This window comes from Clostridium sp. BL-8 (assembly GCF_002006495.1).
In the GTDB taxonomy this organism is placed as follows: domain Bacteria; phylum Bacillota; class Clostridia; order Clostridiales; family Clostridiaceae; genus Clostridium.
Genome location: NZ_LZZL01000035.1, coordinates 1 through 56,741, shown reverse-complemented (window position 1 = coordinate 56,741; position 56,741 = coordinate 1). Strand labels below are relative to the sequence as shown.

The window sequence follows — 56,741 nt, the reverse complement described above, 5'->3', positions numbered from 1 at the left end:
ATAATCCACTATGGATATTTTTATTAGTTCAATTTCATTTTACAACAGGTCAAAAGAATAATTAATATATAATTTGACAATATTACAATTGGGGAGTGATAAAAATGGAGAATTATGAAAAGTATAAGAGATCATATTTTATGCCACCAGTAGTGACATACGATTGGGTAAAAAAAGATCATATAGATAAGGCACCTAAATGGTGCAGCGTTGATTTAAGGGATGGAAACCAATCATTAATTGAGCCTATGAATTTAGAAGAAAAATTAGAATTTTTTAATATGTTGGTAAAAATAGGTTTTAAAGAAATCGAAGTTGGATTTCCAGCTGCCTCCGAGACAGAATTTCAATTTATACGAACTTTAATTGAGAAAAATATGATTCCGGAGGATGTTTCAATTCAAGTGCTAACGCAGGCAAGAAAACATATTATTAAAAGAACCTTCGATGCAGTTAAAGGAGCACCACATGCAATTATTCATTTATATAATTCAACATCTGTTGCTCAAAGAGAGCAGGTTTTTAAAAAATCCAAAGAAGAAATCAAAAAACTTGCTGTTGATGGAGCTAAGCTTTTAAAAAAGATAGCAGAAGAAGAAAAAGGGAATTATTCATTCCAATATAGTCCAGAAAGTTTTCCAGGAACAGAAGTAGATTATGCATTAGAAGTGTGTAATGCAGTTCTAGATGTCTGGAAACCAACAGAGGAAAAGAAGGCAATTATCAATATACCAACTACTGTTGAAAATGCAATGCCTCATGTATTTGCCTGTCAGGTTGAATATATTCATAAAAATTTGAAATATAGAGATGCTGTAGTACTATGTCTACATCCACATAATGATAGAGGCAGTGGTGTGAGTGATGCGGAACTTGGCATACTTGCAGGAGCTGACAGAATAGAAGGAACTCTATTTGGTAATGGTGAGAGGACAGGTAATTTAGATATTATTACAGTCGCTATGAATCTTTATTCTCATGGTGTAAATCCTAAGTTGAATTTTAGAGATATGCATGAAATATGTGAAACCTATGAAAGATTGACTAGAATGCAGGTTGGCATGCGTCAGCCTTATGCCGGTGAGTTAGTTTTTACAGCTTTTTCAGGCTCTCATCAGGATGCTATCTCTAAAGGAATGAACTGGCGTGAAGACAAAGATTGTAGGTATTGGGACGTTCCATATTTACCTATTGATCCAGCTGATGTTGGACGTCAATATGATTCGGATGTTATCCGTATTAATAGTCAATCTGGTAAAGGCGGTGTTGATTATATATTACAGAAGAGTTTTGGAATATCGCTTCCAAAGCAGATGAGAGAGGATTTTGGGTATACAGTTAAGGATGTATCAGATAAAGCTCATAAGGAATTAACTCCTGAGAATATTTATAAAATTTTGGAAGAAAAGTATATACGCAACTCTCATGTATTTCAAATTCCAGAATGTCATTTTAGACAAGGTGCTAAAATGACAGCTGATACTACAATCTGTCATGGTGGAAAAACAGAATGTGTGGCAGCTCAAGGAAATGGAAGGCTAGATGCAGTTAGTAATGCAATAAAAGAATATTTTAAAATAGATTATGAATTAGACATATATGAAGAGCACTCATTATCTAGTGGATCTACTTCAAAAGCAGTCACTTATGTGGGAATAAAATCTCATGACAAACATTATTGGGGAGTTGGAGTAGAAGATGATATTATTAATTCATCGATTGCGGCTTTAGCAGTAGCGGTAAATCAGTTAGAAGAAATTAAAAAATTGAAAAGATCAGACGAAAGAATGACAGAGATTCTAAGTTATGTTAGATCACATTATAAGACTATTACCTTGGAAAAACTATCGGAAAAATTCTTTTTGTCTAAGCCATATTTATCAAAATATATTAAAGAAAGTACTAACAGTACCTTTGGAGATATAGTGAAACAAATTAGGATGGATAAAGCAAAGAACTTATTAAAAGGAAGCGGAATGAGAGTGGAAAACGTTGCTGAGCAGGTAGGATATGAGAATGTAGAACATTTTATAAGACTATTTAAAAAAGCCTATGGGATAACACCAGTTGAATTTCGTAATAATATATCAAAATCTCAAAATTAAAAAATTTAATTCAATAAATTTTAAGGAGAAAAGAATAATCTTTAAATTATTTAGGTTTAAAGATTACTCTTTTTTGTTTTATAAGAATAAAATAAAACAATTATTATATAATATGTATATGAGAGGTGTATAGGTATGGGGAATAATATAGAAATCATATTAGAAAAGATAAAAACATTGCCAGTAATAAAGTCAGGAAAACAATCCATAATATCATTATCTAGTAGTAATGTAAATTTAAGTGCTGAGGATTTTAATGATGCCATAGAATATATATGGGAGAAAGCTTTGATAAAAATATTAAAGGTAGAGCGCGAATACAAGTATATAATAAAAATATATGCAGATGTTACTAAATAGTTTGAAAGAACATAAGAATGAATAAGATATAATTAGTCTTGAAATCATCTAAATTAGTTATTAAGTAAATATAGTGTTTTAGGCACATATTAGTAATATGTGCCTAAAATTTTTACTGACTTTGCAGTAGTTTTTTATGTTTATCTTTTTATAAGTTCATCAATGTGAATAGTTGTATAATTATGAGATTTAAGTGCACCTACTATTTTTTGTAAAGGTGAATTTTTATCATAATTAATATTAAGATTGTTATTACTAGTATTAAAATCTATATATTTTAATTCAATAAATGGGTGAATATAAAAACTATGAAGCGTATCAGGTGCTTCATTATTAAGCCCATCAATTATGGGTGTAGGATCTGAATCATGCACATATCCGAGTGGTGTTGGGACAAACAAGTGATGGTCATCTAAGTTGTATATATTAGTAGTTGTACTATCGAAAGGTTCATATATAAACTGAAAGTAATTTTCAATAACACTTCTTTGAAGGTCAGTTTCTCTATAATGAGGGCTTTCATAATAGGAAATAGGTATATTTAAAGCACTTGCAGTATCAATCCCATTTTCAATTATATTTTGAGTATCAGAAATTGTGTCATTTATATCTTTAGCCATTTCTTCACCAGTTCCACTTTTTTCATCGGCATGTTGATGAGTATAACCATGAAGCCCTATTTCTGCACCCTTATTAATCAAATAATCTAAAAGGTTAACAAATCCTACATTGGTTATATTATCATTAGTTAATAGATCATTATCAATATTGTCTGCAGGAGATTTGTATCTAGGAATCCAGCTTATATGAAACTTTATTCCTTGTGAAGAAAAAAGATTGGCTATTCCTTTTACTTTTGTTTGGTTTTGATCTATGGCGTAGTTGCCTCCGCATCCAAAGTCCTCCAATCTAATTAAAGCAACTTTATTGTTATAATAAACGGAAGAATCTTTAGGGGCTTTGGTAGTGTTATCAAATAAACTAATATTATTATTTTTAAAGTCAAAAACAGCAATTAAATTGAAAAGCTCTTCTATATCTGAGATTGAAATATAATTAATTCCATTATTATTAATTAAGTTTCCACGAAGAAAGCATGTCTTAGAATTTTTAGTGTAAGAATTCTCAGTTAGAGAGATCTCATTATTATTATTAGTTAATAGAATATTATTATCAGAAGTATCAACATTGTAGTTAAGTCTAGTACATATAAGGCTCAGAGGTATATAATATCTTTGAGCTTTAAGCAGCATAGGAGTATTAGTAATACTGTTTTGGTTTAAAATATTCAAACTTACTCCAGTAACTTTTGTTATAGGTCTGCTGTCAAATTTAATTTTAGGAGTATATGAACTCTTGAAATTATTTTGGGGAAGAGAACTGGCATATATAATATTATGTATAACAGTTGGATTTTTACCAAAAAACTTATAATAAAAAAATGGATGAAAAAATATGAAGATAGATAAAAGTATTGACGTTATTAAAATAAGATATAGCTTTTTTCTCTTTTGCATTATTCCCTCGCCTCTTTATATTCAAAATAATTCCAATTAAGCATTATTTATAGTTTTGCGACAAGTATTTGTCATAAATATTTTACTTCAAATTTTAATATATAACAATTTTTATTCTATAAATATTATAAAAAAATAATTATAGAATAAATTTTTTTAGTTACAAGTAATTTAATATATAAAATTTAATGAAAAAAGCCTCAAGCTGAGGCTCGAAAAAATAATTAGTTTTAAGTTATGAAAATATTTATATCCATACAGAAATATTTAGAAATAAATCTAATATTAAATTCAATATGAGTACTTCTTTTAATAAAACATCATCCCTTTGGTTTAAAAATCATGGCAGAGAGAAAACCAAAAACTATTGCAGCAGAAACTCCAACACTTACTGTCTTCAAAACACCTGTAAATATGCCTATATAACCAGTTTGCTCAGCTTCATTTATGGCAGCTGTCACAAGAGTATTACCAAAGCTGCTTATAGGCACAAATGCACCTGCACCTGCAAATTTTACTAAAGGATCGTATAGGCCAAGGCCTCCAAGGATTGCTCCTATTACAACTAATGTGCAGGTTGTATGTGCCGGAGTAATTTTTAGTGTATCCATAATAAGCTGACCAATAACACAAATTAAACCGCCTATTATAAATGCAAAAACAAGTTTTTCCATAATCTTATTTACACCTTCCTTTTTACATCTCTATAGAAACAGCATGAGCAATGCAAGGTATGCTTTCCTTTTGCTGAAAGGAAATAGGAGACATTAAAGCTCCAGTGGCTACAATTAACATTTTCTTCAATTCGCCTTTTCGCATGCGGTTAAGTAAATGCCCATAAGTTACAGAGGCAGAACAACCACATCCGCTACCGCCAGAAAAGGCATTTTGGTCAGTTTTATATATTAAAAGTCCGCAATCTGTAAAGATATCCTTGGGCATATTTATACGATGCCTTTCAAATAAAGCATTGGCAAGTTCATGACCGACTTTTCCTAAATCACCAGTAGCGATAAGATCATAATGAGAAGCATCGATATTTAAATCCCTAAAATGAGCTTCGATTGTATCCACAGCAGCTGGTGCCATGGCAGCTCCAAGATTATAAGGGTCTGAAACGCCCATATCTATGACTCTTCCAATGGTAGCTGAAGTTACTTTAGGTCCATCTCCACTTGGACCAATGACTGCAGCTCCGGCTGCAGTTACTGTCCATTGGGCAGTAGGGGGCCTTTGCACACCATAATCAGTAGGATACCTAAATGTCTTTTCAGCGGCTGCATTATGACTGCATGCAGCTGCTACCGCATATTTGGCAGCTTTGCTATCTATCAACTGAGCTGCTAATGATAAACCTTCCATAGAACTTGAGCAGGCACCAAAGATACCTAAATAAGGAATACTCAAAGTTCTTGCAGCAAAGCTGCTGGAGATGAGTTGATTCATTAAATCCCCACTTAAGAAAAAATTAATATCTTCTTTTTGTATTTTTGATTTTTGTATAGCTCTTTCGCAAGCATGCTCTAAGAGAGCTTTTTCAGCTTTTTCATAGCTATCTTGACCAAGCCATAAATCTTCATAAAGTATATCAAAATCATCTGCTAAAGCTCCATTACTTTCGAAAGGACCACCAACAGCTGCTGAAGCTAATATTGTAGGTTTAGAATCAAAAATCCAGGATTGATGTCCTTTAAGCATTTACATCGCCCCCAGCCATATTATTGTCATTCGTATAGTAGCAACTACAAAGGCAGCGAATACTCCATAAACAATAATTGCCCCTGCAAGTTGAAACATATTACCTGCTACTCCAAGAACAAAGCCTTCACTTTTGTGTTCAATTGAAGCAGAAGCTATGGAATTAGCAAAGCCTGTGATAGGAACAGCAGTCCCAGATCCAGCCCATTGACTAAGATGATCATAAACTCCAAAGCCGGTAAATAAAGCTGCTAAAAATATTAAGATGAGATAAGTAGGACCTACAGATGTTTTTTCATCAAAATTAAAATAATTAATAAAAATCAACTGCAGTATTTGACCAATTGTACATATTGCGCCTCCAACGAAGAAAGCTCTTATGCAATTTTTAAGAATAGGTCTTTTAGGTTCTATACTGCTTATTAATTCATCATATTGCTGCTCGGTTGTAGTCATTCTTTTCTTTTTCATATTTGACATTTTTTTCACCTTCTAACGTAATAAATAGGGTTCTAATGTTTTCATGATTTCTTCTAATTTATCAGCATTTTGTAAGTACATGTTTTTGGCATTTTCATTGTCGCTATCTAAAGAAAATGCCATAAGATCAGATTGACTCTTTTCAATGCTTGCATATAGCATCTCTTTAATTTCTGTTTTAGGAACTTGTATCATATCATCAAAAAGATCAACATATAAATCACCGGAAGAATCTACCTGACCAAGAAAAACATTTTCAAGTAAAACTCCTTTGATTTCTAACTGGGTTGTAAGCCAGCCGCGATTTAAACCAGCATTTGTGAGGCCTTCATTTAATATATTTCCATCCAGAATAACTGTTTGAGGCTCAGCTTTAGATCCGATTTGTTTTCCTAGGTCAGAAGCAGTAACAGGTTTCTTATCAGCTTTAAGACTAACATTTATATCACCAGTGGTTTCCATGACAGCAAATTCAACATCAGCTAAGTTAAATGCTTTTTTAGAGCGGAGCTCCTGTAAAAATTCCTGCCCGGTGATTCTTTCCTTAGATAAATTATCTTCCATTACTTTACCATTTTTAATTAAAACTCTTTCTTTACCGTGTATTGCGTTATATATCCATTTACTTCTCATAGAAGCATAATCTAATGCGAGAGGCATTAGTACCCACACTGCAAGTGAGGTTAACCCAAAATAAATATTATCAATCATATTTAAAGAAATTAAAGCAATTATAATAGCTATCACGGCATAAGAAATAAAGTCAAAAGGAGTAGCGTGGGATAAAGTCTTCTTTTTTAAATATCTTGATATAACTAATGATAGAAAAAATAGAATTATTGAATTAAATAATAGTATTGACCAAGTATTCATATTCCACCTCGTTTAGTTGCCTTTGTATTGGGGTTCTTCAAACTCCATGGTTCCTACTCTCTTTTCTAAATCTATCTTAACTTTACTTATTTCTTCAAGTGCTGTATTAAAAGCAGTTTTGGCATCTTCATCACGTTCTTGTAACGAATATGTTCTTAAAGTAGCTTCAGCGCCTTTCAATGTAGCTAACGTTTGTTTCACTTTTGCAATTGCAGTCATATAAAAATCTCCTTTATCTATTAGATTGTTTTCTAATTTACTTTAACCAATAAGTTTGATTTTAATTCATTTTTATAATTTGAAAAGGAATATATTTCATCGTAAATAAACTGAATATTTAAATTGATTATGAACAAAATATAGTGGTCGATAAAAATCATAAAGGAGGAATTTTTATGCCAACAGGAAATAAACTTGAGACAGCATTAGCTAGTGCTAAAGGATTAGCTGCAGATATGAAGACATTTTCTTTAGATACAGATAATCAGGAAGCAAAACAAATGTTTAATCAACTTGCAAATACAATGGAAAATGTATCACAAACTATTCAATCAAGACTAGATTTTGTAAAGCAGGAAGAACCACAATATAATAAATAATTGATATACTCTCATATCTAGTTAAATTTATATTTTACAGATATGGGAGTATACTATTTTCTATATGTAATAAAGATAATTCAGTTAGAAGTTATGAATTAGATGATGAAATCCTTATAGGAATTTCTAAAAGTATTATTCATGGAAAGTAGTAGATTTATCGTTTTTATTGTAAGGAGCTCGCAGGATGAATGATAAATTACTAAATGTAAGCTGATTAAAATATGTTATAATTCCTATGTACTTATAAATTATGTACAGCAATAGTGCAGATTAGATTAACATAGGAGGGGCACATGGAAATCATAAAATCCATATTTTATTTTATATTAGCAGGAATATTTGAAATTGGCGGGGGGTATCTTGTATGGCTGTGGCTGCGTGATGGAAAAAGTTTTTGGTACGGAATTGCAGGAGCAGTAGTATTAATTCTATATGGAATAGTTCCTACATTGCAGCCTTCAAATGTCAGCTTTGGGAAGGTATATGCAGCTTATGGAGGAATATTTATTGCATTATCAATTTTGTGGGGATGGAAGATTGATAATATAACACCTGATAAATTTGATTTAATTGGTGGAGCCATAGCGTTAATCGGCGTTATCATAATTATGTATGCACCTAGAGGATAGGATATTGTTACAGAATAAATTGATCAATTTAATATTAAAAACATAATGGGAGATACCGTAGAATTCATTAATTGAATTTACGGTATTTTTTAATAATTTTTAGATGTGATGTTTAGCAATTATTCAATAAGGTAAATATAATAGTTGGGGAACATAAAATAAATAGGGGGGATACTATGGATAGTACTATAGTCTTACTCATATTAGCATTGGTAATAGCTGGGACAGTATATTTTAGTATAGAGTATTTTGAAGATGCTTTGCAAAGGCCTATAATGAGAAATGTGATTTTATTATTACTATTTATTCTAATAGAATTGTGTGGCTTGATGTATATGTCAGGATATTATAATTGTGAGGAGTTAATAAGCATCGTATTTATCTCCGAAATAGATTTGTGTTTAATGATTTTTTCTTTGGTTGAGACTATATATAGAAAATTTAAATTATAGTAAAAGAGTTATTCTAGTTGATATAGAGTGCTTGAATTATTAACCTTATTATTATGAAAATTAATAATAAGCGTAAATATCATATATAAGAGAGAGCAAGGTGAAATAAATGGTTATTATATTAACAATTATTGTCTCTTTTTTGTTTGGATCAATACCAACAGGATATTTAATAATTAAAAAATTATATGGTATAGATATAAGAACAAAAGGCAGTGGAAATATAGGCTCAACAAATGTTAAAAGAGTAGCTGGAACCAAAATATCTATTATAACTCAGATGATAGATATTTTAAAAGGGATAATTCCAATGAGTTTAGGAATTTGGCTAACAAGGTATGTAGAATTGCCAGTATCAATAAATATTTATTTTTCTATTATTGCATTAGCAGTAATCTTAGGACATGATTATACTCCGTTTTTAAAATTTAATGGAGGGAAAGGAGCCAATACAACTATAGGGGCATTTGTTTTAATTGCACCAATTCCAACTATAACTGGAGTTGTAGTTTATTTAATATTACGAGTATTTACAAAAATAGTTTCCATTAGGACTCTTGCAGGAGGAATAACCATACCTATTATGAGTATTGTTTTAAATTTACCAATCTCAATAATAGTAGCTGCTACATTAGCTTGGATTCTTATGGTCATAAGGCACAAAGAAAATTTAATAAGAATTGCAAACAAAAAAGAAATTTAATAGGACAAGCTATGGCTAAAAGATTAATTAATTGAAATTAAACTATAAGTATTAAGAATTTTTAGAATGAATTGATTCATTCACAAATTTATGTTTAGTGAATAATCTAATACTATAATTATAGTTTCTAATGGAGGATATAAATGGGCTATTATATTAGAGTAGAGCCTAATGTGAAAATTTATGTAGAAGATCTTAATGAAAAATGCGACAAAACAATTTTGTTTTTACATGGCTGGCCTGGGAGCCATAAGTTATTTGAATATCAATTTGATCAGCTTCCAAAGATGGGATATAGATGCATTGGAATAGATACAAGAGGATTTGGAGATTCAGATAAACCTTATAGTGGTTATGATTATGATACGCTGGCCGACGATGTAAGAAGCGTAATTGATGCATTAAAGTTATCAAATATTACTCTTGCAGGACATTCAACTGGAGGGGCGATAGCAATTCGATACATGGCTCGTCATAAAGGTAATGGAGTATCAAAATTGGCTCTTTTTGCGGCAGCAGCACCAAGCCTTATTAAACGGCCTAATTTTCCTTATGGATTAAAGGAAGAAACTGTTTTGGAAATTATTAAAGGAACGTATATGGATAGGCCTAATATGCTTCAAGGATTTGGTAATATATTTTTTTATCAGCATATAACTAAAGCCTTTTCAGAGTGGTTCCTTAATCTTGGATTTCAAGCAGCTGGGTGGGCAACAGCAGAAATTGCGAAGACTTGGATAAAAGAAGTGTTGTTTTCTGACTTGGATAAAATAAATGTTCCTACTTTAATTATCCATGGAATTCATGATAAAGTTGTGCCTTTTGAGCTAGGCGAAGTACAAGAAAAATGCATTAGAAATTCAAAGCTTATTCCATTTAAGTATAGTGGACACGCATCATTTTATGATCAGTATGAAAAGTTTAACAAGGAATTAGTGAAATTTATTGAAGAATGAAGTTATTGGCAATGAATGGCCACAAGATACTAAAAAATATCTTGTGGCCTTATTTATTTAATGCAAATAATAGGAGACAAACCACATTGTTATAGGAATATAGCTAATGAAGTATCAGTTTTTCAACACATAATATATTATTTTAAATAAAAAGTTTTGGAATTAAATGTTGAGCATGTTTATGCAAATAAAAAATTGATAATAAATAATAAAATAAAATGTCCCATTAATAAAGTTTAACAATGACTATTGATTTTTATATATTATTCTGATAATATTCATGTATTATAAGATTTACTAAGTATATAATAAATTGTATTAATTTGATAAAACTTGGAAGCTGTGAAGAATTCTTTTATGTGGGCACTTTAGGAATTTGGAGCTAGTTGTGCAACCGGCCAATTTAAACTATTTAATTGTTCAGCAATTGATTAGTTTAAGTTGGCTTTTTTTATAATAATTTACAAAGAAATAAAAACATAAAATATTTGCAATATACTGATTTCATGTAAATTAGGAGGAGAGAAGATGTTGAAAACACCAATAAATATCGAAGAATATGGAAATTACACTAAGAAGCAGCTTTTGGAATGTCATAAGTATTCATTTAATCGCTTGAAAAAAATTAATACTATGATTCCAAAGGAATACCGTGAGATATTAATGAATGTTCCTAGGGAAAATATAGAATATATAGAATCAGTTTTAAAGAGTAGAAAAATAGCTATTCCGAATTATAATAGCATAATATGGAAAATAATGGATAAAAAATACATTACAGGGATTAGTGTTCTAATACTTTTATTGTATATAATTCATATGCTGATTTTAAGATAATTAGGAACTACAACTAGCTGTACAAAATTTATGTAAGGAATAGAGACGAGCTAACGCAAATATACCAAATAGATGTGGTGAGTTGTGTACTTTAAAAATTAAATAATGTGATATTTAGGAGACATGTTATAATACCATTAGGTTATATGACCTAGGGTGATATATAATGGTGATATATGAGGAGGTACTTATTATGGGAAGGTATGATACAGTCATATTTGATTTAGATGGAACATTACTTAATACAATTGAAGACCTTACAGATAGTGTCAATTTTGCATTAGGACTATATGGTTTTCCGTATAAAAGCTTGGAGGAAATCAGAAGCTTTGTTGGTAATGGTGCAGCACGCTTAATAGAACTTTCTATACCAGATGGAACTAGTAGCCCTATGTATGAAAAATGTTTTGTTGATTTTCGAAACCATTATTCTATGAATATGCGAAATAAGACTGATGCATATGAAGGAATTATGGAACTTTTAAGGCAGCTATTAGAAAAGAAGTATAAAATAGCAATTGTATCAAACAAATTTGATACAGCAGTAAAGGAACTTAATAAAATTTATTTTGAAAAGTACATAAAAGTGGCAATTGGAGAATCAGAGAAGGTTTCTAAAAAGCCAGCTCCAGATACTGTTTTTAAGGCACTTGAAGAATTAGGTTCAGTTACTGATAAGTCAGTATATGTTGGTGATTCTGAAGTAGATGTTAAAACAGCGAAAAATGCTGGAGTCATATGTGTAGGGGTAACGTGGGGATTTAGAAATAGAAAAGTTTTGGAAGAAAATGGTGCGGATTATATTATAGATACTCCACAGGAATTATTAAAAATAATAACTTAATTTTTTGAGAATTAAATAAAGTTGTTGATGAAATATATGCATAGTATAGAAGCATATATCTTGTCAACAGCTTTATTTTATATATTTATTTTAGTCATCGTGAACAATTTAGCCTGTTTTGTAACAGTAGCTGTTAATGCTATTGCAATATTTAGTGCATGATATTATACTATATTCAATAAAACGTTACATTTGTAACGGTTGATTATGGAGGTAATAATGAAGATATTATATTTTACAGCAACAGGAAATAATTTATATATAGCAAAGAGATTAGGGGGAGAACTTTATTCTATCCCAAAGTTAATAAAAGAAGGCAAATATGAATTTGAAGATGAGAAAATCGGGATAATATTTCCAGCTTATGGATGGAGCGTTCCTAAAATCGTTGAAGAGTTCTTGAATAAAGTTAAATTGAAAAGTAATTATATTTTTGGGATAGTATCTTATGGGGCTATATCAGGAGGGACTACTAGTCATCTTTTAGAAATTGGAAAAAGGAATAATATTCAATTTTCTTATATCAATGACTTACTCATGATTGATAACTATTTACCAGGCTTTGATATGGATAAGCAAAAAGAGAAGGAATCAAAGAAAAATATTGAAGAGAATCTTGTACAAATTGTTAAAGATATCGAAGGTGAAAGGAAATACATTAAAGAACATCCAATAGTAAGAGCAATTTCAAAGAATTTAATGCCAAAATACAAAGGTGATTTTGCAAAGAAATTTAGCGTAGATGATAAATGCAATGGCTGTAAAACCTGCGAAAAGGTCTGTCCAGTAAATAACATAAAAGTAGAGAAGAAACCTACATTTGGTGATAATTGCCAGAGCTGTTTAGCCTGCATTCATCATTGTCCACAAAAATCAATAAGTATAAAAAATGAAAAGAGTAAGGCAAGATTTATAAATCAAAATGTTACCTTGAAAGAAATAATAGATTCAAACAACTAATTATTTAAGAGAATATCTTTAAGTGAAAAACAAAAATTATCGATTTCTGAATATTTAAGGATTAATGGGGGATATAAGCGTATAATGTTGTACATTTCTGAATATCCAGTAAAAAAACCTTTTTTTAGAAGCTTAAGAAATATTTCTTTAGCTTTGAGATTTTTATCTAGGGCTATAGCAATCATCATGCCTCTGCCCCGAATTTCGCTTATTTCCCCTGTAATTTCTGCGAGTTCATGTAATTTGCATTGTAAATATTCTCCGGCTTTATTTCCGCGTTCTATGAGGTTATTTTCTAGCATTATTTCAATAACCTTTCTTGAAACAATACATCCAAGAGGATCATCTATATGCGATTGGACATATTTAAATTTAGAATCTTCTATAGCTTCAGCTAATTTTGATTTTACAAGTATTCCGCTTATAGGGTAACCATTTCCAAGACCTTTTCCCATAGAAATAAAATCAGGACTATGCTCTTCAGAATTAAAATATTCATAATGCTGAAAGCCAAACCATTTGCCAGTCCTACCAAAGCCAGTTGTAACTTCATTTGCTATGATAAGGCCTCCTGCATTCCTAACTTTCTCACATAGAAACTCAATAAGTTTTTCAGGGGGGCAAAGAACTAGTCCTCCTGAATTACCAGGTTCAAAAGCAAAGGCAGCTATATTTTTAAAATTTATTTCGTTAAATTTTCCGCATTCTCTACAATCACATTTCTTTTTGCAGCCTAAGCATTTATTGATAGGTAAATCAATCCATACTTTTTGATCTCTTGGCATTCTAAGTTCTGGTGATGAACCAAGAGAAGAAATTGATAAACATAGTTTTTGACTTTTTTTTGTAAGTAGTTCCGATAAAGTAACTGCAAGAGAAACAGCATCACTGCCTGAAGATATAAAAGTCCCTCTGTAGCTACATCTAAGTTTTGCAGCAGAAGATAGTTCATTAACTAAAGCTGCAGGGTGTTCTGTAGTAAACCACTCGTGGGTATGAAACAAAAGTTGTGCATTTGTACTTAGAGTTTCAGCTATTTCTTTTCTACAATGTCCAAGGACAGCGGCCCAACAGCCAGCTTGCAAATCAATTAATTCACCATATTCTTCTGTATAAATTTTTGTGCCTTGTGCTCGTTTAACTGTTATGGAAATTCCAGGACTATTAAACATTCTTAAATTCTTAGTTTTAGTTAATTCCACCATTTTATAACCTCCAATAAATTGAATTCTTTTGATTAAAGGATATAATAATAGAAAAGATAGTTCAATTGTGGAAAAAGTATTCTGTACTACTACAGAATAAGTATTGGAGGAATCCTATGTGCGGAATAAGTAAAACTGAATTGGTAAAAAAGTATATTTTAAAAGAAGTTAAAGAGGGAAGAATTACTAGTGGTCAGCGTCTTCCAAGCTGTAGGAAAATGGCAGGTCTTTTTGAGGTAAATAAAATAACTGTAAATAAAGCCTATGAACAACTTGAAAAAGAGCATAGAGTTTTTAGTATACCACGTGGAGGATTTTATTTGGTTGACTCGGAGAATAGGCAAGCGATTTCAAGCAAAGAAGTGGATTTTAGTACAGTAAGGCCTGATGATAAATTAATCCCATATAGAGAATTTACTCATGTTATAAATAAAGCAGTAGATTTATATAAAAATAACTTATTTGATTATGAATCTAATGTTGGGTTATTAACTTTGAGAGAAACATTAAAAGCTGAGTTTGAGAAAGATGGAATTTATACGAATATGGATAATATTCTTGTAACAAATGGAGCGCAGCAGGGGATAGACCTAGCTTTTCAAGCTATTTTTTCTAATAGTAATGGAAAATTATTAGTTGAAGTGCCTACATATAATCTTGCTATAAAATTAGGGGAGCATCTAGGTATTAATATGGTTGGGATTGAAAGAAAAATTGATGGCTACGATTATAAAAGAATGGAGGAAATATTAAAAAAAGGCGAGATTACAGCCTTTTATATTATACCAAGGCATCATAATCCTACAGGATATTCTTTACTTGAAAGAGATAAGAAAAAAGTTGTGGAGCTATGTACTAAATATAATGTAATCATTATTGAAGATGATTACATTGCAGATTTGGCAGGGAAAAAAGGAGCAATGCCACTTCACTATTACGATGTGGATAAAAAAACAATATACATCAGAAGTTTCTCAAAGGCTTTTATGCCAGGAATAAGATTAGGTGCTGTTATAGCTCCCAAATCTATGCTTGAAAAAGTAGCATCTATTAAGCAGCTTATGGACTTAAACACATCCAGGCTGCCTCAAGGTGCATTAGAGTTGTTTATCAAATCTGGTATGTATGAAAAGCAGCTCAAGAAAATAAGAAAATCTTATGAAGCAAAGCTCAGAAAAATAAAAGAAATTTTTATATCGCTTCAACCTAAAGATCTTATTTGGAATGTTCCTGAAAACGGAATATTTATATGGATTAAGTTGCCAGAATATATTGATGGATATGAACTGCAAGAGAAATTAAAAAGTCAGGGGATTTTAATAAAACAAGCAGGAGATTGCTTTTTAGAAAAAGAAATAAAGGTAGGGAAGTTTAATTATATAAGATTATGCATATCTGGAGTTTCAGAGGAAAATATAAGTGCTGTAGCAACTATTATTTCATATATTTGAAAATGATTTTTAATCTGATTATATTGAGAATTGGATAAAAATGGGGGGTGAAATGAAAAGTGAAAAAGAAAAAATGATTTCAGGAAAAGTTTATAATGTCCTAGATAATGAAATAAAACAAGATCAGATGAGAGCGAGGAAACTTACAAAAGATTATAACCTAACGGAAGCAGATGAAGGTGAAAAAAGAATAAAAATATTGAAGGAATTACTTGGAACTTGCAATGATAATGTATTTATTGAACCAACTTTTAAATGTGATTTTGGATATAATATTCATATAGAGGGATTCTTTGTTGGGAATTTCGATTGTTTGATGCTTGATACCTGCGAAATCAGAATAGGTGAAAATTGCTTTATGGGACCAAGAACCTGCATTTACACAGCATGCCATTCATTAAAACCAGAGGAGAGGAATACACCAACCTGCTTTGGAAAGCCAGTTAAGATTGGCAATAATGTGTGGTTTGGTGGGAATTGCGTTGTACTTCCAGGAGTTACAATTGGAGATAATGTGGTAGTTGGAGCGGGTTTTGTTGTTACAAAAGATATACCAGATAATGCTGTGGTAGGTGGAAATCCTGCAAAAATTATAAAACAAGTATAACAATGTTTATCGGTGAAATTGTTGCAGTATATGCAAACGAAGATTGTTTAGAAAATGGAAGAACAAATGCGTTAAAGGTTAAACCAACAATATTAATGGATACAGGATATTTTGATTTAAATAATAGAGTAGGATCGATCTTTAAAGTTTGTAATGGAAATAGGTAAAGAATAGATTAAGATATTAAACCTCCAGCTTATCGGAGGTTTTGATATTCATTGAATTATATTAATCTTATTATAATAAATGAATGTATATAAGTTTTTTTGTTAGGGATGTATTGGGGTTAATTTAAGTTCACTTTAGCTTAAGGTTTAAGTAAAGTGAAACTTAGAAAAGTATGAGGATATAGCTAAATCATAATTTCTAATATTGACAGATAAACTTGAAAGATGATAATATATGCATATACATATATTATCTATTAGTGAATTTATATGATTAGAAATTAAAAAATTTTCACCATTGTACATGTATATGCATATAAAATGAAGGGTGGTATATAAATGAAATCATTATTTGATCAAACACAGTTAGGAGCACTCAAGTTAAAAAATAGATTTTTTAGATCTGCAACATATGAAGGTATGGCAGACGAAAATGGTCATATAACAGAGGAGTTATTTAAGGTTTATGAAGCATTAGCTAGTGGAGGAGTAGGAACTATAATTACAGGTATTACTGCGGTAACTGATTTAGAAGAATTTATTCCAGGTCAAACAGGAATCTATGAAGATTCGTTTATTGAAGAATATAAAAGAATAACTGAAATAGCACATAAATATGATGCTAAGATAATACTTCAAGCAGGTGCAGCAGGTACACAAACAGTTAAAAATGAGGATGGAAAAAAAGTTGTATGGGGTCCTAGTAATGTGGAGGATTTGGGATATAAGAATACTCCAAATGAAATGACAATAGATGAGATATTTTTAGTTCAAGAGGCTTTTGCAAATGCAGCCATAAGAGCTAAAAAGGCTGGCTTTGATGGAATTCAGCTACATTCAGCTCATGGATATTTGTTAAGTAAGTTTTTAACCCCTTATTACAATCGTAGGAATGATGAATATGGAGGCAGTATTGAGAATAGAGCAAGAATGCTTCTAGAGACATACAAAAAAATGCGTGATCAAGTCGGTTCTGAGTACCCAATTTTAGTTAAAATTAATAGTGAAGATTTCATGGAGCAAGGTATTACTTTTGAAGAGTGTAAATATGTATGCAAAAAGCTTGAAGAGGCGGGAATAGATGCTATTGAAATTAGTGGAGGTAGTTTATCTTCACGTCCAAATGAAAGCTATTCAAGAAAAATAGCAAAAGGACAATCTCCATATTTTATGCCATATGCGGAAAAGATAAAGCACGAAGTAAAAATTCCAGTTATTTCTGTAGGGGGAATTAGAGATTTTACTGAATTAACAGAAATTCTAAGTGAAACTTCGATTGATTATTTCGCATTGAGTAGACCACTGATACGTGAAAGTGATTTAATCAACAGGTGGCAGACAGGTGATATAGAACCAGCAAAATGTATATCTTGCGGTAAATGCTCTGGATTCGGCAGGATAGTGTGCATTTTTAATAAAAAATAATATAAAACTAAATTTTATTTAAAATTCATCATTAAATATAGAATAAATCATATAGCTTGCAATGTAGTAAGTGATTTATGAATGACTTGACAATAGGAATTGCTATAGATTACTATATGTATATTCATAGATTTGACGGAGGTATATTATTTATGACTAATTTAGAACATTTAAAACCATTAAAAAAATGTGCTTGTAGAAATCTGCGCATGACAACGAGAGTTACTACTCAGTATTTTGATCAAATCTTTCAGATGGTAGGACTCACAGCTCCACAATTTTCATTATTAGCAGAGGTAGCTGCACATGAAAATACAGCAGTAAGTGAACTAGCAGATATAATGTTAATGGATCAAACTACTGTAACTCGCAACATTGAAATTTTAAGAAAAAAAGGATATGTTAATGTAAGAACAGATGATAATGATTCAAGAAGGAAATGTATATCAATAAGTGAAGGTGGAGAAGAAAAGTTAAATGAAGCCATTCCAGTATGGAATAATGTTCACACATTGATGGAGCAGGAGATTGGTGCTGAAAAATTTGAAGAATTTTTAAAAACCTTAGGGCAAATACAAAACTTTATTAGTAAGTATTCTAACAAATAAAATTTAAAAATGTTATTACACATAGATATAGTGAAGTTTAATAAAATTTATAAGTCTATATTATGGTTAGCTTAATCTGTTATTAGAGAATACTTAGTGTTTTTTATCATATATAGAAAGAACGTTATTTTACTTGGAAACATGTATATACATGTTATTGCGAAAGGCAATAATCATAGAAGGAAATGTTAGATAAACAAATTCATTAGTATTACAAATACTAGCAAAGATAGATTATTAACAGTTTAGATTTTCCTAAGTTACAAGATAGTGATTAATCAAAAGGAATCTGTGGAGCCTGTATTAAAAGATGTCATGTCCATGCTCTTTCTGAGAACGGACATGATAAGCTAAATGTTATCATCGTGCTTATGTTGAGGCTCCAGATAAATTTGGTGTTTCACAGTGCAGTTTATGTCAGACGAATGTACCTTGTGAATATAGAAGTCCAATTGAATAGATTCTGTATATTATATATAAGATAATTATTTTATATCGCTGTTATAAGTTGTTCCCTGAAATACAATATAATTAATAATAAATGAAAGGATATGATTTTTAATTGTGGATATAGAGAATAAAAATGAATACAAAAATAGATGGATTATATTAGCAGTAGTAGTGCTGCTGCCGTTTATGGCTACCTTAGACAGCACCATAGTAAATGTTGTTCTGCCAGTAATGGTAAATATATTTTCTGTAACCATGTCTTCTATCCAATTAATAATAATATGTTATCTAATTACAATAGTCAGCACAATTTTATTTTTTGGAAGATTAGGTGATATTAAAGGGAAATCTATAATATTTAATTTAGGATTATTAGTGTTTACTATTGGGTCTTTGTTTTGTGGTTTATCAAGTAATTTTTGGTCTTTAGTATTTTTTAGAATAATTCAGGCTATAGGTGCCTCCGCTGCTATGGCAAACAATCAGGGAATTATCACTCAAGTGTTTCCTGCAAATGAAAGAGGGAAAGCACTTGGAATATCAGCGACTTTTTTAGCCCTCGGGACAATGATTGGTCCTCCGTTAGGAGGCTTTATAGTTTCATATTTAAATTGGAATTATATATTTTTTATTAATATTCCTATTGGAGTAATTGCTACTATAGTTGGCTTTAAGATGCTGCCAGGTAAGCTGAGTGAAAAAAAGGAACATATTGATTTTATTGGAGCTATAATTTTTGGAATAAGCGTTATATTTCTATTCTATTCTCTTATAGCGGGAGAAACAATCGGATACGCTAATGTACAAATAATGCTAGGTTTTCTTGCTGCAGCTTTATTGTTTGTTATATTTATAATAATAGAAAAGAGACAAAAATATCCCCTTATAGATTTTTCATTATTTAAAAATTCACTTTTTTCTGTAGGTATATTGTGCACATTTATATGCTATATGTCATTTAATAGTAATAATATTATTCAACCTTTTTATCTTGAGAATGTATTAAAGATGACTCCTGATTACGCAGGGATAATAATGATGATTTCTCCAGTAATAATTACAGTAATAGCACCTTTTAGTGGACATTTATCTGATAAAATTGGTTCGGAATATTTGACGTTTATTGGTTTGATGGTTATGGGGATAGGAATGAGTTTAATGGCGACTTTAAATGAAAACTCATCTATTCGAGAATTAATCATATATATAGCCTTAATAGCTATTGGAAATGGATTGTTTTTATCACCTAATAATTCACTTGTCATGTCTTCAGCTCCAGGTGATAAATTAGGTATTGCAGGAAGTATAAATGCGTTTGTAAGAAATTTAGGACAATCTTCCGGGGTTGCTATGGCTACTGTACTTTTATATTCTTTTATGGGCATTAAAATGGGAAAAAAAGTGCTTGGATATGTAGAAGGCAGAAATGATGTCTTTATATTTGGAATGAAATATGTATATATTAGTGCGGCACTTATTTGTTTTGCTGGAGTTGCAATAACAATTCTAAGATTAAAAAAGAAAAAAATAGCAAGTTCTAATAATAGTAAATATTGAATTTAGAAATAAACAGACTTTTAGTATGATATTTTATGCTAAAAGTCTGTCTTATTATTTAAGGGCTAATTCACTTATAGAAAGGAATTAACTATCTTTTGTTCTTGCCATAAAGTCTTTAGAATTTACTATATATCTTATGTGGAAACCTTTCCCTATAGTGCCATGGTCATCACTTGCTTCAACATCAAAAAATAATTTTTTATTTTCTACCTTGGTAAGTATAGCTTTACATTCTATATTTGCTCCAACAGGGGATGACTTAATATGTTTAACATTCATTTCAATTCCGACTGTAGTGAAACCAGCTGGAAGTTCAGGAGATGCTATATCTTTAGCTGCATTTTCCATAAGTGCAATCATAGCTGGTGTTGCATAAACTTCTAAATCTCCTGATCCCATTTTAATAGCTGTTTCGTTCTCAGTAACCTTTAAATTCTTAATAATTGAAGTTCCTTCTTTTAAATTTAATTCCATATATATTATTTCTCCTCTCAATAAATATTATTGTAGTACATATTTTGTTGAAAAGTGTACTTATAGTCAATTAGAATGCTAGTATATGTTACTCATGTAATAATTTCATAGTACTAGAGATTATGTTATCTTTCAAGATGAAATAATGGAATAGGTTATGTTTATATTAAGAAATTTTTTTAGTATAAGTGTTTTATAATTTGAAATTGAGAAAAATATAATTACTTTATATAATGTAAACTTATATTTTTTATGCTAGAATGTAGTCATATTGTATTTTTTAGGAGATATTCAGGCACAATATAAATGAGAAGATATACTGACAAACGGACTTGTTATTTTTGATTGTGCCTAACTAGATAAGAAATGGAAGGTTGGAAAGTTAAATGGATGGTAGCAATGCTAGCGAAAAGAGTAAAGAAGAGAAAACTGTTAAAAGAAAGATAAATTCAAAAGTATTTTTTGGAATAATTATTTTAATTATCATTTGTGGGACAACAGGTATATTCTTGTTTAATCAATATAGTCATAGAATGGACAGAAATAGAGGAAACACTACTGGAAATATCAATGAATATGGTTTTAGTGCAGCTAAAGATGGTTGGATTTATTATTCGGAATTTAAAGATAATAATAGTGTAATATATAAAATTAATGGAAGCGAAAAGAGCCAATTGCTATATGAAAATCAGGCAAATATACTTTTCTTAAATGTAGTGGATGGTTGGATTTATTATGACAAAGGTGATTTATCTAAAAGGGATTCAAAAGGATATCCTGTGCAAAGTATTATATGTAGGATGAAGACAGATGGTAGTGAGAAAACAGAAATAGCTACTACAGGAACATTAAATCATTTAAGTGTAGTAGATGGTTGGATTTATTATTCATATATTGATAGTGGTAAATATATAATAAGCAGAATGAAAACAGATGGCAGTGAAAAGACAAATGTATTAAGCGTAGATAAACTTATACTTGATTTTAATGTAGTAGATAAGTATATGTATTATTTGGAAGTTGATAACTCTACACAAGCAATCTCAATATATAAACAGGAAATAGGCAGCAACGATAAAACAGAATTAGTGAAAGAAGACAAATTAGATATATTAGATTTAAATGTAGTTGGGGATTATATTTATTATGAAAAAGCTGATAAGCAGACAAAGGCAGCTACAGTATATAGAATGAAGACCGATGGAAGCAGTGAAAAAGAAATATCTAAAGAAGATGCTTGTGCATGGAGCATATTAAATGTAACTGATGATTGGATTTATTACATGATAGATAACCAAACAGGGTCAACCACTTATAATAGTAAAATATATAGGATGAAACCAGATGGAAGCAAAAGGACTAAAATATCTGACAAAGATATATGTATTTCTGCAATGAATATAGTGGGTGATTGGATCTATTATACTAAAATTGATCAGAACACTGGTACTGAAATACGCAAGATGAAACTAGATGGAAGTGACGATAGTATAGCGTAAATATAATTCTTATAGATAAAATATATTATTTTAAAGAGAGCTTAACCTATAATAAGCTCTCTTTTTTATGGATTATTAAGCTTTATATAAATGGAATGTCTTAATGTTATAAATAGGTTTATATTAAAAATTTTAGTATTAAAACAGTAGAAATAATGAATAGAATCTTATATTATATCATATTGAGCTTATAATAAAATTATGGTAAAATTACATATAAATTAATAAAACGACAAAAAATATAATAAATTTCTATAGAAAATAAATTCAAAATACAAAAAATATTACATAATTTAAAATGCGCAATAAATACAAAAAACAATATAGTTTACTGATATTCTGAAAATAGTGAAGGTGGTGAAAAGGATATTTAATAAGATAAGTATTAAAAATATTATATCATCAGGAAGGAAGAGTTCTCTAAGATTATTAATCAGTACATTATTTATTGCTCTTATGACTATGACTTTAGGAATTATCACTTATATTGTTTTTAACAATTGGATAATTTCCGCAAATAATGCAATTATAAAAATAGAAAATAACGCCAATAAGGAAATATTTAGTGAAATACAAGCGCTATTTGCTGTGCCGTTATATAATAATGAAATTAATCATAGTTTAATTGAAAATGGAATTATAGACATACATGATAAGGATAAAAGAGATATATTTTTTTCAAGTATAATTAAATCAAGCAATGATGAAATTTATAGTTTTAGTTATGGAACAGAAAATGGGGAATATTATGGAGCGCGGAAAAATGAAAAAAATGAAATAGAAATATATAGGAGCAATGGTGAGACGGGTGGCCATTCCATGTATTATAGTGTAAACGAAAATTTGACTGAAGGAAGTTTTGTTAAGGATTATGGCAATTTTGATCCTAGAACAAGGGATTGGTATAAAAGAGCTAAGGAAAAAGGATCACCAGCATTTTCAGATGTTTATAAGCATTTTGTAAAAAATGACTTGGCTCTCTCAGCAGCATATCCAATTTATAATAAAGAAGGCATACTTCAAGGCGTAATGGGAACTCATATAGTTTTTTCAAAGCTTAATCAATCCTTAAAGAAAATTGGAGAGGAGAATTATGCTACAGCTTATATAGTTGAAAAAAATTCAGGATATTTAGTAGCTAATTCTATTGATAAACCTAACTTTGAGGCACTAGCAGACGGTAATATAAGAAGAATATCAGTCGAAGAAATCAGCAATAAGTCAATCAGTGAGGCGTATGAAAATTATAAAAATACTAATAATACTGATTTTATTTCAAAAATAGGAAATCAAAAATATCATGCCAGAATTTTTGAATATGAAGAAGAGGGGCTAGACTGGCTTGTAATAACATCAATTCCTGATAGCATGTTTACAAAAGAAATAGATAAAAATATTAACACTACAATAGTATTGGCTATAATAGCACTTTTATTAGCAATCATAATACATATAAGAGGTACTAAATTCATATTAAAACCAATTAACAATTTAATATTAACTGCAGATAATTTCTCGAAAGGTGATTTATCCTCTAGAGCTAAGATTTTTAGAAATGATGAAATTGGAAATTTATCTAAAGCATTTAATAAAATGGCTGATGAAATTTATTTTTTTATAGGTAATCTTGAGGAAAAGGTTAAAGAAAGAACAGAGGAATTAATTGAAGCCAAAGAAGCTGCTGAAGAGGCTAATAAGGCAAAGAGTTTATTTTTAGCGAATATGAGCCATGAAATAAGAACTCCTATGAACGGAATTATTGGATTTTTAAGTCTTTTAGAGAAAAGTGAATTAGATATTTATCAAAAAGATTATATTCAAACAATTAAGGGTTCTTCTTATACATTAATATCAATTATTAATGATATTCTTGATATTTCTAAGATTGAAGCGGGAAAAATGGAAATGGAGGTCATTTCGTTTGACCTTATTTCTACCATTGAAAGTGCAATAGGCCTTTATAAGGCAAAAGCAATGGAAAAAGGACTAAAGCTCAACAGCTATATAAGTTCAGATATTCCGAGAGCGGTAATGGGAGATCCGATAAAATTAAGACAAATTATAAACAATCTGATTAGTAATGCAGTTAAATTTACTGATAATGGAGAAGTAGCTGTAGAGGTTGCATTAACGCATGAATCCCATAAAGATATTGAGCTTTTTATGGAAATCAGAGATAGTGGAATAGGCATGAATGAGAAGGAAATAAATGAAGTTTTTAAGCCATTTGTTCAGGGTGATTCAAATTTTACTAGGCAATATGGAGGGACTGGTTTAGGTCTTGCAATATGTAGGAGTTTAGTTGAAATGATGGGAGGTTCAATAGAGCTTAAAAGTGAAGAAGGAAAGGGCTCAACTTTTAGAATTAATTTAAGATTAACTAAAGCAGAAAAAATGGAGGTTTATAAATATAGTAATTCAACAATTTATGAAAAAAGTAATTTGTTTTCTTCTAATGTTATGCTAGCGCAAGATGATAAATTAGAAGAAGATGATGTCATTGTTATTAGAGAGATAGGACCTAACAACAATATAAGAATATTATTAGTTGAGGATAATGAGATAAATATAAGATTATTTATAAATATTTTAAAAGTCAGAGGGTTAAAGTGTGATATAGCACTTAATGGAGTTGAGGCGGTGGCCGCCTATGAAAATAATAAATACGACATAATTTTTATGGATTGCCAAATGCCGATGATGGATGGATATGAAGCAACAAAAAAGATAAGAAATACAGAAAGCAAGCATATACCTATCATAGCCATGACTGCTCATGCTATGCAGGGAGATAGAGAGAAGTGCCTTGAAGCGGGGATGAATGATTACTTAACTAAACCTTTTGGCTTTAATCAAGTCATAGAGATGCTGCAAAAATATGTTAATCCAATTTATGATGATGTCTTACATAATAATATTAATGACTCTAGTAATTTAAATGACCGTGAAGTGTATATAAAGGAAGATTCTTATTATGATGAGATATTAAGGCTTGCTATGAAAGAATTAGGCTTTAATGAAGAGTTTTGCAGAGAGTTAATAAGGGATTTTTTAAAGCAGATGAGAGAATACTTAGAAATTATAAAATTAAATATAGATCAAAACAATTTTGGAGAGATTTCTATAATCCTGCATAAGTTAAAAAGTTCAGCAGGAGCTGTAAGAGCTAATGAAATAGCAGAAAATCTAATTGAAGCAGAAACAGCAGCAAAAAATAATGATATGTCCGTACTGATTGAGAAATTAGAGAGAATAGAAGTACTATTAGAGCAGTTAAAAGGAGAAGGAAAGGTGAGATGAATTTATGAGCGGAAATATACTAATAGTTGATGATTCTGATATTGAAAGAAAAATTATTGCGCAGGCAATTAAAAACAGATTAGATGATGTAAATATTTATGAAGCTCGCGACGGTTTTGATATCTCTAATAAACTTTTAAAAAATAATATACATGTATGTATAATGGATATAATGATGCCAGTAAAAGATGGATTTGAAGTACTACAGGAAATGAAGGATAACTTTAAATTAATGGATATACCTGTAATTGTATGTACTGGTATTTCTGATAAAGAAGGAATAGAGAGAGCACTAAGTCTTGGCGCATATGATTATTTTTCAAAGCCACTAAGTGAAGAAGTGATTAAGATAGCTCTCCCGCTTAAAATCAAGAACGCAATTGATTTTATGAAAAGAAAACAGGAAATAATTCATTTAAGCTATCACGATCAATTAACTGGATTATATAATCGCAGATTTTTTGAAGATGAGTTAAATCAACTTGACATAAAAGAAAATCTTCCATTAACGGTTGTCATGGGAGATTTAAATGGATTAAAACTCATTAATGATTCTTTTGGACATATAATTGGAGATGAGCTTATTAAAAGAGTAGGAAAGGTTATGGAAGCAGTGTGTAGAACGGAAGGTATTACTGCAAGAATATCAGGAGATGAGTTTGTTATATTACTACCAAAGACCAATGAGCTTGAAGCTGAAGAAATCATTATAAGAATTAACGGTATGCTGGCAGAAGAAAAAGTTGGATCTTCTGATGTCTCAATTTCTCTTGGTTATGGATGTAAAAATAATGAAGATGAGAGAATAGATGAAATAATTAAAATCGCAGAAAATAAAATGTATGAAAAAAAATTATATGAAGGCCAAGATATGAGAGGCAAGACAATTAAAAATATAATGAATACATTTTATAAAAAAAATAAAGTTGAAAAAGATCATTCACTGAGAGTTTCAGAATTATGTAGAAGGATAGGGGAAGCACTGAAGTTTCCTCAAAATAAGATTGATGATCTTGTATCGCTTGGAAGGTTTCATGATATAGGCAAAATTGCATTAGATGAAAATATAATAAATAAAGCAGGGAAACTTACTGAGGATGAATGGAAAGAAATTAGGCGTCATTCAGAAATAGGATATAGAATGATTAATACAGTAGATCGAATGTCGTCTATAGCTAACTACATATTATATCACCATGAAAGATGGGATGGGACAGGATATCCTAAAGGTTTAAAAGAAGAGGAAATACCCTTAGAATCAAGAATTATTGCTATAGCTGATGCTTATGATGCAATGGTAAGTGAAAGATGCTATAAGAACGAATTAACAGAAAAAGCTGCTATAGAAGAATTAAGAAATAATTCAGGGAGCCAATTTGATCCGGATTTAGTTAAAATATTTATAAATGAAGTATTAAAGAATGATTTTGATAACTAAATAAAAAGAAGACTTAAGGAGTAAAGTATAATGGATATACATGAAGAAACTTATGCTATTAAAGATGAAATTGTAAAGTGGAGAAGAGAGCTTCACAAAATCCCGGAAGTTGGTATGGACTTACCTAAAACATTTGAATATGTAAAAAAGAAATTAGAGGAATTTAATATAGGAAATTATACTGCGTATAAAAATCATTCTGGAATAAGTGTTGTATTTGGAAAGAATGAGGGAAAAACAATTGCCATAAGAGCTGATATGGATGCTTTGGCAATTAAAGAAGAAACAAATCTGGAATTTAAAGCAGAGAATGAAAATATGCATGCTTGCGGACATGATGGGCACACAGCAATATTACTTGGAATAGCCAAAATACTTAAAGCTAATGAAAGTGAATTAAATGGAAGAATAAAGTTAATATTTCAGCCATGTGAAGAATGTGCACCAGGTGGGGCAGCAGCAATGATTGAAGATGGTGTATTAGAAAATCCTAAAGTAGATGCAATTTTAGCTTTGCATGTTGAGAATAAACAAGGAGTATATAATAATGGCGATGTACTAGTTGGATATGGAAGTGTGTCGGCAGCAGACGATCCTATTAATATAAAGATAATAGGTAAAGGAGGCCATGCATCAACTCCAAATTTATGTATTGATCCAATATCAGTGGCAACCCTTCTTATTAATAATCTCCAATATATATTAACCAGGGAAATAAATCAAACTGTGCCTACAGTAATAACTTTTAGCAGCATTCAAGGAGGAAGAAATTCAAATAATATTATTCCAGACACTGTTGAAATAAAAGGGACTGTAAGAAATACAGATAATGAAACGAGGAAATATGTACTGCAAAGAATAAAAGAAATAGTAGCAGGTGTAACAAAACTTATGAGAGCAGATTACGAGCTGAACTTTGATGGTGGATGTCCAGCTGTAGTAAATGATAAAAAAATGGTAGACATGTTTTTAAAATCAGCAAAGAATATCTTAGGAGAAAAAAATGTGCATATTATAGATGACTGCAATATGGGGGCAGAGGATGCAGGCTTTTTCTTTGAAAAAATTCCAGGCTGTTACTTTAGATTATATAATCCAATGGCTTTTGAGGATGGAGTTATTTATCCAGCTCATAATTCAAAATACCTTATGGATGATTCGGTCTTATATAAAGGTGCAGCTGTAATGGTGCAAAATGCTGTGAATTATTTAAATAATTAAGGTGAATAGAGATATGAGATTATTGAAAAAGCTGATGCAATTAAAATACTATTAGGATACACGAATGAAGCAGAAACAATATATATTTAAAAGTTGTTTCAAATATAAATTTAAACAAATATAAAAAAGTAACAATAAAAGAAGTTAAAAAGATATAAATTTAAAAAGATATGAAAAAATTTATAAAGAAAAAAACATAACAATTTTTAAAGTTATAAAGAAACCAATATATAAACTTAGAAATAAAACAATAAAAAAGATAACAATTTATAGGAAACATAAGTCTTTGGAAGTTTTAAACTTCAAGTTGCTATGGATATTAAACGAGAAGAAAATTTTGCATTTAATAATATATTTTATTAATTAAACAAAATATATCGTTATGCATTTAGAAAATTATGCTATAATTAATTTACAAAAGTAAATTGATATTATTATGTAGATTATTTATAGTTATGGAGAGGTACAACTTGGATACAATATTTAATGATTTTAGAATATGGACAGAAAGCAAAGAGAATAAGTGGCAGGAGAAAGATGTAATTATAGATGAAATTTCTGAAGTACATTCTCATCAAATTCATGTGAATTTACATTCACAGGTTGGATATGGACATATCGGACTTTTTGAAAATAACAATTCTTGTTGGATAGAGTTTGAAGGAGTAGCAAGAAATTTTGAAAACTTTTATAAATGCATTGAATTTGAAGATAAACTTCCAAATTTTGATGAGATAGAAATTAAATATATAGAGTTTTTAATAAAAAAGAATTTATCTAACTAACAATTTTAGCGTAGTATATATAAGTAAAAATAAATAACATATTTAAATATCACTTATTCAGAAATGAATTTGGGATATTTTTTTATTGTGAAATATATTATAGACCACAGAATTTGTATATTTTAAATATGGTGGATCTACTTTGAATATTCAGGAAAAAGTATAATATAAGATATCATAGGAGCACAGAAGGAGGGAAATGTAATTATGAAGGGATATATTATAAAAGAAAGCAGTAACGACGAAGCAGAGCTAATTATAGATAATTTAGTTAGTTATAATTTGTCTAAGGTTCCAAATATTCAGAAGGAGCCATTTATATTTATAAATAGGATTATTAAAAATAGTGAAGGCAAAATTATTGCAGGAATAAATAGTAAAATGTATTGCTGGAATTGTTTATATATAGATTCTTTATGGGTTGATGTGGATTATAGGAAATTTGGTTTTGGAACTAAACTTTTAAATGAAGTTGAAGAAGCATCAAGAAAAAGAGGCTGTAGATTAATTCATTTAGATACATTTGATTTTCAAGCAATGGATTTTTATATAAAACAAGGCTATGAAATTTTTGGAGTGTTAGAAAATTGCCCCAAAAATCATAGACGATATTACATGAAAAAAGATATATAATTTAAGGAGAAAGTAATTATGATTATTGAAAAATTAAAATTAAAAGATATTCCAGAATTATTGGAACTATATAAAGAACTTACTCCATATAATAATTCAATAAACAAATCTTTTGAAATATACACAGAGATATTAAAAGACGAAAAGTATCTGCTTCTAGTAGCAAAGGAAGATGGAAAAATAGTCGGATCAGTATTGGCAGTGTGTTGCTTGCTGCTGGCTTTAGATGGAGGCCGTTTTCTAGTAGTTGAAGATGTAATTGTTAAAAGTGAGGTAAGAAGAAGCGGAATTGGTAAAAAATTAATGAAAGTAATAGATGAATTTGCCATAACAAATAATTGTATCTACTCTATATTAGTATCATCAGAATATAGAAAATCCGCACATAAATTTTATGAAAATTTAGGCTTTACAGAGGAAGTAAGAGGATTTAGAAAGGGATACGTATAAAATATATAATTTAGTAAGAAAGTTTTTGGGAAATTGAATAATTTTAAAGTATTTGCTACAATATGATTATCAGATAATATGGTAACATGTGTATAATATAGAAAGAAGTGATGATATGAACTTTCTTCCTTCAAAAGAGATCATTGTTAAGAATGCTACTGGTAAGGACTTAAAAGATATATATTTAACTTATGAGGGTTTAGAAAAGCATCCGTTAAAAATTCCTTATATTGCTAAAGGAGGATTTCAAAAAAGAGCTTTAATAGTAAATCATTTAACAACACCAACAGAACTTAAATTGTTCTATTATAAAAATAATTATAAAGAAGAACTATTAGCATACGATAATTTAAATAATCATGATTTAAAAACGCTAGTTTTTATTATAAGTAGAGAAGATGATAAACTTGTTACCCGTATATCTTCCAACGCATAAAATTATTAATATTTAAGGATGTATAGTTTATAAAATGTGTTAAAATTAGTTTGTAAAAGTATTATGTAACATACAGAGGAGAATTTGTTTATTATAGTAAAAAATGTAACATTTTATATAAAAACAGAGCATTTTAAAAAATGGATAAAGGTAGTTGAACAGTGGTTTTCAAGTCCAAGAGATAGAGTTACGTACATTCCTGTTTCAAAATAGAAAAATAAATTTTTATAAATAATACGCATGAGAAATCCCATTCATTTTCAATATGAATGCGATTTTTTTTCGGGAAAATTTTGAATATATAAATGTTCATTTCCCCACTGCTGTATTGATAACATTATTGGTTTTAGACTTTTTCCGTGCTCAGTTAGTGAATATTCTACTTTAGGAGGAACCTCCATGTATACTTTTCTGCTAACAATGTTGTAGCTTTCAAATTTTTTTAGCTGCTGAATTAGCATTTTTTCTGTGATTCCAGGTATTTTGTCTCTAATTTGTCCAAAGCGTAGAGTTGCATCTTGTAAGGTCCATAAAACCCACATACTCCATTTTCCACTTATTAATTCGATTGTAAAATCTATAGGACAATTATATAATTTTTGATTCGTTTCTGACATAAATACACCCTCTATTCAAATTTTGCACACTTACTTTTTGCATAGTATTATACCAAAAAGTAGGTACTTGTACACTGTATATCATTAATATAGAATAATTATATAAATTTGTAAATGCTAGGGGGATGTATAATGGAAAAAATTAGAATGGGAAGTAAAGGATATCTTTATCCAAATCCTATAGTGCTTGTTGGCACAAAGGTTAATGGAAAAGCTAATTATTTAAATGTTTCATATTGCGGTATAGTCAATAGAATTCCGGCTATGATTTCAATATCTCTTAATAGGTCTCATTATAGTTGTGATGGAATTAAGCAGAATAAAACTTTCAGCATTAATATCCCATCTATAGAGATGCTGGGAATTACAGATTATTGTGGTATTGTATCAGGAAAAGATGTTGATAAATCAAAATTTTTTAATACTTTTTATGGAGAGCTTAAAGATGCTCCAATGATACAAGAATGCCCTATTAATATGGAATGTAAAGTTGTTCAGGAATTAGATTTAGGTGGTACTAACATAATTATAATAGGTGAAGTAACTGAGACATATTCGGAGGAAAAATATCTTATAAACAATATTCCAAATTTAAAAAAGATTAATCCGATTTTACTTTCTATAGATGAATTTAACTATTATAGTGTTGGAGAGAAAGTAGGCAAAGCCTGGGATGCTGGCAAAAATATTAAGAATTAACTTAAAGTTCAACGCGATGTTAAATTTGTAGATGAAGGTTCTATTATTACATCACGTGGTATATCGGCTGGAATTAATATGTCATTTCATATAATACAAAGACTTTTGGGAGTAGAAGTAGCTAAGGCTACTTCTAGAAGAATGGAGTATGATATTGAATTATAAGATCGTTTTATATGTAACCAGGATTTCTATTATTATTAGATAATTTTTTATAAGTATCAAGTTTATACTTTACATTTTGGTTATAATCAAATTTAAAATAACATGTATATATACAATCCAAAACATATAATAAAGATAACCTTGTTGAAAAAGATGAAATTTTATTAAAATGGTTTTCATTTGAACTTAAGTACAAATGATAATTAGCATACTTAGTAAGAGGATTCTCATTGGTAGAGGAAATTAAAATAATTGGAGTCTTATTCTTTTTTAATATATCAGCTATTTCTTTTATTATTATTCCTCTAGCTTCAAAGGATACTATTATAGCAATATGCTCTTTATCGCTTGTTGATGCTGTTAATCGTTGATGATACTCTTCTATAGGCACATTAATAAAAGTCCCTATTTCCTGCATTTGAAATTTAAAGTTTTCTGCAAAATAAAGATTTCCAGCAGATGTATAAAAGTCAATGTGCTGTGCTTTTTTTAAAACGTTAGATATCAGTTTTAACTGCTCTAAATCTATTAAATTTAAAGAAGATACTAGAGTCTGTTCATATAACTCTTTTAATTTTAGTACAATTTGATATTGTGTTTCATTTTGCTTAAAAGGATAATTATAATCTATTGAATCATTTTCTTTTAAATATTCATTAATAGACATAGATATTTGTACTTTTAATTCTGATAGTCCTGATAAATCTAATTTTTGACAAAGTCTATAAATAGTTGAGGTTGAGATAAAGCAAGCGTCACTAATTTCAAAAGCACTCATTTTTACAAAAATTTCAGGATTATCCACCATATAGTTAACTAATGTTTTCTCATTTTCAGTTAAGTTGGTTAGTTTATTCAATTTACTAAAAATGTTCATGAAGATCACCTCATGAACATTATACAATAATTTACGCTGTTATTTCTATTCGATTTCCATCAGGATCTAAAATACAGCTCTCGTAATAACCATCTCCAGTGTTACGAGGTTCACTAACTATCTTGTATCCAGCATTTTTTAATGTGTTAGTGAGTTTATTAACTTTTTCAATACTGCCTACTGAAATAGCGAGGTGAATTAAGCCTATATATTGATCAATAGTATTATTTAGGCATGAAGGAATAGATGGCATCTGCATAAGCTCAAGTCTGGCACCTGATTCAAAGTTAAGAAAATATGATTCGAAGTTTTTCTTCGGGTTTATATACTTTTCTTCAGCAATACCATCAAAATAATCCATATAAAATTTTTTTAATTTCTCTATATCTGTAGTCCATATAGCTACGTGCTCGATTTTCATATTAACACATCCTTAATTTTAAAATATAGTACTTATATGTACTTGCTTAATGTATAAGCAATACCATCCTCTTCATTAGATAGAGTTATTTCATTAGCTACAGCTTTTAACTCATCTACGGCATTTTTCATTGCTACACCAATGCCAGCATATTTAACCATTGAGGCATCATTCTGTCCATCTCCGAAAGCAATCATTTCTTCTTTTTTATATCCCATAGGAATTAGTACTGTATCGAGTGCTTTAGCTTTATCAATACCTTTAGCTGTAAATTCGAAATAAAAAGGAGCGGTAAACATGCAGCTTAAGTTGTCTCTAAATGGTTCCATCATTTCCTTATAATGAGCCCGTAAATATTCAGGATCTCCTGCAGTTAAAATTTTATTTAATTGATAGTCAGCAAAGGCTGCTAAATCATCCTTTTCGCATAATTTAAATTTGCCTCCACGAGATTCATATTGAATTATATTAAAGGGTTCACCATTGTAATTTATTTCATTACTAAAAACATCATTAACATACATATAGTCATCTTTATCTATCATTGGTTTAACTTTAAATTTTTTCATATGTTCAAGTACAGCTTGTCCTTGCTTAACACTCATGGTTTCATTAAATAAAACTTTCTTCGTCTGACAGTCAACAACCTTAGACCCGTTAAATGAAATTAAAAGTCCATGATTTTCATTCATTTTTAATTCCATAGCAAAATCCATTAGGCCGGATGTAGGTCTTCCAGATGCCAAAATTAATATAACACCATTTTCTTGAGCTTCAATCAAAACATCTTTAGTCTTTTTAGTAATTACTTTTTTATTATTAGTTAATGTACCATCCACATCCATAATAATTGCTTTTATATTATTCATATATATCCCACCTTTATTTAATTATACGGACATTATTTTTATGAATAAAGAAGGTAAGGAAAAGATGAAGAATATTTATCAAAAATAATAAAATTTAATGAATAATAGATGAAACATTTCTATCATTTATTATTCATTAAATTCTTTATTGTGTAACAGAAAGTATGTAATAAAAGTGATATTTCTATGCCGAATAATACAAAATTTTATAGATATGGTATAATTGGAATATAATTCAAAACACTATTGGAGTTATATAAAAAATGTAAAATATCATGTAGGAAGATACTTCAAAGTAATAGGAATTAATATTATATTTAATTATAAAATTTTAGGGAGAATTATTATGAGAAATGCTAAAAAAATATATTTAGGCGCAGTTTTAGGAATAATTGTTATAGGAGCAAGCTTATTTTGGAATTTGCCAGCTTATGCAAGTAATATAATAAATGTTAGTGATTCTGGAACTTCTTTATCAAATGTATTAGCTTCAGCAAAGCCTGGAGATATTATTAATATTATTGGAACTATAAAATCAGAAGCTGTGGATGTACCTGCAGGAGTGACAATAACAGGAAAATCAGGTAATGGAAAAATAGACTTCTCTTCAACGGCTAGCTATTATTCTGGAAGAGGAATTTCAATTAAGACTGATGGCTCTACAATTACTGACTTGGATATTTATGGAGCGGCAGATAATGGAATTTACATTGAAGGTTCAGATAATAAGCTTATAAATTTAAAAGTTCATAATAACAAAAATTCGGGAGTACAATTAACAAAAGGAGCAACTAATAATACATTAACTAGTGTTTATTCATATAACAATGTAGATATAGAAGGGAATAGTGCTGATGGATTTGCAATTATATACAATGTAGGTCCATTAAATAAATTAGTAGATTGCACAGCTGAGGAAAATGCAGATGATGGTTATGATTTAACTTGTGCAGACGCTGGAATAGTGTTTATAAGATGTAATTCTATAAATAATGGAATTTCAAATGGAATAAAAGGTGAGGGCGATGGATTTAAGCTTGGAGATATAGGAAAAAATAGTATAAATGATGACGGGGAACTATGCTTACAACCATCAAGACATATACTTATTGATTGCACTGCAGAAGGAAATACAGAAGTTGGGTTCGATGGAAGGTGGCAGACTGGAGAGACAACAATGACAAGATGCATTAGCAGAAAAAATGATCAAGGTAATTATAGATTTCCTAATGATAATGTTGTAATAAATTAATTTATTACTATTACAATGCATTGTTTTAATCAAAAAAGGCTTGTTTAGGAATATAGATATGCGAATTTCATATTAAAATAGGGAGAAGATAGGTATGAATAAAAAATTTAAGGCTATAATGAGAGTTATGCTTGCACTAGGAATACTTTTTACTATAGAGCTGTCAGAAGCAAAGTATATCGAATTATTTACTACAGAAGCGTATGCTTCATCAGATTCTGCTGATAAGTTAAGAAGTTTAGAATTAGAAACTTCGGATGGAAATAGCTTGAATCTCTATGAAGATATTGGCTATGAGGATAAGTTATCGCATAATTTATATGTTGGAGATATATATTTTGCAAAGACTTCAGAGGATGATATTAAAATAAATAGTATAAGCGGATTAAGTAGTGATAATGTAAGAATTTTTATAGGAGACTCTGATAAGGCATATAAAGTAGGTGACAATCTTAATCTTTCGAAAGGGGCAATAACTATATTAAAGGTAAGAGTATATGAAGAAGCGTACAATAAAGATAAGTGTTATTCAACCTCTACTTATAACCCATATATGATTATTGTAAAAAATACTGCTGAAGTGGGAGAATAAGATAGTTAATTTATGCTAATAAAATTTATTGATAAAATGTAGGAATAGTCTTAGTTATGGAATTATGATTTTAAGGTATATTAAGGATACCATCTATTACTAGGTGGTATTTCCATTTACTAATATTAACTCACTTATATATAACGGTAATATTGAATGATTTTAAGTTTCTATTTTCTTTATTCCAATATAATTACTTAGAATGTTTTTGCTCGTTAGTATCTTTATTTTTATAATTATTAATATCTGATAATGAATTTTGCTCAGAATCTAAACTGTACTCACTAATTTTTTTAATATTATTTTCCATGTTTTTTTGTAACTTAGCTAGTCTTTGAGCACTTTCCTGTTTAAATTCATTTATTTTATCTATGGTTTTATATAATGAACGATATCCACCCAATAAAGAGTCTAATGCACCTAACTCGCCTTTAATATCATCACTTACTGTATTACTTGACATAACCTTATTAATGTCTAGAGGAGTATTATCGCCCATATATTGAGAAAAAGTTTCCTTTTTATCATCACCTTCATTGTAATATTGTTTTAAAGAATTACTTGCACTGTGTATAATGCTATATTCTAAATTGCTAATATTATTTGAAACATAATTAAAATCCATTGTTCTTGTTACAGCATCTACATTACCCAATACTATATTATTTAATCCTTGAGAATAACCAAGGCCAACTGATAATTGATCTGAATACTTACTACATATATCTTTAATGCCAGCTATATATTCTTGTTTTTCTTTTTCTAATTGTGCACTTTTTTTCATATCTTCAACTTTGGTTTTGTTTATAATATCGTTCATTTGATTTTTAGCATTTAAAATATTTGTCATGGTATTGTCAGCAGAATTTTCTTTTTTTTTCTTAAGATTTAATGATAAAACATTATTACTTTTTCTTGTAAAAAAATTATTAGCAGCCATAAATGTGTTTATAGAACTATTTTTTATTTTCATGTTTCCATCCCCTAACTCATTATCCTTATATTGTATTCTCGTATTATATTAAATTTACTTTAGTTGGTAATTAGTTTATATAATCTAGGAGATATTGATAATAATCAAATGATAAGATATTAAAAAATCATAGTGAAATATTGTCAATTAATAAAATTGTATTGACAGCATAGGTTAAATAGTATAATATAGTTCATTATTAAACAGTTTTGTAGTGAACTATATTGTATAAGGAGATTTTTTATGGATTATAATGATTTTAAAGTAAAACAGGCTGGTGAGGTAGTTCAATCGTTTATGAGGATTAGTAAAACCTTAGCAAAATTTACCCAGAAAAATGCAGAAAGTTTAGGTTTAACATTGCAACAATTAGGAGTTTTAAATATAATATATTCATTTCCATTAATAACGCTTAAAGAAATAACGGAGAAATTAGTAATTCCCAAAAGTACAGCTAGCGTGAGCGTTGATGAATTAGTTAATTTAGGATTAGTTCAACGTAAAGTATCAGAAAAAGATAGACGAGAAATTAATTTGATTGTAACGGCTAAAGGTAAGGAAACTTCAAAAAAATCAATTCAAAATCCCGTTTCATATATTGCTATGATTTCAGCACTGGAAAAAATATCACCAGAGGATATTAATACATTACTTCGTCTTCATGATGAAATATTAAAGTTTTTGTAGTTAAAGCAATAATCTGATATTCTAAGGATTTGGGACATATGATGTAATTCATTCAAGTATAAGTAAAGTAGTATTTAAGTCTTAAAGATGAGTTTTATAATATAGAAGTAGATTATATGGAGGGAAAATAGCCTGCAGCTCTAACTTGTGGCATTATCTGTAATATAATATACTTCTTTTTTATATGTATTTGAATCAAAAATTGCTTTTGATATTTAAGTAAAAAAACATTATAGACATTAAAATAATTTAATTTTCATTATAATTAAAAATATTTACAATTGACAAATAACTGACAAAATCTAATGATAATATTTGTACTAGAAGGAATAATTCTTGTCAATAATATTACCAAGAATACATTCTTTTAACAATTCAATGATAACGTTTAAAAAATAATAAAAACTTAATTATTTTAGTATAAAAATCACAAGAAATTAATAATATCATATTATATGTAAAAGAGGTGAGAAGGAAATGGGAAATATAATGAAAATTAATATGTATGTAGAATTGAAAGGAAAAAAAGATAGCAGATTGGAACTAAAAACAATAGAGGAATTTATTCAAGAATATAATAATTGGATAAAGAAAAACAATAGAGAGGATAAAATAGAGAATTATGAAAGGTTTTTACGTGCATAATTATTTTTAAAGGTGAATTAAGTAGAGATATTTAATTCACCTTTAATTTTTTGATTAAAAATAATTGATTATAAAAACATATTTAATAATAACTTTTATTGGTTGTTATATAACTTTTTAGGATTAATTTAGAAAGAATTATTTTATGTTACATAAATTGAAATAATATCATAAATATGATATCATAGGAATGCTATTGCTTAAATGGAAATTTATAAAATTAAGGGGAGATTTTATGATTAACAGGGGAGAATTAAAAAGACATGCTAAAGAGATGCTAAGAGGAAAATGGGGATTAGCTGTTGGCAGTATTATAGTTATCTTTTTAATACAAATTCTATTTAACGTTATTTCAAGTTTTACTAAAGAAAATACAATAATATTTATAATTTTGACTTTAGTGTCAATGGTGATTAGTTCGGCATTAAGTGTTGGAATGTTTACATTATCATTAAATTATGCATATGATGATAAACAGCCAGCATTTTTAGATATATTTTCGGGATTTAAAGTTATACATAAAGTAATAGGATTAAGTTTATTGCTCAGTATAATTATATTTATAGGAATGATTTTATTGATAGTTCCAGGTATTGTATTTAGCTTCATGTTTTCGCAAGCTTATTACGTTTTAGCTGATGATAACAGTAAATCTATTATTCAATGCTTGAAAGAGAGTGCAGCTATGATGAAAGGATATAAGTTCCAATATTTTGTGCTTTCTTTAAGTTTTCTAGGATGGATGATATTGGGGACAATTCCATTGGGAATCGGATTATTATGGGTAATGCCATATATGAATGTGACAGTTGCTTCATTCTATTTGAAGGTTAAAAAAAATTACTATAAATCTAGTATTGAATAAAAGGATAAATTTAATACTATTTTTATAGAATATTAAAAATGAAGTAAGAAAATATCCATAAAGCAATAGTAAAAAATATATAAGAGACCTCTGATTTTTAAGAGGTCTTTTTAGTTGAATGTTAATTATACGAGAAGTTTTTGCTAGATAATATCATGGTAAATTTGATTCGCTCTTGTTTTTTATTAAAAATATATATTGCGTGAAAGTGCCATTTTAGAGCTTGAAACAACATAATTTTCAAAAGGTAACATGATATAATAATCATGATAATATGATTTCTGATAAATGATAAATAAAGGCGCCGATTACCATATTAGAAATTATATTATTAAAAATATTGTTAAGTAAGGAGAGATAGAAATGAAAGTAAAGAAAATTTTAGCTACTTTAATGTTAACGATAACAATAATTGGAGGTGGTGCATTTGGAAGCATAACACCAGCATTTGCAGCAACAAATTATTATGTATCTACAAGTGGAAGTGATTCTAATTCGGGTATATCATCATCCTCTCCATTTAAAACACTAGCAAAAGCAATATCAAGTGCATCATCAGGTTCAACAATTTATGTGGCTAGTGGTACCTATAATGTTACATCTACTATTAAGCTATCAAAATCTAATTCTTCTGGTTCACCTATTAAGATTGTAGCACAAAGTGGAGAACCAGTAATAGATTTTAGTGGACAAAGCTACTCAGATTCAAATAGGGGATTTCAGATTTCAGGAAGTTATTATACAATACAAAATCTTAAGATTGTAGGTGCGGGAGATAATGGTATATATATTACTGGAGACCATAATACCGTAAAGTCGTGTGATATCACAAAATGTAGGGATACCGGACTTCAAATTAGTAATGGAGGATCGAACACTTATGTTTATGATGTAAATTCAACCTATAATTATGATCCTAAAACAAGTGGTGAAAATGCAGATGGATTTGCAGCTAAATTAAGTATCGGTACAGGAAATGTTTTTGAAAAATGTAATGCAGATTATAATTCAGATGATGGATTTGATCTCTACGATGCAGGTAATATAGTAAAATTTTATAACTGTGAAGCATCTCATAATGGTGTAGATGAAGGAAATGGTAATGGATTTAAAGTTGGTGGAAATTACTCGGCAGATAATCATTACCTTGAAAATTGTACGTCTACAGCTAATAAGCTTCGTGGATTTGATCAAAATAATAATACTGGTGCACTTACATTAATAAACTGCACAGGAGATGGGAATTATTCAAATTTCTATTTTAAAACAGCTCCAAAATCAGGAAAACACGTATTCACAGGCTGTATTTCGAAAAATGGAAAAGATAAAGATTATATTACAGGTGCAACTGTAACTAATTGTTCATTTAATCAATAATTGTTAACGTGTGTTAAGAAATTTAAAAGATAAACTTATTCTTATCTTATGTATTAAAAAAATATAATTAAGAATATTCTTAAGATATTCAAAAGAAGGTAATAGTTGAGCATATTTTTAAGTTATATATTAAAGGTTTACAATAAGATTGTTATAAAAGGAGAGATTATTATGAGTAAAAAAATTAAAATGATGGCATTTGCCGTAGGTGCACTATTATCAATTTCCAGCTTATCTTTAACAGGTGTACAAGCTAGCGCAACTTCAATAAGTGATATTTCAAGTATTACAACTTCAACAACTAGTGCGCAAATTCAATTGTCAGATGATAAGGGTAACATTAATGCAGCAAGTTTAAGCTCAACAGGAATGTATACTAACTTAGCTAGTGCAGCAGATAGTTCTTTCACAAATGCAGTTTATGTAGCTTCAAACGGTTCTTCTAGCAATAGTGGTACTTCCAGCAGTCCTTTAGATTTGGCAACAGCCTTACAAAAAATAGCCAATGGACAAGCGAAGGCGATTTTACTACAATCAGGAACCTATAAGTTTAATAGTCAATTTACTATTTCAGCTAGTGGAACTGCAGGTGATTACAATATATTAAAGGCTTGCAAAGGTGCAAGTGTAATATTAGATTTTTTAGGAGAAGCATATAATTCTAGTGACACTTCTAAAAATGATAGAGGTATACAACTTAATGGAAATTACTGGTATATTGAAGGCATAACAATAAAGGGTGCGGCAGATAATGGAATGATGTTATCAGGTAAGCATAATGTTTTAGAGAGATGTATATTCGATAGCAATAAGGATTCAGGGTTACAAATCAGCAGAAGCAGTTCGTCTATAACTAATTTTAACGATTTTCCAAGTGATAACTATATAATAAATTGTACTTCAAAAGATAACTGTGATCCAGCAACATATGAAAATGCAGATGGTTTTGCAGCTAAATTAACTTGCGGAAATGGAAACGTGTTCGATGGATGCATTTCTTATAATAATAGTGATGATGGCTGGGATTTATATGCAAAAACAGATACAGGTTCTATAGGTGTGGTTACAATCAGAAATTGTATTTCTATGAGAAATGGTAAAACAGAAGATGGAACTACTAAGTCAAGCTGCGACGGTAACGGATTTAAATTAGGAGGTTCTGGAGTTCCAACAGCTCATATAGCTACAAATTGTTTAGCAATACAGAACTTACACCATGGGTTTACAGATAATGATAATCCTGCTGCACTTCAATTAACTAATTGTACTGCTTTTGATAATAACCAAGGCGGCAGTAAGAATAATTTTAGCTTATATCGCTGTGATGGTGCTAATTTATCTAATTCTATTTCGTATACAACAAACAAGACTTCTGATAAGCTTCAAAATTTAACTGCTGATCATATTGTATATACAAATAGCAGTAAATGGTATAAAGTAACTAATAATCAAGCTATAGATACAAGTGATTCTTCTAAAAGAGGAGAAGTTATCTCAACAGGAACATCAGCTTCTGATTTTACAAATGCAACTATACCATCTGTAGGGACAAACTTTGACCAGTTATGGAGAAATAGTGATGGAACTTTAAACACAAAGGGTGTGGCTATAATATCTCCATCAAGCCAGTTTGGGACTTTTTCAGCAGATGGAGGAATAATAGGAGCAAGATTTTCTGATAATAATAAAGCAGCAGAGCTTGAAATAGAGTAAGTTAGTATAATTTAATTTTGATATTTATAGATTTCTATTTAAGCTTGTTCAAGTGATTTGTGGTGAGCATTTTGAACAAGCTTTTTTTAAAATTCTAAATTTGAAAAAAACTAAGAATAAATTATATATTTATATGCAATATAACATTACAGATATAATTAAAATAATTGTATGAATTGTGGGTGTTATAATGAAAATATTAAGAAAAACAATTACATTGATTTTAGTTGTTTTAGCTATCTTTACATTAATAAACTCTACCAAAGTTAAAACATTTACTGATTCAAATTTAAGAGATCGCAATGGGAAGACAGTTAATACTGCTGTTATATTTTTTAGAACTGATGATCCATACACTATGAGGATTGCAGAAAGCTTAGAAAATATTGAAAAAGATAATAAAAATAACATTAAATTTACCTTTTTTAATCCACAAAATAATATAGCTATACAAAATGAAATGATAGATTCTGCTGTCCAAGGTAATTATGATTTACTTATATTATATTTAGCAAAAAAAGAAAAAAACATTGTAGAAGATGTGATTCTCAAAGCCCAAGAAAAAAATATTCCGTTAATATTAATGAATATTCCTTCAGAAGTGGTAGCACAAGTTTCTAAACTTTATAGTAAAGCTGTTTTTGTAACACCAGATTCTAAGCAGGCAGGGATTGCCCAAGGGAAAATTATTGTTGATTTATGGAATAATAAGAAGAAGATAATAGATAAAAATGGTGATAATATACTACAATATATCATGCTAGAAGGGCCATCTGATGATTCTCAAGTAATTGATAGAACTAAATATTCAATTTCAACTATTAATAATGCAGGAATAAGAAGAGAACAGCTTGCACTTGTAAACGGTAATTGGTCAAGAGAGTTAGCTAAAAATTCTATTGATAACCTGTTTCTTAAACTTGATGGAAGTATTGAGGCAATAATCGCCAACAATGATGCAATGGCATTAGGGGCTATAGATGCACTACGAAAATACGGATATAATAGTGGTGATAAATTTAAAAATATAGTAGTTGTTGGCATAGATGGATTACCTGAAGCGAAAGATTTAATTGATAAAGGTTTTATGACTGGGACTGTTATTCAAGATCAAGATGTTGCCGCTAATCTGCTTTATACTGTTGGCATGAATTTAGCTAATAACTTAAATCCAATAGAAAATACAAGTTATAAGATTATTGGCGATGAAATTATAATTCCATATCCTTATAATACATATACAGGAAAAACAAACAATTCATAAGCTAGTAAGCTGAGTTTCTAGAATTTAGAAAAGCTCAGCTTAGTTATATAACTTAAGATTTAATTATAATTAAGATTTTTCTTTATTTTAGTGATACCTATTCTGCTAACAAATTCATTAAAAGGTTCATTTTCTAATTTATTTTCTTTAAAGAGTAGTATTATACTTTCAATAACTAAATGTGCGTCAGATGATTTAATTCGTAGATTTAGGTTTTCAGCAAAATTACCATCATCATTTAGTGTTCCACCAAGCCATATGGTAAATGCTTCTTCAGAGCCTTCTTCAGTTTTTATAATTGCACCTTGAAGACTTATATCAGCTATATGCTTCTGTCCGCAAGAGTTTGGACATCCGGTAAAATGAATACGGATTGGGGTATCAAGTTTAATTTTAGAGTCAAGGTATTCAACAACTTTTTTTGCTCTTTCTTTTGTTTCAACTATGGCTAAATTACAAAATTCTTTGCCAGTACAAGAAACTGTATATCCAATAAAAGCTTTTGGATCTGGAGATAAATGCTTGAAGACATCTTTTTCTAATAAGGAAGGCACATCTTCATTATTTACACCTGTAATAATTAAATTTTGCGATAATGTAGTTCTTATTTTACTATCTCCGTATTTTTCGGATATATGTGCAAGTTGAAAGAGTTCATCACTAGTGATTTCACCTAATGGTAGATTAACTCCAATATAACTTTTATCTTTTTGTTTTTGTGGATGTGCTCCAAAATAATATGCAGCATTCCAGGAAGATAATTTATCTTCACCACTATTTTGCATAACCCCAATGATTTCTATTAATTTAGCTAGAAATTTTTCTATGCCCCAGTCTGCTACTAAGAATTTTAAGCGTGCACGAGTACGTTTTTCTCTATATCCATAGTCTCTGAAAATAGTACACACACCTATTGTAACTTTAAGTACATCTTCAGGTTTTACAAAGATATCAAGCTTTTGTGCTAAATGAGGAGTAGCTGAAAGTCCTCCGCCAACCCATACGTGAAAACCAACTACTTCATTGCCATCAATATTTTTAATTGCAGGAGTGAAAGCAAGGTCATTAATTTGTGCATGAGCCGCATTATGTATGCTGGCAGATATTGATATTTTAAATTTTCTTGGTAAATTAGAAAAATCTTTGTTTAATAAAAAGAAGTTATTAACTTCTTCAATAATTTCAGTTGTATCTATAAGTTCATCTTTATCAACTCCAGCAAGTGGATTACCAACTATTGTTCTAGGACAGTCTCCACAAGCCTCAAAAGAACTTAAACCATATTCCTCTAGTTTTTTAAAGATTACAGGTAAATCTTTAACTTGAACCCAGTGAAATTGAACAGCACCTCTTGTGGTTACATTTGCAATTCCACGCCCATAGTCCTTGGCAATTTCTGCTAAAACCTTTGAATGCTCAGAACTCATAATTCCAGAATTTATACGTACTCTCATCATAAAATATCCTTCTCTTGGCTTTTGTTCGTAAACTCCAGCCCATTTAAATCTGTTCATATCTTCAGGAGTTATGGAACTATAACCTTCCTTTGAATATTTTTCTACAATGGTTTTAATTACATCCAAACCATCTTTTTCAAGCTTTATATGTTCGACTTCATTTAGTTTTTCATCTTTAGACCAAAATACTTCATAAGACATTTAATGCCCCCCTTATCTTATAGTTCATTTTTAATATATCCGTAGACTTTGCTTACTCCATCTCCAAAATATAAGAGATTATCAAATTTTGAAAAGTTTAATCTATCATCAGAATTTAAATATTCATTTAAAATAAGTCTGCCTTTAATAGTTCCTAAAATATTAGTGATACCTTTATAAGCATCATTTTCAATAATATCAGTTAAAGTACATTCTATAGCAATTGGACATTCTTCGATTATAGGCGTATTTATAATTAAAGACTTGACCGGTGTTAAGTTAATAGCATCAAACTTTTGAATTTCATGGCCAGACTTAGTACCACAAAAGCTAACTTCTTTTCTAAGTGAACGGTCAGGGATATTAATTTTTCATTTTCAGATTCCTCCTAAAAAGTTTGTATTTTAAGTAAATTAATTTATTTAACTATTTAACTTTATAATATAAAAGATTATAGTGCCGTGATATAAATCACTTAATTATCAGCTTATAGTGAAAAGCTTGTATAAAAATATATCTTATTAAAATGCAATTTATAAATTCAAGATATTACCATCTAAATTATTATTGTGTTTAAGGTGATATTTATATTGTTTAATTATTCATCGCATTTTACAGCAGAATTTTCTTCCTGCTTGATGCCTCGCCAACTCGATAAATATGTATCATATAGATTAAAGCAATCGATTGAAACTCAAGGGGGGGAAGTTATGCTTAATACTGAAGTAAAAGAAATATTAGGTGAAGGTAAAGTTCAAGGCTTTATTACAAAATCTGGAGTTCAAGGCACCTGTGATATGGTTATGTTCTCTACGGGGATTGTGCCAAATATTCAAATCGCACATAATACTGAAGTGAAGGTAAATAAGGGAATAGTAATAAATAATAGAATGGAAACAAATATAAAGGATATATTTGCAGCAGGAGATATATCTGAATTTAATGGGAAAGTTTACGGTTTATGGAGTATAGCAATGCAGCAAGGGAAAATTGCAGGAGCAAATATATGTAATCAGAATTTAATTTTTGAACCACCTGCACCTGGTACTTCATTTGATGCTTTTGGTATATCTGCATTTTCACTTGGAGATATTGAAGAAAATCAAGATACAAATTCAATAGTTGAAAAAATAGATGATGAAAATAGATATTATAGGATATTTATTCGTAATAATCGTGTTATTGTTACTATTGTATTAGGTAATGCTAAAAAGTTTATGGCTCTCAAAAGTATTATTGAAAAAAGTTGGAGGCTAATTCATCTAATTATTCAATAGATAAAATTATTGAAATGCTTATAAACAAAAACAAGTAAAAACTTATTGTATGAGAATCATGCTCAGCTAATATAGGTATATTTTTATTTCAAAATGTATATATTAAGCTTTAGGTTAATTCTTTCTATAGAGTTTCTTAAGTAAAATATAAAAAATGGAGGAATAAACATGAAAGAACTAAAAAATGGTGTATATTGGGTTGGAGCTACTGACTGGAAAATTAGATATTCTCATGGATATGAATTATCCACTCATAGAGGAAGCACCTATAACTCGTATCTCATTAAAGATGAAAAAACTGTTCTTATAGATACCGTATGGGAACCGCTAACCGACAGATTTTTAGAGAATTTAAGTGAAGTTACTGATATTTCAAAAATTGATTATGTCGTTATGAATCATGGCGAGCCAGATCATTCAGGAGCATTACCGGCAATAATGGAGTATATTCCTGATGTACCTGTAATAGTATCAAAAAAGGGATTAGAAACTGCAAAAAGATATTATCAAAAGGAATGGAATTTTAAGGTGGTTTCTACAGGAGATAAAATAAGCATAGGTAAAAATGATCTTACATTTATTGAAGCTAGTATGCTCCATTGGCCTGATAGTATGTTTACATATCTCAGTGGAGAAAATATATTATTTCCTAACGATGCATTTGGACAGCATTATGCATCCTCAAGCATTTTCAATGATGAGGTAGATGAAGCAGAAGTTTATCAGGAATCTCTTAAATACTATGCCAATATTCTTACTCCTTTTAGTAAATTTGTAACAAGAAAGATAGATGAACTTAAGAAACTTGGAGTTCCAATAGATATAATAGCACCAAGTCATGGTATTATTTGGAGGAAAGATCCTATAAGGATAGTAGAAAAATATTATGAATGGGCAGCTGGAAATTCAGAAAAAAGTGCAGTAATTGCATACAATTCCATGTGGGGAGCTACTCATAAAATAGCTGAGTTTATAGGTAAAGGTCTAGGTGAAGGCGGAATAGATTACAAAATATTTAATGTTGCAACAGCAGATAGAAATGATATAATAGCAGAAATTTTTAAGGCAAAAGGAATAATCCTCGGATCATCAACCGTTAATAATGGACTATTAACCTCTATTTTACCACTTATTGAAGATTTGATGGGATTAAAATTTATTAATAAAATTGGAGCTTCCTTTGGTAGTTACGGATGGAGTGGAGAATCACCAGATATACTTTCAGAGTATTTGACAAAGGCCAAAATTAAAGTTATAGAGAATGGTTTGAAATTTAAGTATATGCCTAGCGATGAAGAACTTGAAGAGTGTAGAACTTTTGGAAAGAATTTTGCAAAGAAAGTACTTGAGGAATTTTAAAAGCCAAAAAATTATTTCAAATCCATATTAAAAGAACATTATAAGGTTCTTTTTTGTTGTTTGTAATATTAATGCTCCTAAGAAAAAATTTAATTTCTAAACGTAATTTTACTGTTATTTGATTCTAATCACATTTTATTAAAAACAATAAAGCTATAATTAGGCCAAAGGATATAGATAAGCAAATTATAAACTTGATTTATACATGGAATAATTATCTATTAAAGTTAAACTTTCATGTGATTTTGGTAAGCTACCACATAAGTCTAAGTTTAAAGTTGGATATCTATAAATAAAAATAAATCTTATGAATGAACAGTGAAATTTAGGAGGAATTAATATGAAAATTATTTATTTTAGTCAAACAGGAAATACAGAAAAGATGGCAAATTTAATTTTAGAAGGCATTGAATCTGAAGGTAAAAAAGCTGAATTAGCAGAGGTATCAAGTGTATCACTTGAAGATGCGAAAAATGAAGAAATACTTATTTTACGATGCTCGGCTTATGGAGCAGAAGAATTGGATGATGCTGAGATGGAACCTTTTGTTAAATCATTAGAAGGAAATATACAAGGTAAAAAGGTCGCACTTTTCGGCTCATGGGGATGGGGCAATGGTGAATGGATGAAAGAATGGGAAAAGAGAATGGAGTCATATGGAGCTTCATTAATAGGTGAAAGCTTAGCAGTTCAAGAATCTCCAGAAGGTGAAGATGAAGATAAATGCGTAAGTTTTGGAAGGTTAATAGCAAAATCTTAATAAGGTTTAAATTACTTACATTAATTTAATTATGAATATTTTAATTTACTAAATGTTTAAAACAGTCATGAATATAAATATACATGGCTGTTTTAGTTTACTCATTATTTAATGAAATTACTTGGTAACTTATGATACATACTTTTTTATTGGCTAGGAATATCATAAATTATAAGTGATGAAGGAGGAATATTTATGACAAGATATGAAGTACAAAGAGGCTTTTTAAAATCTAATTTTAGAGAGTTTAAAAATATAAAAACTGATAAAATGAAGGGAATACCTCAGCCGCCTGCTATTAAGGTTTACAATTCATCCTCTAATATTATTGATCTTCCAACTATCAATGAAAAAGTTGTGGAACACTCGAGCATTTATGAGTGTATAAAGAAAAGAAGAAGTACAAGATTTTATGCTGATAAATCGATGAGCTTGGAGGAATTATCTTATCTTTTATGGGCTACTCAGGGAATTACTGAAATCAATAAGGCAGGTCTTACTCTAAGGACAGTTCCTTGCAGTGGTGCAACTCACTCATTTGAAACATATTTATTTATCAGTAATATTGAGGGTATTGAAGAAGGTGTATATAGATACCTTCCAGTAGAGCATAAATTATTATTCATGCTTAAATTAGATGAAATAGATAATAAAATAGATGCAATTACTTTGGAGCAGCCATTTGTACCTAATTTTGCAAAGAAAGCTGCAGTATTATTTGCATGGAGCACAACACCATATCGTTCAGAATGGAAGTATGATATTACAGCTCATAAAAAGATATTAATAGATGTCGGTCATGTATGCCAGAATCTTTATTTAGCAAGTGAATCTATTGGAGCAGGAACATGTGCCATAGGTATATATGATCAGAATATGATAGATAGACTTTTAGGCTTAGATGGTGATGAAGAATTTATAATATACCTTGCAGCTATTGGTAAAAAACAAGAATAAAAGAATAACAAATTTTAGAATTTGACTGAAATCACATTATATTTAAATGAAATAACTTAAAATAATCTTACAGAGAGTAAACATTACCTTAGAAATTTTACTGATAAGATAATAGAAATATAAATGAATTAAATTTATAGCTTAACAGAAAATACTAATGATTTAAAAGATTGTGTATACAAGGAAATAATTTTGTTTAAATTACCATTAATATAAATTCAAATAGGAGGAATGGAAAATGAACACTACAAAAATTAAAGAGTTAACTGATGTTTTAGAAAAGTTAAATCAGGGTGGAGTAACAGAAGATTTAAGAAAAGAAGCTTTAGATATAGTTTCTGATATAAATCCAATTGAACTATCAATTGCAGAGCAAAATTTAATAGAAAAAGGAATGAACCCTCAAGATTTAAGGCATCTTTGTGATATTCACATGGAGGTACTAAAGGGTGAACTTGATAAAATTAAAACAAAAATTGGACCAGGGCATGTTGTGGATACATTTATTGCGGAACATGAAAAGATTCTTGGATTTTTAACAGAACTTGAGGAAATTAATTTTAAAATTCAAAAGTCTGAAAGCTATGAAAGCAGCATAAAAGAATTTGAAGAATTGAAAATTGTCATTGATAATATATTAGATGCAGAAAAGCATCATCTAAGAGAAGAACAGGTATTGTTTAGTGAGATGGAAGATAGGAAAATTACAGGGCCAACTAGAATAATGAGAATGGAACATGATGATTTGAGAGCGAAGAAGAAATTTTTAAAACAAATAGCAGAAAAGGCTTCTGAATTAAATTTTAAAGAAGTAAAAGAAAAAGTTGATGATACAGCAAAATATATAGTATTTAATTTAAGAGATCACATATTTAAAGAAAATTATATTTTATATCCAACAGCAATAGAAGCCATAAAAGATAATGAAATATGGAATGATATGAAGAGAAGATGCGATGAAATAGGATATTGTGGTTTCACACCTGAAATATAATGCATTTAGCAATTATAAAAAATGAAGGAAATATAGAGTTTACAGCCAAAGAATTAAAAGTATTATCGATTATATAAATTAAACAACAAAATATTACATAGCAAAATACAGGAAGATTTTCTGTTATTAAAAATGCTATACTCCTCATATAAAATAAATTTTTGTATGAGGAGTTGTTTATATTATGAATAAAATTGGAATTATAAATTGTTATACAGTTATTATTCTGGAGGTGCTAATATGAAAAATAATCGTATGATACTTGATGAGGAAAAGTGGAAAGCGACAATAGATTGTGATAAGCAATATGATGGTTTATTTTACTATGCAGTAAAGACAACTGGTATTGTATGTAAACCATCTTGCAGAGCTAAAGCTCCATTAAGAGAAAATACATTATTTTTTAATAATATTAGTGATGCTTTAGAAGAAGGATTCAGGCCCTGTAAGTTATGCAGACCGGATATAATTGAGTATAATTATGAACCGAATAAGGAATTAGTTGAAAGTGTAAAGGAAAAATTAAATAAAAACTATAATGGCAACATTGACCTTAAAGCTAGTTCATATGAAGTAGGTATTAGTACAAGTCATTTAACGAGATTATTTAAAGAATTTTATGAAATTTCTCCAATACGTTATATTGTTAAATTAAGAGTAGCTAAAGCAGCTGAATTGCTTGGACGGTCAGATACAAGTATTCTTGAAATTGCCTATGCAACTGGATTTAAAAGTCTATCTAACTTTTATAAATTTTTTAAAGAGCAGACAGGTTATACACCAAATGAATATAGAAGAGGTGGAGGAGGTTTGTAGTGTACATATATTTTTATGAAACAAGTATTGGTAAAATTGGTATAAGTGAAAGGAGTGGAAAAGTTACTAATTTGTATTTAAAAAATGACAAACTACCTCAAAATATTCAAGTGTATGAATCTCCCATACTAAAAGCAGCAGCTAAGCAACTTGAAATGTACCTTTCCGGTAATCTAAAAGAATTTTCTATACCCTTTGAACCTGATGGAACAGCATTTATGAAGCAAGTTTGGATAAGTCTTTCTGAGATACAATATGGTAAAACAGTAAGCTACAAGGATATAGCAGTGAAAATAGGCAGACCTAATGCTGCACGTGCTGTAGGACTTGCAAACAATCGGAATCCAATTCTAATATTTATCCCATGTCATCGTGTCATAGGAATAAATAAATCACTTACAGGCTATCGTGGAGGAATTGAGTTAAAAAAGAAACTACTTGAAATGGAGAATAAAAAGATATGGAGTTTTTTGAATATGGACAAAAAGAGATAGAATATTTAATAAGTAAGGATAAAAAACTTGGGGCAGCTATTGAAAAGATTGGTATGATAAAACGTGAGATTAATCCAGAACCATTTACTGCACTTGTTTCAAGCATTGTTAGTCAGCAGATTTCAAAGAAGGCAGCAGAAACTGTATGGAACAGACTGTGTAGTCTACTTGGAAACATTACGCCAGAGAGTATTGCACAAATGACCCTGTCTGAAATTCAAGGTTGTGGTATGACTGTAAGAAAAGCTGAATATATAAAGGGAATTGCAAATGCTGCCATGATTGGTGAAATAAATTTTCGTACACTACATACTTTAACTGATGAAGAGATAATAAAAAAGCTTTCTGCACTTAATGGGATTGGTATTTGGACTGCTGAAATGCTGCTGATTTTTTCGCTCTGTCGTCCTGATGTGGTAAGCTATGGAGATTTAGCCATCAGAAGAGGAATGATGAGATTATACGGACTTATAGACCTTCCAAAGGAAAAGTTTAATAAGTACAGAAAAATATATTCACCGTATGGATCTGTTGCTTCATTATATTTGTGGGAACTATCTCATGTCATAGTTAAATAAGGAAAATACATTAGAGGTATATTATACTTTTTATCATTTTAAATAGATGGGAAGCTATTGGATCTTGTATAAAAAATTTAATAGAAATGTCATCTAAAATCACATCTAGAATTGTGGTATTTGATTTCAATCACATCTTATTAAATTTAATAAAGTTATAATTAACTAGAAAATAAATTTTAAAATACATAAGAAAAATTAGGAGGAAGCAATTATGTCAAATTTTGCAGCAACTGTAGATGCGAGAATATATGAACCTAAAGATAAACATCCAATTATTTTTAAGATTTTTGAAAACTTAAGCTCGGAACAAAAAATGGAACTTATAAATGATCATGATCCACGTCCATTGCATTATCAATTTATAATGGAGCTTCCAGAACAATTTGAATGGGAGTATCTAGAAGAATGACCTGAAGTATGGAGAGTTTCCATCACAAAGAAATAGGTCGTTTTATATAAATGTAGATAATAAAAATCTAAGTAAAAAAACTATCTCGATTTATTTTGAGGTAGTTTTTTTGCGCTAGCTATTTTTTATAATTATAAATTTAGCAGGTAGCGTGAATCGAGAACTGAATTTAGTAGCTTTTATTATTTAAGATGCTATTTTATATAATTTTTAAAATTTGATTGAAATCATATTGTATTTATTTTGCTAAGGATATAATGAGCTCATGAATTAAATAAAACAAATTCAAGAGAGCTACATTTGAAAATGAAAAACTAAAGAAAAGCGAGGAGATTTTAATGATAGACGATAAGGAGACTTCAAATGATAAGTGGAAAGGGTTTAAAGATTTCAAAGTATTTAAAACAGTTAAAGAAGATGAGGTGGTTACATCCTTCTATTTAGAAGCATTAGATGGAAGTAAATTGCCACAGTTCGCAGCAGGACAATTTATAGCTGTCAGAATTAAAAATGAAGATAATACTTTTACTAAACCCAGACAATACACATTGTCCATGAATTCAAATGAGGAATTTTATAGAATAAGTGTAAAGAGAGAAGAGAATGGTTTCTTAAGTAAGAAATTATGTGATGAGATAAAGGAAGGAGATAATCTTCAAATAACTGCACCTCTTGGAAAGTTTGTATTAAAAGATAGTGAAAAACCACTAGTTTTAATAGGAGGAGGAATTGGAATAACTCCAATGCTTACAATGGCTTATGATGCAGTAAATAGTTATAGAGAAATACATTTTATTTATAGCATACCTAATTCAACACATCATAGTTTTAAAGAGGAAACAGCAAAATTACATAATAATAGTAACTTCAAAAGTACTGTATTTTATACACGACCTATTGAAACTGAGGAATTGGAAAAAGATTTTGATATAAGAGGTAGAATATCGAAGGAATGGATGTTGGACAACCTTCCAAAGGATGGAGAGTTTTATTTTTGCGGGCCAGTACCATTTATGAAAACTATTTATCATAATTTAATAGCAATGGGAGTTAAAAAGGAAAATATAAACTTTGAAATGTTCGAAGCAGGAGTAGATATAACAAAAGAGTAAAAAACAATAAATAACCAAGGAGGAAATAGATTATGTTTAATAATATAAAGGATGAAAATAATACTTTTAAGAATTTAATAAATGGAGAATGGGTTAGCAGCAGAAGCGGTAACTTTGTAGATATAAGATCGCCATTAGATAATTCATTGTTAGGCAGGGTTCCAGCAATGATAAAAGAGGAGGTGGATATCGCAGTACAAACTGCAAAAGAAGCTCAAAAGAAGTGGAGTAATGTAACAATAAATGAAAGAGCAGAAATATTATACAAAGCATCAGATATTCTATTAGAAAATATAGATGAATTATCGGAACTTATGATGATGGAAATTGCTAAGGATAGAAAAAGCTGTAGGTCAGAAGTATCTAGAACTGCAGATTTTATAAAGTTCACTGCAGATACAGCAAAGAATTTATCTGGTGAAAGCATTCCAGGAGATAGTTTCCCAGGTTTCAAGAATAATAAAATGTCAATTATAAAAAGAGAGCCATTAGGAGTTGTACTTGCAATATCTCCATTTAATTATCCAATAAATTTATCAGCTTCTAAAATAGCACCAGGATTAATGGCAGGAAATTCAGTTATATTAAAACCTGCAACTCAAGGGAGCTTGTGCGGATTATATCTAGCAAGGGTATTTGAAAAAGCAGGAGTTCCAGCAGGAGTACTAAACACAGTTACAGGTAAAGGAAGTGAAATTGGGGATTATATTACCACTCATAAAGGTATAAACTTTATTAACTTTACAGGCAGCACAGAAATAGGAACTAGAATTTCTAAGATGACTAGTATGGTACCACTTTTAATGGAATTAGGAGGCAAGGATGCTGCTATAGTTTTAGAAGATGCTGATTTAGAATTAACTGCAAGTAACATTGTTGCAGGTGCATATTCCTATTCAGGTCAAAGATGTACAGCAGTAAAGAGAATTTTAGTAGTAGATAAAGTGGCAGATAAATTATTAGAAAAAATTAAAGAAAAGATGAAGAAGCTTACTGTAGGAAATCCTCTGGAAAGAGATGTAGATATAGTACCACTTATTAGTTCTAAAGCTGCAGATTTTGTTTATGGATTAATGGAAGATGCAAAAGAAAAAGGTGCAGATTTAGTTGTAGGAGGGAAAAGAGAAGGCAATTTAATTTATCCAACGCTTTTTGATAATGTTAAAACAGACATGAGACTTGCATGGGAGGAACCATTTGGTCCAGTACTTCCAATTATAAGAGTAAAGGATAAAGATGAAGCTATAGAAATAGCAAATAAATCAGATTATGGACTTCAAAGTTCTGTATTTACAAAAAACATAAATGATGCATTTTATGTAGCTGATAAGTTAGAAGTAGGAACAGTTCAGGTAAATAATAAAACAGAAAGAGGTCCAGATAATTTCCCATTCCTTGGAGTAAAAGCTTCTGGTATGGGGACTCAAGGAGTAAGATACTCAATTGAAGCTATGTCTAGACCTAAAGCAACTATAATAAACTTATCAATAAATAATTAAGAATAATGCAAGAATGAAATGATTAAGAAGAAATCATTATCTTAATATTTAGTACATGCTCAAAAGATAGTTAAACTTATCTTTTGAGCATTTTTTATATGTATTTGATTTGAATCACAGTTTGTTAAAGCCAATAAAGTTATAATAAATTTAGAAGTTAGATAAAAATAAATAATAAAAATTAGAGAAAACTAATTAATAGTTATAGAGTCTTATGGTATATGACATAGAGGAGGTATAAACAATGAATACATTTAATAGTAATCAAAAAATTGGAGAGATAGTAAACAAGTTTCCAAATGCTGCAGATATATTTAAGGAATATAAAATCGATTTTTGCTGTGGTGGAGATAGACCATTAATTAAAGCGATAAAAGAGCAAAGGGTTAATGAAGCAGAATTATTAGAAAGAGTAAACAATGAATATGAGAAAATAAAAAGTAATCCTTACTCAAAAGATAGGGACTGGATGCAGGCACCGCTTGATGAATTAGTTGATCAAATTATAAATGTACATCATGCTTATCTTTATGAGAATCTTCCTAAAATAAGTGAGTTAACAACTAAAATATTAAGAGTACATGGAGAACACCATCCTGAACTTTCAAAGGTTCATAAGTTATTTCATACAATTAAAATGGAATTAGATGCTCATTTAATTGAAGAAGAGACAATCCAATACCCTGCAATCAGGAAATATTTAACAAGTAACAGTGACGCTGATTTAGATAAGGCAATAAATATAATTAATAAGCTGCAAGATGAACACACTGGAGCTGGAAATATACTTAAAGAACTAAGAGAGATAACTAATGATTATGAGGTTCCAGCTGATGGATGCACTACTTATAGATTAACCTACTCTAAGCTGCAAGAAATGGAAGCAGATATATTTAGAAAATAATATATTATTTCCAAGGCTTTATGAATTAAAGAAATAATCTACAGTACCAAATTTCAACTTAGACTTATGTGATAACTTACCGAAATCATAAATATTTTTATTCCGAAAAACTATAAAAATGTCGTTGAAGGTTCTAAGCTGCAGGTTGCATCCACTTTAGCATGCTCCAACTTTCAGTTT

The 56,741-nt window shown here is 29.5% G+C and carries 58 protein-coding genes, 2 pseudogenes and 1 riboswitch; of the genes and pseudogenes, 46 read left to right on the top strand and 14 right to left on the bottom strand.

Annotated features, from left to right (window positions below):
• The first annotated feature begins 104 nt into the window (after positions 1-104).
• Both CLOBL_RS13440 and CLOBL_RS13435 read left to right on the top strand, forming a co-directional pair.
• The gene (locus tag CLOBL_RS13440; protein WP_077859512.1) at positions 105-2,105 is read left to right on the top strand and encodes a 2-isopropylmalate synthase; all 2,001 of its coding nucleotides are present in this window, start codon (positions 105-107) and stop codon (positions 2,103-2,105) included.
• Positions 2,106-2,240: 135 nt separating this feature from the next.
• Positions 2,241-2,465 (top strand): hypothetical protein, encoded by a 225-nt coding sequence (locus CLOBL_RS13435; protein WP_009171488.1) that lies wholly within the window; start codon positions 2,241-2,243, stop codon positions 2,463-2,465.
• 140 nt (positions 2,466-2,605) lie between these two features.
• Here the strand turns inward: CLOBL_RS13435 and CLOBL_RS13430 are convergent, their stop codons facing one another.
• From CLOBL_RS13430 to CLOBL_RS13405, 6 genes are all read right to left on the bottom strand, one after another.
• Positions 2,606-3,982: a DUF2334 domain-containing protein gene (locus CLOBL_RS13430; RefSeq protein WP_077859511.1), complete on the bottom strand. Its 1,377-nt coding sequence runs from the start codon at positions 3,980-3,982 to the stop codon at positions 2,606-2,608.
• A 320-nt stretch (positions 3,983-4,302) separates the two neighbouring features.
• Complete coding sequence (gene spoVAE / locus CLOBL_RS13425; RefSeq protein WP_009171486.1) at positions 4,303-4,656, bottom strand: stage V sporulation protein AE; 354 nt, start codon at positions 4,654-4,656, stop codon at positions 4,303-4,305.
• 22 nt (positions 4,657-4,678) lie between these two features.
• Positions 4,679-5,680 (bottom strand): stage V sporulation protein AD, encoded by a 1,002-nt coding sequence (spoVAD, locus tag CLOBL_RS13420; RefSeq protein ID WP_077859510.1) that lies wholly within the window; start codon positions 5,678-5,680, stop codon positions 4,679-4,681.
• Positions 5,681-6,160, bottom strand: a complete 480-nt coding sequence (spoVAC, locus tag CLOBL_RS13415) for a stage V sporulation protein AC (RefSeq protein ID WP_077859509.1) — start codon at positions 6,158-6,160, stop codon at positions 5,681-5,683. It lies immediately after the preceding gene.
• A 12-nt stretch (positions 6,161-6,172) separates the two neighbouring features.
• Entirely contained in the window at positions 6,173-7,033 is an 861-nt protein-coding gene (locus tag CLOBL_RS13410) for a YetF domain-containing protein (protein WP_077859508.1), read from the bottom strand.
• A 12-nt stretch (positions 7,034-7,045) separates the two neighbouring features.
• Complete coding sequence (locus tag CLOBL_RS13405) at positions 7,046-7,252, bottom strand: DUF1657 domain-containing protein (RefSeq protein WP_077859507.1); 207 nt, start codon at positions 7,250-7,252, stop codon at positions 7,046-7,048.
• Positions 7,253-7,428: 176 nt separating this feature from the next.
• Here CLOBL_RS13405 and CLOBL_RS13400 point away from each other — a divergent pair, with 176 nt between their 5' ends.
• The 8 genes from CLOBL_RS13400 (at position 7,429) to CLOBL_RS13365 (ending at position 13,016) form a co-directional block, all read left to right on the top strand.
• Complete coding sequence (locus CLOBL_RS13400) at positions 7,429-7,632, top strand: DUF1657 domain-containing protein (RefSeq protein WP_009171481.1); 204 nt, start codon at positions 7,429-7,431, stop codon at positions 7,630-7,632.
• Between the two features lie 296 nt (positions 7,633-7,928).
• Positions 7,929-8,264, top strand: a complete 336-nt coding sequence (locus tag CLOBL_RS13395) for a YnfA family protein (RefSeq protein ID WP_009171480.1) — start codon at positions 7,929-7,931, stop codon at positions 8,262-8,264.
• A gap of 176 nt (positions 8,265-8,440) precedes the next feature.
• Complete coding sequence (locus CLOBL_RS13390; RefSeq protein WP_077859506.1) at positions 8,441-8,716, top strand: hypothetical protein; 276 nt, start codon at positions 8,441-8,443, stop codon at positions 8,714-8,716.
• Between the two features lie 109 nt (positions 8,717-8,825).
• On the top strand, positions 8,826-9,419 hold the full coding sequence (gene plsY, locus CLOBL_RS13385; RefSeq protein WP_077859505.1) for a glycerol-3-phosphate 1-O-acyltransferase PlsY: 594 nt from the start codon (positions 8,826-8,828) through the stop codon (positions 9,417-9,419).
• A gap of 143 nt (positions 9,420-9,562) precedes the next feature.
• A complete protein-coding gene (locus tag CLOBL_RS13380) occupies positions 9,563-10,375 on the top strand; it encodes an alpha/beta hydrolase (RefSeq protein WP_077859504.1) in 813 nt (270 codons plus the stop codon).
• Positions 10,376-10,701: 326 nt separating this feature from the next.
• Positions 10,702-10,784, top strand: a riboswitch (cyclic di-GMP riboswitch).
• A 119-nt stretch (positions 10,785-10,903) separates the two neighbouring features.
• Complete coding sequence (locus CLOBL_RS13375) at positions 10,904-11,212, top strand: hypothetical protein (RefSeq protein WP_077859503.1); 309 nt, start codon at positions 10,904-10,906, stop codon at positions 11,210-11,212.
• A 193-nt stretch (positions 11,213-11,405) separates the two neighbouring features.
• Positions 11,406-12,056 (top strand): HAD family hydrolase, encoded by a 651-nt coding sequence (locus CLOBL_RS13370; protein ID WP_077859502.1) that lies wholly within the window; start codon positions 11,406-11,408, stop codon positions 12,054-12,056.
• 219 nt (positions 12,057-12,275) lie between these two features.
• The gene (locus tag CLOBL_RS13365) at positions 12,276-13,016 is read left to right on the top strand and encodes an EFR1 family ferrodoxin (protein WP_077859501.1); all 741 of its coding nucleotides are present in this window, start codon (positions 12,276-12,278) and stop codon (positions 13,014-13,016) included.
• Here the strand turns inward: CLOBL_RS13365 and CLOBL_RS13360 are convergent.
• Positions 13,013-14,221 (bottom strand): aminotransferase class III-fold pyridoxal phosphate-dependent enzyme, encoded by a 1,209-nt coding sequence (locus CLOBL_RS13360; protein ID WP_077859500.1) that lies wholly within the window; start codon positions 14,219-14,221, stop codon positions 13,013-13,015. The two genes, CLOBL_RS13365 and CLOBL_RS13360, sit on opposite strands and share 4 nt — an antisense overlap.
• A 116-nt stretch (positions 14,222-14,337) precedes the next feature.
• On the opposite strand from CLOBL_RS13360, the gene CLOBL_RS13355 reads away from it, so the two are divergent.
• The 6 genes and pseudogenes from CLOBL_RS13355 (at position 14,338) to CLOBL_RS13330 (ending at position 20,486) form a co-directional block, all read left to right on the top strand.
• Complete coding sequence (locus tag CLOBL_RS13355; protein WP_077859499.1) at positions 14,338-15,672, top strand: PLP-dependent aminotransferase family protein; 1,335 nt, start codon at positions 14,338-14,340, stop codon at positions 15,670-15,672.
• A gap of 52 nt (positions 15,673-15,724) precedes the next feature.
• Entirely contained in the window at positions 15,725-16,279 is a 555-nt protein-coding gene (locus CLOBL_RS13350; protein WP_077859498.1) for a sugar O-acetyltransferase, read from the top strand.
• A pseudogene (locus CLOBL_RS13345) lies at positions 16,279-16,446 on the top strand (flavin reductase family protein); the annotation flags it as partial. The gene CLOBL_RS13350 and the pseudogene CLOBL_RS13345, both read left to right, overlap by 1 nt.
• A 339-nt stretch (positions 16,447-16,785) precedes the next feature.
• Positions 16,786-17,871, top strand: a complete 1,086-nt coding sequence (locus CLOBL_RS13340; RefSeq protein ID WP_077859497.1) for an NADH:flavin oxidoreductase — start codon at positions 16,786-16,788, stop codon at positions 17,869-17,871.
• Positions 17,872-18,023: 152 nt separating this feature from the next.
• Complete coding sequence (locus CLOBL_RS13335) at positions 18,024-18,479, top strand: MarR family winged helix-turn-helix transcriptional regulator (protein ID WP_009171469.1); 456 nt, start codon at positions 18,024-18,026, stop codon at positions 18,477-18,479.
• A gap of 564 nt (positions 18,480-19,043) precedes the next feature.
• Positions 19,044-20,486, top strand: a complete 1,443-nt coding sequence (locus tag CLOBL_RS13330; RefSeq protein WP_077859496.1) for an MFS transporter — start codon at positions 19,044-19,046, stop codon at positions 20,484-20,486.
• Positions 20,487-20,573: 87 nt separating this feature from the next.
• Here CLOBL_RS13330 and CLOBL_RS13325 read toward each other — a convergent pair whose 3' ends face one another.
• A complete protein-coding gene (locus CLOBL_RS13325) occupies positions 20,574-20,963 on the bottom strand; it encodes a thioesterase family protein (protein WP_077859495.1) in 390 nt (129 codons plus the stop codon).
• Between the two features lie 386 nt (positions 20,964-21,349).
• On the opposite strand from CLOBL_RS13325, the gene CLOBL_RS13320 reads away from it, so the two are divergent.
• From CLOBL_RS13320 to CLOBL_RS13280, 9 genes are all read left to right on the top strand, one after another.
• Positions 21,350-22,462, top strand: coding sequence for a DUF5050 domain-containing protein (locus CLOBL_RS13320; protein WP_077859494.1), 1,113 nt, complete (start codon positions 21,350-21,352; stop codon positions 22,460-22,462).
• A gap of 357 nt (positions 22,463-22,819) precedes the next feature.
• The gene (locus CLOBL_RS13315; RefSeq protein ID WP_242953836.1) at positions 22,820-25,762 is read left to right on the top strand and encodes an ATP-binding protein; all 2,943 of its coding nucleotides are present in this window, start codon (positions 22,820-22,822) and stop codon (positions 25,760-25,762) included.
• Between the two features lie 4 nt (positions 25,763-25,766).
• Positions 25,767-27,200, top strand: coding sequence for a diguanylate cyclase (locus tag CLOBL_RS13310; protein ID WP_077859492.1), 1,434 nt, complete (start codon positions 25,767-25,769; stop codon positions 27,198-27,200).
• 30 nt (positions 27,201-27,230) lie between these two features.
• Positions 27,231-28,421 (top strand): M20 family metallopeptidase, encoded by a 1,191-nt coding sequence (locus CLOBL_RS13305; RefSeq protein ID WP_077859491.1) that lies wholly within the window; start codon positions 27,231-27,233, stop codon positions 28,419-28,421.
• Positions 28,422-28,891: 470 nt separating this feature from the next.
• Complete coding sequence (locus CLOBL_RS13300; RefSeq protein ID WP_077859490.1) at positions 28,892-29,206, top strand: hypothetical protein; 315 nt, start codon at positions 28,892-28,894, stop codon at positions 29,204-29,206.
• Between the two features lie 207 nt (positions 29,207-29,413).
• Positions 29,414-29,839, top strand: a complete 426-nt coding sequence (locus tag CLOBL_RS13295) for a GNAT family N-acetyltransferase (RefSeq protein WP_077859489.1) — start codon at positions 29,414-29,416, stop codon at positions 29,837-29,839.
• A gap of 18 nt (positions 29,840-29,857) precedes the next feature.
• Positions 29,858-30,289, top strand: a complete 432-nt coding sequence (locus CLOBL_RS13290; RefSeq protein WP_077859488.1) for a GNAT family N-acetyltransferase — start codon at positions 29,858-29,860, stop codon at positions 30,287-30,289.
• Between the two features lie 115 nt (positions 30,290-30,404).
• Positions 30,405-30,725 carry a hypothetical protein gene (locus CLOBL_RS13285; protein ID WP_077859487.1) on the top strand — a complete coding sequence of 107 codons (321 nt, stop codon included), beginning with the start codon at positions 30,405-30,407 and terminating at the stop codon, positions 30,723-30,725.
• Positions 30,726-30,809: 84 nt separating this feature from the next.
• The gene (locus tag CLOBL_RS13280; RefSeq protein WP_347472833.1) at positions 30,810-30,938 is read left to right on the top strand and encodes a hypothetical protein; all 129 of its coding nucleotides are present in this window, start codon (positions 30,810-30,812) and stop codon (positions 30,936-30,938) included.
• Positions 30,939-30,985: 47 nt separating this feature from the next.
• Here the strand turns inward: CLOBL_RS13280 and CLOBL_RS13275 are convergent, their stop codons facing one another.
• On the bottom strand, positions 30,986-31,342 hold the full coding sequence (locus CLOBL_RS13275) for a helix-turn-helix domain-containing protein (protein ID WP_077859486.1): 357 nt from the start codon (positions 31,340-31,342) through the stop codon (positions 30,986-30,988).
• A gap of 132 nt (positions 31,343-31,474) precedes the next feature.
• Between CLOBL_RS13275 and CLOBL_RS13270 the strand changes: the two genes are divergently transcribed.
• Positions 31,475-32,041, top strand: coding sequence for a flavin reductase family protein (locus CLOBL_RS13270; protein WP_077859485.1), 567 nt, complete (start codon positions 31,475-31,477; stop codon positions 32,039-32,041).
• Positions 32,042-32,213: 172 nt separating this feature from the next.
• Here the strand turns inward: CLOBL_RS13270 and CLOBL_RS13260 are convergent, their stop codons facing one another.
• Genes CLOBL_RS13260 through CLOBL_RS13250 form a run of 3 tightly spaced genes read right to left on the bottom strand, consistent with a single transcriptional unit; the run spans position 32,214 to position 34,373 of the window.
• Positions 32,214-33,083 (bottom strand): MurR/RpiR family transcriptional regulator, encoded by an 870-nt coding sequence (locus tag CLOBL_RS13260; protein ID WP_077859484.1) that lies wholly within the window; start codon positions 33,081-33,083, stop codon positions 32,214-32,216.
• A 31-nt stretch (positions 33,084-33,114) separates the two neighbouring features.
• Positions 33,115-33,504, bottom strand: coding sequence for a VOC family protein (locus CLOBL_RS13255; protein WP_077859483.1), 390 nt, complete (start codon positions 33,502-33,504; stop codon positions 33,115-33,117).
• Between the two features lie 32 nt (positions 33,505-33,536).
• A complete protein-coding gene (locus CLOBL_RS13250) occupies positions 33,537-34,373 on the bottom strand; it encodes a Cof-type HAD-IIB family hydrolase (RefSeq protein WP_077859482.1) in 837 nt (278 codons plus the stop codon).
• A 346-nt stretch (positions 34,374-34,719) separates the two neighbouring features.
• Between CLOBL_RS13250 and CLOBL_RS13245 the strand changes: the two genes are divergently transcribed.
• Both CLOBL_RS13245 and CLOBL_RS13240 read left to right on the top strand, forming a co-directional pair.
• Positions 34,720-35,625 (top strand): right-handed parallel beta-helix repeat-containing protein, encoded by a 906-nt coding sequence (locus CLOBL_RS13245; protein ID WP_077859481.1) that lies wholly within the window; start codon positions 34,720-34,722, stop codon positions 35,623-35,625.
• A gap of 94 nt (positions 35,626-35,719) precedes the next feature.
• Positions 35,720-36,217 carry a hypothetical protein gene (locus CLOBL_RS13240; RefSeq protein ID WP_077859480.1) on the top strand — a complete coding sequence of 166 codons (498 nt, stop codon included), beginning with the start codon at positions 35,720-35,722 and terminating at the stop codon, positions 36,215-36,217.
• A 193-nt stretch (positions 36,218-36,410) separates the two neighbouring features.
• Here the strand turns inward: CLOBL_RS13240 and CLOBL_RS13235 are convergent, their stop codons facing one another.
• Entirely contained in the window at positions 36,411-37,190 is a 780-nt protein-coding gene (locus CLOBL_RS13235) for a hypothetical protein (protein WP_077859479.1), read from the bottom strand.
• 243 nt (positions 37,191-37,433) lie between these two features.
• Between CLOBL_RS13235 and CLOBL_RS13230 the strand changes: the two genes are divergently transcribed.
• The 6 genes from CLOBL_RS13230 (at position 37,434) to CLOBL_RS13210 (ending at position 43,741) form a co-directional block, all read left to right on the top strand.
• A complete protein-coding gene (locus CLOBL_RS13230; protein ID WP_077859478.1) occupies positions 37,434-37,877 on the top strand; it encodes a MarR family transcriptional regulator in 444 nt (147 codons plus the stop codon).
• 477 nt (positions 37,878-38,354) lie between these two features.
• Entirely contained in the window at positions 38,355-38,522 is a 168-nt protein-coding gene (locus CLOBL_RS28015) for a hypothetical protein (RefSeq protein ID WP_179117752.1), read from the top strand.
• Between the two features lie 235 nt (positions 38,523-38,757).
• Entirely contained in the window at positions 38,758-39,387 is a 630-nt protein-coding gene (locus CLOBL_RS13225) for a DUF975 family protein (RefSeq protein WP_077859477.1), read from the top strand.
• A gap of 363 nt (positions 39,388-39,750) precedes the next feature.
• Positions 39,751-40,764 (top strand): right-handed parallel beta-helix repeat-containing protein, encoded by a 1,014-nt coding sequence (locus CLOBL_RS13220; RefSeq protein ID WP_077859476.1) that lies wholly within the window; start codon positions 39,751-39,753, stop codon positions 40,762-40,764.
• Positions 40,765-40,935: 171 nt separating this feature from the next.
• Positions 40,936-42,477 (top strand): right-handed parallel beta-helix repeat-containing protein, encoded by a 1,542-nt coding sequence (locus CLOBL_RS13215; protein WP_077859475.1) that lies wholly within the window; start codon positions 40,936-40,938, stop codon positions 42,475-42,477.
• Positions 42,478-42,667: 190 nt separating this feature from the next.
• Entirely contained in the window at positions 42,668-43,741 is a 1,074-nt protein-coding gene (locus CLOBL_RS13210; protein WP_077859474.1) for a galactose ABC transporter substrate-binding protein, read from the top strand.
• Positions 43,742-43,800: 59 nt separating this feature from the next.
• Here CLOBL_RS13210 and CLOBL_RS13205 read toward each other — a convergent pair whose 3' ends face one another.
• Positions 43,801-45,399, bottom strand: coding sequence for a ferredoxin--nitrite reductase (locus CLOBL_RS13205; RefSeq protein WP_077859473.1), 1,599 nt, complete (start codon positions 45,397-45,399; stop codon positions 43,801-43,803).
• Between the two features lie 638 nt (positions 45,400-46,037).
• Here CLOBL_RS13205 and CLOBL_RS13195 point away from each other — a divergent pair.
• The 12 genes and pseudogenes from CLOBL_RS13195 to ric all read left to right on the top strand — a co-directional run bounded on the left by CLOBL_RS13195 (position 46,038) and on the right by ric (position 56,598).
• Positions 46,038-46,676, top strand: a complete 639-nt coding sequence (locus CLOBL_RS13195; RefSeq protein WP_242953837.1) for an FAD-dependent oxidoreductase — start codon at positions 46,038-46,040, stop codon at positions 46,674-46,676.
• A 168-nt stretch (positions 46,677-46,844) separates the two neighbouring features.
• On the top strand, positions 46,845-48,035 hold the full coding sequence (locus CLOBL_RS13190) for an MBL fold metallo-hydrolase (RefSeq protein ID WP_077859472.1): 1,191 nt from the start codon (positions 46,845-46,847) through the stop codon (positions 48,033-48,035).
• A 340-nt stretch (positions 48,036-48,375) separates the two neighbouring features.
• Positions 48,376-48,795 (top strand): flavodoxin, encoded by a 420-nt coding sequence (locus CLOBL_RS13185; RefSeq protein WP_077859471.1) that lies wholly within the window; start codon positions 48,376-48,378, stop codon positions 48,793-48,795.
• Positions 48,796-48,990: 195 nt separating this feature from the next.
• Complete coding sequence (locus CLOBL_RS13180) at positions 48,991-49,752, top strand: SagB/ThcOx family dehydrogenase (protein ID WP_077859470.1); 762 nt, start codon at positions 48,991-48,993, stop codon at positions 49,750-49,752.
• Positions 49,753-49,990: 238 nt separating this feature from the next.
• On the top strand, positions 49,991-50,746 hold the full coding sequence (locus tag CLOBL_RS13175; RefSeq protein WP_077859469.1) for a DUF438 domain-containing protein: 756 nt from the start codon (positions 49,991-49,993) through the stop codon (positions 50,744-50,746).
• Between the two features lie 240 nt (positions 50,747-50,986).
• The gene (locus CLOBL_RS13170) at positions 50,987-51,562 is read left to right on the top strand and encodes an Ada metal-binding domain-containing protein (RefSeq protein WP_077859468.1); all 576 of its coding nucleotides are present in this window, start codon (positions 50,987-50,989) and stop codon (positions 51,560-51,562) included.
• Positions 51,562-52,056, top strand: coding sequence for a methylated-DNA--[protein]-cysteine S-methyltransferase (locus CLOBL_RS13165; RefSeq protein ID WP_077859467.1), 495 nt, complete (start codon positions 51,562-51,564; stop codon positions 52,054-52,056). The genes CLOBL_RS13170 and CLOBL_RS13165 overlap by 1 nt, the downstream gene beginning before the upstream one ends.
• Positions 52,023-52,634, top strand: coding sequence for a DNA-3-methyladenine glycosylase (locus tag CLOBL_RS13160; protein ID WP_077859466.1), 612 nt, complete (start codon positions 52,023-52,025; stop codon positions 52,632-52,634). The genes CLOBL_RS13165 and CLOBL_RS13160 overlap by 34 nt, the downstream gene beginning before the upstream one ends.
• A 214-nt stretch (positions 52,635-52,848) precedes the next feature.
• Positions 52,849-53,046, top strand: a complete 198-nt coding sequence (locus CLOBL_RS13155) for a DUF2249 domain-containing protein (protein ID WP_077859465.1) — start codon at positions 52,849-52,851, stop codon at positions 53,044-53,046.
• A gap of 338 nt (positions 53,047-53,384) precedes the next feature.
• A complete protein-coding gene (locus CLOBL_RS13150) occupies positions 53,385-54,158 on the top strand; it encodes an FAD-binding oxidoreductase (protein WP_077859464.1) in 774 nt (257 codons plus the stop codon).
• A 32-nt stretch (positions 54,159-54,190) separates the two neighbouring features.
• Entirely contained in the window at positions 54,191-55,657 is a 1,467-nt protein-coding gene (locus CLOBL_RS13145; protein WP_077859463.1) for an NADP-dependent glyceraldehyde-3-phosphate dehydrogenase, read from the top strand.
• Positions 55,658-55,901: 244 nt separating this feature from the next.
• A pseudogene (ric, locus tag CLOBL_RS13140) lies at positions 55,902-56,598 on the top strand (iron-sulfur cluster repair di-iron protein).
• Positions 56,599-56,741 lie beyond the last annotated feature (143 nt).

Coding starts and splice junctions, on each gene's coding strand:
- CLOBL_RS13395 (WP_009171480.1), top strand. CDS start 7,929: ATGGAAATCATAAAATCCATATTTTATTTTATATTAGCAGGAATATTT.
- CLOBL_RS13170 (WP_077859468.1), top strand. CDS start 50,987: ATGAAAAATAATCGTATGATACTTGATGAGGAAAAGTGGAAAGCGACA.
- CLOBL_RS13390 (WP_077859506.1), top strand. CDS start 8,441: ATGGATAGTACTATAGTCTTACTCATATTAGCATTGGTAATAGCTGGG.
- CLOBL_RS13255 (WP_077859483.1), bottom strand. CDS start 33,504: ATGAAAATCGAGCACGTAGCTATATGGACTACAGATATAGAGAAATTA.
- CLOBL_RS13355 (WP_077859499.1), top strand. CDS start 14,338: ATGTGCGGAATAAGTAAAACTGAATTGGTAAAAAAGTATATTTTAAAA.
- CLOBL_RS13325 (WP_077859495.1), bottom strand. CDS start 20,963: ATGGAATTAAATTTAAAAGAAGGAACTTCAATTATTAAGAATTTAAAG.
- spoVAE (WP_009171486.1), bottom strand. CDS start 4,656: ATGGAAAAACTTGTTTTTGCATTTATAATAGGCGGTTTAATTTGTGTT.
- CLOBL_RS13380 (WP_077859504.1), top strand. CDS start 9,563: ATGGGCTATTATATTAGAGTAGAGCCTAATGTGAAAATTTATGTAGAA.
- CLOBL_RS13375 (WP_077859503.1), top strand. CDS start 10,904: ATGTTGAAAACACCAATAAATATCGAAGAATATGGAAATTACACTAAG.
- spoVAC (WP_077859509.1), bottom strand. CDS start 6,160: ATGTCAAATATGAAAAAGAAAAGAATGACTACAACCGAGCAGCAATAT.
- CLOBL_RS13295 (WP_077859489.1), top strand. CDS start 29,414: ATGAAGGGATATATTATAAAAGAAAGCAGTAACGACGAAGCAGAGCTA.
- CLOBL_RS13335 (WP_009171469.1), top strand. CDS start 18,024: ATGACTAATTTAGAACATTTAAAACCATTAAAAAAATGTGCTTGTAGA.
- CLOBL_RS13340 (WP_077859497.1), top strand. CDS start 16,786: ATGAAATCATTATTTGATCAAACACAGTTAGGAGCACTCAAGTTAAAA.
- CLOBL_RS13270 (WP_077859485.1), top strand. CDS start 31,475: ATGGAAAAAATTAGAATGGGAAGTAAAGGATATCTTTATCCAAATCCT.
- CLOBL_RS13215 (WP_077859475.1), top strand. CDS start 40,936: ATGAGTAAAAAAATTAAAATGATGGCATTTGCCGTAGGTGCACTATTA.
- CLOBL_RS13220 (WP_077859476.1), top strand. CDS start 39,751: ATGAAAGTAAAGAAAATTTTAGCTACTTTAATGTTAACGATAACAATA.
- CLOBL_RS13230 (WP_077859478.1), top strand. CDS start 37,434: ATGGATTATAATGATTTTAAAGTAAAACAGGCTGGTGAGGTAGTTCAA.
- CLOBL_RS13430 (WP_077859511.1), bottom strand. CDS start 3,982: ATGCAAAAGAGAAAAAAGCTATATCTTATTTTAATAACGTCAATACTT.
- plsY (WP_077859505.1), top strand. CDS start 8,826: ATGGTTATTATATTAACAATTATTGTCTCTTTTTTGTTTGGATCAATA.
- CLOBL_RS13145 (WP_077859463.1), top strand. CDS start 54,191: ATGTTTAATAATATAAAGGATGAAAATAATACTTTTAAGAATTTAATA.
- CLOBL_RS13190 (WP_077859472.1), top strand. CDS start 46,845: ATGAAAGAACTAAAAAATGGTGTATATTGGGTTGGAGCTACTGACTGG.
- CLOBL_RS13260 (WP_077859484.1), bottom strand. CDS start 33,083: ATGAACATTTTTAGTAAATTGAATAAACTAACCAACTTAACTGAAAAT.
- CLOBL_RS13150 (WP_077859464.1), top strand. CDS start 53,385: ATGATAGACGATAAGGAGACTTCAAATGATAAGTGGAAAGGGTTTAAA.
- CLOBL_RS13310 (WP_077859492.1), top strand. CDS start 25,767: ATGAGCGGAAATATACTAATAGTTGATGATTCTGATATTGAAAGAAAA.
- CLOBL_RS13155 (WP_077859465.1), top strand. CDS start 52,849: ATGTCAAATTTTGCAGCAACTGTAGATGCGAGAATATATGAACCTAAA.
- CLOBL_RS13250 (WP_077859482.1), bottom strand. CDS start 34,373: ATGAATAATATAAAAGCAATTATTATGGATGTGGATGGTACATTAACT.
- CLOBL_RS13185 (WP_077859471.1), top strand. CDS start 48,376: ATGAAAATTATTTATTTTAGTCAAACAGGAAATACAGAAAAGATGGCA.
- CLOBL_RS13365 (WP_077859501.1), top strand. CDS start 12,276: ATGAAGATATTATATTTTACAGCAACAGGAAATAATTTATATATAGCA.
- CLOBL_RS13290 (WP_077859488.1), top strand. CDS start 29,858: ATGATTATTGAAAAATTAAAATTAAAAGATATTCCAGAATTATTGGAA.
- CLOBL_RS13210 (WP_077859474.1), top strand. CDS start 42,668: ATGAAAATATTAAGAAAAACAATTACATTGATTTTAGTTGTTTTAGCT.
- CLOBL_RS13240 (WP_077859480.1), top strand. CDS start 35,720: ATGAATAAAAAATTTAAGGCTATAATGAGAGTTATGCTTGCACTAGGA.
- CLOBL_RS13320 (WP_077859494.1), top strand. CDS start 21,350: ATGGATGGTAGCAATGCTAGCGAAAAGAGTAAAGAAGAGAAAACTGTT.
- CLOBL_RS13410 (WP_077859508.1), bottom strand. CDS start 7,033: ATGAATACTTGGTCAATACTATTATTTAATTCAATAATTCTATTTTTT.
- CLOBL_RS13175 (WP_077859469.1), top strand. CDS start 49,991: ATGAACACTACAAAAATTAAAGAGTTAACTGATGTTTTAGAAAAGTTA.
- CLOBL_RS13225 (WP_077859477.1), top strand. CDS start 38,758: ATGATTAACAGGGGAGAATTAAAAAGACATGCTAAAGAGATGCTAAGA.
- CLOBL_RS13440 (WP_077859512.1), top strand. CDS start 105: ATGGAGAATTATGAAAAGTATAAGAGATCATATTTTATGCCACCAGTA.
- CLOBL_RS13370 (WP_077859502.1), top strand. CDS start 11,406: ATGGGAAGGTATGATACAGTCATATTTGATTTAGATGGAACATTACTT.
- CLOBL_RS13435 (WP_009171488.1), top strand. CDS start 2,241: ATGGGGAATAATATAGAAATCATATTAGAAAAGATAAAAACATTGCCA.
- spoVAD (WP_077859510.1), bottom strand. CDS start 5,680: ATGCTTAAAGGACATCAATCCTGGATTTTTGATTCTAAACCTACAATA.
- CLOBL_RS13245 (WP_077859481.1), top strand. CDS start 34,720: ATGAGAAATGCTAAAAAAATATATTTAGGCGCAGTTTTAGGAATAATT.
- CLOBL_RS13350 (WP_077859498.1), top strand. CDS start 15,725: ATGAAAAGTGAAAAAGAAAAAATGATTTCAGGAAAAGTTTATAATGTC.
- CLOBL_RS13285 (WP_077859487.1), top strand. CDS start 30,405: ATGAACTTTCTTCCTTCAAAAGAGATCATTGTTAAGAATGCTACTGGT.
- CLOBL_RS13205 (WP_077859473.1), bottom strand. CDS start 45,399: ATGTCTTATGAAGTATTTTGGTCTAAAGATGAAAAACTAAATGAAGTC.
- CLOBL_RS13195 (WP_242953837.1), top strand. CDS start 46,038: ATGCCTCGCCAACTCGATAAATATGTATCATATAGATTAAAGCAATCG.
- CLOBL_RS13400 (WP_009171481.1), top strand. CDS start 7,429: ATGCCAACAGGAAATAAACTTGAGACAGCATTAGCTAGTGCTAAAGGA.
- CLOBL_RS13305 (WP_077859491.1), top strand. CDS start 27,231: ATGGATATACATGAAGAAACTTATGCTATTAAAGATGAAATTGTAAAG.
- CLOBL_RS13235 (WP_077859479.1), bottom strand. CDS start 37,190: ATGAAAATAAAAAATAGTTCTATAAACACATTTATGGCTGCTAATAAT.
- CLOBL_RS13160 (WP_077859466.1), top strand. CDS start 52,023: ATGGAGTTTTTTGAATATGGACAAAAAGAGATAGAATATTTAATAAGT.
- CLOBL_RS13275 (WP_077859486.1), bottom strand. CDS start 31,342: ATGTCAGAAACGAATCAAAAATTATATAATTGTCCTATAGATTTTACA.
- CLOBL_RS13180 (WP_077859470.1), top strand. CDS start 48,991: ATGACAAGATATGAAGTACAAAGAGGCTTTTTAAAATCTAATTTTAGA.
- CLOBL_RS13360 (WP_077859500.1), bottom strand. CDS start 14,221: ATGGTGGAATTAACTAAAACTAAGAATTTAAGAATGTTTAATAGTCCT.
- CLOBL_RS13405 (WP_077859507.1), bottom strand. CDS start 7,252: ATGACTGCAATTGCAAAAGTGAAACAAACGTTAGCTACATTGAAAGGC.
- CLOBL_RS28015 (WP_179117752.1), top strand. CDS start 38,355: ATGGGAAATATAATGAAAATTAATATGTATGTAGAATTGAAAGGAAAA.